This window comes from Bacillus sp. S2(2024), assembly GCF_050474045.1.
Taxonomy (GTDB): domain Bacteria; phylum Bacillota; class Bacilli; order Bacillales; family Bacillaceae_G; genus Bacillus_A; species Bacillus_A yunxiaonensis.
The window spans coordinates 4,378,872-4,436,542 of sequence record NZ_JBFLUS010000003.1 but is presented as its reverse complement, the minus strand read 5'-3'; the positions used below and the strand labels follow the sequence as shown (position 1 = coordinate 4,436,542).

At 34.5% G+C, this 57,671-nt stretch carries 48 protein-coding genes, 4 tRNA genes, 1 pseudogene and 1 riboswitch (1 of these 54 only partly in view); of the genes and pseudogenes, 32 read left to right on the top strand and 21 right to left on the bottom strand.

Annotated elements, in window-relative coordinates; all coding sequences use genetic code 11:
* The 16 genes from AB1284_RS22500 to rlmH form a co-directional block, all read left to right on the top strand.
* Positions 1–1,614 carry the 3' portion of a DHH family phosphoesterase gene (locus AB1284_RS22500; protein WP_429752910.1) on the top strand. It extends 360 nt beyond the left edge of the window, so only the last 1,614 of its 1,974 coding nucleotides appear in the window; its start codon lies off the left edge, out of view; its stop codon occupies positions 1,612–1,614.
* A complete protein-coding gene (gene rplI, locus AB1284_RS22495) occupies positions 1,611–2,057 on the top strand; it encodes a 50S ribosomal protein L9 (protein WP_098310138.1) in 447 nt (148 codons plus the stop codon). The genes AB1284_RS22500 and rplI overlap by 4 nt, the downstream gene beginning before the upstream one ends.
* Before the next feature lie 27 nt (positions 2,058–2,084).
* The gene (gene dnaB, locus AB1284_RS22490) at positions 2,085–3,446 is read left to right on the top strand and encodes a replicative DNA helicase (protein WP_429752911.1); all 1,362 of its coding nucleotides are present in this window, start codon (positions 2,085–2,087) and stop codon (positions 3,444–3,446) included.
* A 190-nt stretch (positions 3,447–3,636) separates the two neighbouring features.
* Positions 3,637–4,926 carry an adenylosuccinate synthase gene (locus AB1284_RS22485; RefSeq protein WP_336482050.1) on the top strand — a complete coding sequence of 430 codons (1,290 nt, stop codon included), beginning with the start codon at positions 3,637–3,639 and terminating at the stop codon, positions 4,924–4,926.
* 163 nt (positions 4,927–5,089) lie between these two features.
* Positions 5,090–5,165 (top strand) — tRNA-Lys (locus AB1284_RS22480).
* Between the two features lie 12 nt (positions 5,166–5,177).
* Positions 5,178–5,249, top strand: a tRNA-Glu gene (locus tag AB1284_RS22475).
* 19 nt (positions 5,250–5,268) lie between these two features.
* Positions 5,269–5,344, top strand: a tRNA-Asp gene (locus AB1284_RS22470).
* Positions 5,345–5,387: 43 nt separating this feature from the next.
* Positions 5,388–5,460 (top strand) — tRNA-Phe (locus tag AB1284_RS22465).
* Between the two features lie 158 nt (positions 5,461–5,618).
* Positions 5,619–6,326 carry a cell wall metabolism DNA-binding response regulator WalR gene (gene walR / locus AB1284_RS22460; protein ID WP_336482051.1) on the top strand — a complete coding sequence of 236 codons (708 nt, stop codon included), beginning with the start codon at positions 5,619–5,621 and terminating at the stop codon, positions 6,324–6,326.
* Between the two features lie 3 nt (positions 6,327–6,329).
* The gene (walK, locus tag AB1284_RS22455; RefSeq protein WP_429752912.1) at positions 6,330–8,165 is read left to right on the top strand and encodes a cell wall metabolism sensor histidine kinase WalK; all 1,836 of its coding nucleotides are present in this window, start codon (positions 6,330–6,332) and stop codon (positions 8,163–8,165) included.
* Entirely contained in the window at positions 8,162–9,508 is a 1,347-nt protein-coding gene (locus AB1284_RS22450) for a YycH family regulatory protein (RefSeq protein WP_429752913.1), read from the top strand. The genes walK and AB1284_RS22450 overlap by 4 nt, the downstream gene beginning before the upstream one ends.
* Positions 9,495–10,310, top strand: a complete 816-nt coding sequence (locus AB1284_RS22445) for a two-component system regulatory protein YycI (RefSeq protein WP_377880313.1) — start codon at positions 9,495–9,497, stop codon at positions 10,308–10,310. The genes AB1284_RS22450 and AB1284_RS22445 overlap by 14 nt, the downstream gene beginning before the upstream one ends.
* A complete protein-coding gene (locus AB1284_RS22440; protein ID WP_336482054.1) occupies positions 10,307–11,101 on the top strand; it encodes an MBL fold metallo-hydrolase in 795 nt (264 codons plus the stop codon). The genes AB1284_RS22445 and AB1284_RS22440 overlap by 4 nt, the downstream gene beginning before the upstream one ends.
* A gap of 63 nt (positions 11,102–11,164) precedes the next feature.
* On the top strand, positions 11,165–12,358 hold the full coding sequence (locus AB1284_RS22435) for a S1C family serine protease (protein ID WP_429752914.1): 1,194 nt from the start codon (positions 11,165–11,167) through the stop codon (positions 12,356–12,358).
* 51 nt (positions 12,359–12,409) lie between these two features.
* Positions 12,410–12,595 carry a CxxH/CxxC protein gene (locus tag AB1284_RS22430; RefSeq protein WP_098310129.1) on the top strand — a complete coding sequence of 62 codons (186 nt, stop codon included), beginning with the start codon at positions 12,410–12,412 and terminating at the stop codon, positions 12,593–12,595.
* A 59-nt stretch (positions 12,596–12,654) separates the two neighbouring features.
* Positions 12,655–13,134, top strand: coding sequence for a 23S rRNA (pseudouridine(1915)-N(3))-methyltransferase RlmH (rlmH, locus tag AB1284_RS22425; RefSeq protein WP_429752915.1), 480 nt, complete (start codon positions 12,655–12,657; stop codon positions 13,132–13,134).
* A 192-nt stretch (positions 13,135–13,326) separates the two neighbouring features.
* On the opposite strand, the gene AB1284_RS22420 is transcribed toward rlmH, so the two are convergent.
* Together AB1284_RS22420 and AB1284_RS22415 are read right to left on the bottom strand one after the other, a co-directional pair.
* Positions 13,327–14,982 (bottom strand): multicopper oxidase family protein, encoded by a 1,656-nt coding sequence (locus AB1284_RS22420; RefSeq protein WP_429752916.1) that lies wholly within the window; start codon positions 14,980–14,982, stop codon positions 13,327–13,329.
* A 333-nt stretch (positions 14,983–15,315) separates the two neighbouring features.
* Complete coding sequence (locus AB1284_RS22415; RefSeq protein WP_429752917.1) at positions 15,316–17,208, bottom strand: PhoX family protein; 1,893 nt, start codon at positions 17,206–17,208, stop codon at positions 15,316–15,318.
* 818 nt (positions 17,209–18,026) lie between these two features.
* Between AB1284_RS22415 and galE the strand changes: the two genes are divergently transcribed.
* Positions 18,027–19,031, top strand: a complete 1,005-nt coding sequence (galE, locus tag AB1284_RS22410) for a UDP-glucose 4-epimerase GalE (RefSeq protein WP_429752918.1) — start codon at positions 18,027–18,029, stop codon at positions 19,029–19,031.
* A gap of 74 nt (positions 19,032–19,105) precedes the next feature.
* On the opposite strand, the gene pelG is transcribed toward galE, so the two are convergent.
* Genes pelG through AB1284_RS22385 form a run of 5 tightly spaced genes read right to left on the bottom strand, consistent with a single transcriptional unit; the run spans position 19,106 to position 25,932 of the window.
* Complete coding sequence (gene pelG, locus AB1284_RS22405) at positions 19,106–20,563, bottom strand: exopolysaccharide Pel transporter PelG (protein WP_429752919.1); 1,458 nt, start codon at positions 20,561–20,563, stop codon at positions 19,106–19,108.
* Positions 20,551–21,972 carry a GT4 family glycosyltransferase PelF gene (pelF, locus tag AB1284_RS22400; RefSeq protein ID WP_429752920.1) on the bottom strand — a complete coding sequence of 474 codons (1,422 nt, stop codon included), beginning with the start codon at positions 21,970–21,972 and terminating at the stop codon, positions 20,551–20,553. Before pelF ends, pelG begins: the two co-directional genes overlap by 13 nt.
* A gap of 3 nt (positions 21,973–21,975) precedes the next feature.
* On the bottom strand, positions 21,976–23,805 hold the full coding sequence (locus AB1284_RS22395; protein WP_429752921.1) for a DUF2194 domain-containing protein: 1,830 nt from the start codon (positions 23,803–23,805) through the stop codon (positions 21,976–21,978).
* Entirely contained in the window at positions 23,789–24,709 is a 921-nt protein-coding gene (locus tag AB1284_RS22390) for a tetratricopeptide repeat protein (RefSeq protein WP_429752922.1), read from the bottom strand. Before AB1284_RS22390 ends, AB1284_RS22395 begins: the two co-directional genes overlap by 17 nt.
* The gene (locus AB1284_RS22385; RefSeq protein ID WP_429752923.1) at positions 24,709–25,932 is read right to left on the bottom strand and encodes a nucleoside-diphosphate sugar epimerase; all 1,224 of its coding nucleotides are present in this window, start codon (positions 25,930–25,932) and stop codon (positions 24,709–24,711) included. The genes AB1284_RS22390 and AB1284_RS22385 overlap by 1 nt, the downstream gene beginning before the upstream one ends.
* 198 nt (positions 25,933–26,130) lie before the next feature.
* Positions 26,131–26,216, top strand: a riboswitch (cyclic di-GMP riboswitch).
* 44 nt (positions 26,217–26,260) lie between these two features.
* On the opposite strand from AB1284_RS22385, the gene AB1284_RS22380 reads away from it, so the two are divergent.
* The gene (locus AB1284_RS22380; protein WP_429752924.1) at positions 26,261–27,082 is read left to right on the top strand and encodes an endo alpha-1,4 polygalactosaminidase; all 822 of its coding nucleotides are present in this window, start codon (positions 26,261–26,263) and stop codon (positions 27,080–27,082) included.
* Between the two features lie 317 nt (positions 27,083–27,399).
* Here AB1284_RS22380 and AB1284_RS22375 read toward each other — a convergent pair whose 3' ends face one another.
* Positions 27,400–27,963: a DUF1836 domain-containing protein gene (locus AB1284_RS22375; protein WP_429752925.1), complete on the bottom strand. Its 564-nt coding sequence runs from the start codon at positions 27,961–27,963 to the stop codon at positions 27,400–27,402.
* A gap of 304 nt (positions 27,964–28,267) precedes the next feature.
* On the opposite strand from AB1284_RS22375, the gene trhA reads away from it, so the two are divergent.
* From trhA to AB1284_RS22340, 7 genes are all read left to right on the top strand, one after another.
* Positions 28,268–28,915, top strand: coding sequence for a PAQR family membrane homeostasis protein TrhA (trhA, locus tag AB1284_RS22370; RefSeq protein ID WP_429752926.1), 648 nt, complete (start codon positions 28,268–28,270; stop codon positions 28,913–28,915).
* A 512-nt stretch (positions 28,916–29,427) separates the two neighbouring features.
* Entirely contained in the window at positions 29,428–30,060 is a 633-nt protein-coding gene (locus AB1284_RS22365; RefSeq protein WP_429752927.1) for an AmiS/UreI family transporter, read from the top strand.
* A 223-nt stretch (positions 30,061–30,283) separates the two neighbouring features.
* Positions 30,284–32,317 carry a fibronectin type III domain-containing protein gene (locus AB1284_RS22360; protein WP_429752928.1) on the top strand — a complete coding sequence of 678 codons (2,034 nt, stop codon included), beginning with the start codon at positions 30,284–30,286 and terminating at the stop codon, positions 32,315–32,317.
* A 240-nt stretch (positions 32,318–32,557) separates the two neighbouring features.
* Positions 32,558–32,707 carry a hypothetical protein gene (locus AB1284_RS22355; protein WP_429752929.1) on the top strand — a complete coding sequence of 50 codons (150 nt, stop codon included), beginning with the start codon at positions 32,558–32,560 and terminating at the stop codon, positions 32,705–32,707.
* Between the two features lie 354 nt (positions 32,708–33,061).
* Entirely contained in the window at positions 33,062–34,096 is a 1,035-nt protein-coding gene (locus AB1284_RS22350; protein WP_429752930.1) for an AI-2E family transporter, read from the top strand.
* Between the two features lie 246 nt (positions 34,097–34,342).
* Positions 34,343–35,308, top strand: a complete 966-nt coding sequence (gene msrB / locus AB1284_RS22345) for a peptide-methionine (R)-S-oxide reductase MsrB (RefSeq protein WP_429752931.1) — start codon at positions 34,343–34,345, stop codon at positions 35,306–35,308.
* Between the two features lie 53 nt (positions 35,309–35,361).
* Positions 35,362–35,526, top strand: coding sequence for a hypothetical protein (locus AB1284_RS22340; protein ID WP_429752932.1), 165 nt, complete (start codon positions 35,362–35,364; stop codon positions 35,524–35,526).
* A gap of 71 nt (positions 35,527–35,597) precedes the next feature.
* On the opposite strand, the gene AB1284_RS22335 is transcribed toward AB1284_RS22340, so the two are convergent.
* Positions 35,598–37,040 (bottom strand): glycosyltransferase family 39 protein, encoded by a 1,443-nt coding sequence (locus tag AB1284_RS22335; protein WP_429752933.1) that lies wholly within the window; start codon positions 37,038–37,040, stop codon positions 35,598–35,600.
* A gap of 293 nt (positions 37,041–37,333) precedes the next feature.
* A complete protein-coding gene (locus AB1284_RS22330; protein WP_429752934.1) occupies positions 37,334–38,371 on the bottom strand; it encodes an acyltransferase in 1,038 nt (345 codons plus the stop codon).
* Between the two features lie 159 nt (positions 38,372–38,530).
* On the opposite strand from AB1284_RS22330, the gene AB1284_RS22325 reads away from it, so the two are divergent.
* Positions 38,531–39,118, top strand: coding sequence for a hypothetical protein (locus AB1284_RS22325; RefSeq protein ID WP_429752935.1), 588 nt, complete (start codon positions 38,531–38,533; stop codon positions 39,116–39,118).
* 161 nt (positions 39,119–39,279) lie between these two features.
* Here AB1284_RS22325 and AB1284_RS22320 read toward each other — a convergent pair whose 3' ends face one another.
* The 8 genes from AB1284_RS22320 to AB1284_RS22285 form a co-directional block, all read right to left on the bottom strand.
* Positions 39,280–40,878 carry an ABC-F family ATP-binding cassette domain-containing protein gene (locus tag AB1284_RS22320; RefSeq protein WP_429752936.1) on the bottom strand — a complete coding sequence of 533 codons (1,599 nt, stop codon included), beginning with the start codon at positions 40,876–40,878 and terminating at the stop codon, positions 39,280–39,282.
* 546 nt (positions 40,879–41,424) lie between these two features.
* A complete protein-coding gene (locus tag AB1284_RS22315) occupies positions 41,425–42,246 on the bottom strand; it encodes a glycosyltransferase family 2 protein (RefSeq protein WP_429752937.1) in 822 nt (273 codons plus the stop codon).
* Positions 42,247–42,473: 227 nt separating this feature from the next.
* Positions 42,474–43,928, bottom strand: a complete 1,455-nt coding sequence (locus tag AB1284_RS22310; protein WP_429752938.1) for an oligosaccharide flippase family protein — start codon at positions 43,926–43,928, stop codon at positions 42,474–42,476.
* A gap of 252 nt (positions 43,929–44,180) precedes the next feature.
* Positions 44,181–45,464 carry an ArnT family glycosyltransferase gene (locus AB1284_RS22305; protein ID WP_429752939.1) on the bottom strand — a complete coding sequence of 428 codons (1,284 nt, stop codon included), beginning with the start codon at positions 45,462–45,464 and terminating at the stop codon, positions 44,181–44,183.
* A 34-nt stretch (positions 45,465–45,498) separates the two neighbouring features.
* Entirely contained in the window at positions 45,499–45,840 is a 342-nt protein-coding gene (locus tag AB1284_RS22300) for an EamA family transporter (protein ID WP_429752940.1), read from the bottom strand.
* A 1-nt stretch (position 45,841) separates the two neighbouring features.
* Positions 45,842–46,192, bottom strand: a complete 351-nt coding sequence (locus AB1284_RS22295; RefSeq protein ID WP_429752941.1) for a DUF2304 domain-containing protein — start codon at positions 46,190–46,192, stop codon at positions 45,842–45,844.
* Positions 46,193–46,196: 4 nt separating this feature from the next.
* Positions 46,197–46,925 carry a glycosyltransferase family 2 protein gene (locus AB1284_RS22290; protein ID WP_429752942.1) on the bottom strand — a complete coding sequence of 243 codons (729 nt, stop codon included), beginning with the start codon at positions 46,923–46,925 and terminating at the stop codon, positions 46,197–46,199.
* A gap of 218 nt (positions 46,926–47,143) precedes the next feature.
* Positions 47,144–47,656: an acyl-CoA thioesterase gene (locus AB1284_RS22285; RefSeq protein ID WP_429752943.1), complete on the bottom strand. Its 513-nt coding sequence runs from the start codon at positions 47,654–47,656 to the stop codon at positions 47,144–47,146.
* Positions 47,657–48,002: 346 nt separating this feature from the next.
* On the opposite strand from AB1284_RS22285, the gene AB1284_RS22280 reads away from it, so the two are divergent.
* Complete coding sequence (locus AB1284_RS22280) at positions 48,003–49,271, top strand: glycosyltransferase family 39 protein (RefSeq protein WP_429752944.1); 1,269 nt, start codon at positions 48,003–48,005, stop codon at positions 49,269–49,271.
* 64 nt (positions 49,272–49,335) lie between these two features.
* Here AB1284_RS22280 and AB1284_RS22275 read toward each other — a convergent pair whose 3' ends face one another.
* From AB1284_RS22275 to AB1284_RS22265, 3 genes and pseudogenes are all read right to left on the bottom strand, one after another.
* A complete protein-coding gene (locus tag AB1284_RS22275; protein WP_429754394.1) occupies positions 49,336–50,037 on the bottom strand; it encodes a methyl-accepting chemotaxis protein in 702 nt (233 codons plus the stop codon).
* A 54-nt stretch (positions 50,038–50,091) separates the two neighbouring features.
* Positions 50,092–50,640: pseudogene (locus AB1284_RS22270) on the bottom strand (protoglobin domain-containing protein); the annotation flags it as partial.
* A gap of 241 nt (positions 50,641–50,881) precedes the next feature.
* On the bottom strand, positions 50,882–51,514 hold the full coding sequence (locus AB1284_RS22265) for a trimeric intracellular cation channel family protein (protein WP_429752945.1): 633 nt from the start codon (positions 51,512–51,514) through the stop codon (positions 50,882–50,884).
* Between the two features lie 368 nt (positions 51,515–51,882).
* On the opposite strand from AB1284_RS22265, the gene AB1284_RS22260 reads away from it, so the two are divergent.
* The 5 genes from AB1284_RS22260 to AB1284_RS22240 all read left to right on the top strand — a co-directional run bounded on the left by AB1284_RS22260 (position 51,883) and on the right by AB1284_RS22240 (position 57,663).
* Positions 51,883–53,271: an O-antigen ligase family protein gene (locus AB1284_RS22260; RefSeq protein ID WP_429752946.1), complete on the top strand. Its 1,389-nt coding sequence runs from the start codon at positions 51,883–51,885 to the stop codon at positions 53,269–53,271.
* An 87-nt stretch (positions 53,272–53,358) separates the two neighbouring features.
* Complete coding sequence (locus AB1284_RS22255) at positions 53,359–54,474, top strand: glycosyltransferase family 4 protein (RefSeq protein ID WP_429752947.1); 1,116 nt, start codon at positions 53,359–53,361, stop codon at positions 54,472–54,474.
* Between the two features lie 163 nt (positions 54,475–54,637).
* Entirely contained in the window at positions 54,638–55,378 is a 741-nt protein-coding gene (locus tag AB1284_RS22250) for a WecB/TagA/CpsF family glycosyltransferase (RefSeq protein ID WP_429752948.1), read from the top strand.
* A 213-nt stretch (positions 55,379–55,591) separates the two neighbouring features.
* Complete coding sequence (locus AB1284_RS22245; RefSeq protein ID WP_429752949.1) at positions 55,592–56,791, top strand: MFS transporter; 1,200 nt, start codon at positions 55,592–55,594, stop codon at positions 56,789–56,791.
* Positions 56,792–56,946: 155 nt separating this feature from the next.
* Entirely contained in the window at positions 56,947–57,663 is a 717-nt protein-coding gene (locus tag AB1284_RS22240) for a LytR/AlgR family response regulator transcription factor (RefSeq protein WP_429752950.1), read from the top strand.
* The last annotated feature ends 8 nt before the right edge of the window (positions 57,664–57,671 follow it).

Sequence of the window (57,671 nt, the reverse complement as noted above, 5' to 3'; positions counted from 1 at the left end):
TCAGAGACCCTACTTCTATTTACAAAAGGTGAAACAGCTAATGATATTGTATCTTTGAACAATCGGAAATTTCGTGTGTTTGCCAGGAAAGAAGAAAAGTTAATTTATTTCTTTGATGTGACAGAGCAAACAGAGATTGAGAAAATGTATGAAGACCAAAGAACGGTACTCGCTGTCATCTATTTAGATAACTATGATGAAGTTACGCAAGGACTAGATGATCAATTGCGTACAAACATTACAAGCCATGTTACATCTTTGTTGAATGAATGGGCTGTGAAACATGGAGCTTATTTGAAACGTGCTTCATCTGAGCGTTTTTTCGTTGTGTTAAATGAAAGTATTTTAGCGCAAATGGAGAAAGGGAAATTTGATATTTTAGACCAAGTACGTGAAGAAACGTCTAAACGAAATATTCCTCTTACATTGAGTATTGGTGTTGGTTCTGGTGATTTATCGTTAGCAGAGCTTGGGGCTATGGCGCAATCAGGTCTTGATTTGGCACTTGGACGAGGTGGAGATCAAGTGACAATTAAACAAGCTACAGGGAAAGTAAAGTTTTATGGCGGGAAAACGAATCCGGTGGAAAAACGCACTCGTGTACGTGCACGCGTTATTTCGCATGCTCTAAAAGATCTTGTGTTAGAAAGCAGCAATATCATTATTATGGGGCACAGGGCACCGGATATGGATGCAATTGGAGCTGCAATTGGGATTTTAAAAGTAGCACAGCTGAATGAACGCCAAGGATATATCGTATTAGATGAAAATGATTCTGATAAAGGAATTAAGCGTTTAATGGACGAAGTTAAGCAGCACGAGGAATTATGGTCGCGCTTTATTACACCGCAGCAGGCGCTTGAATTTGCAAATGATGATTCGCTTCTTGTTGTAGTGGATACACATAAGCCGTCCATGGTCATGGAAAAAAGGTTGCTTGATAAGATTGAAAATGTAGTTGTAATTGACCATCATCGCCGCGGTGAGGACTTTATTGAGGACCCGTTGCTTGTTTATATGGAACCATATGCATCTTCTACGGCAGAACTTGTAACAGAGCTGTTGGAATATCAGCCTAAGCGCTTAAAAATGAATATGCTAGAGGCGACGGCTTTACTTGCGGGCATTATTGTGGATACCAAGAGTTTTACATTCCGCACTGGAGCACGCACATTTGATGCAGCCTCGTATCTTCGTTCACATGGTGCAGATACTGTATTGGTACAAAAGTTATTAAAAGAAGATATGGAGCATTATTTACAGATTGCAAAAACAATCCGAAATGCGTACATTTATAAAAATGGAATTGCGATTGCAAAGGTAGATGGCGATGGGTTTTATGATCAAGTCTTAATTGCACAATCAGCTGATACATTGCTGACAATGACGGGAATAGTCGCTTCTTTCGTAATTGCACAGCGTAGTGAAACTGTTATTGGTATTAGTGGACGTTCTTTAGGAGAGGTAAATGTACAGCTTATTATGGAGCATTTAGGTGGGGGCGGTCATTTAACAAACGCCGCAACGCAAATGCAAGACATATCGATTGATGAAGCAGAAGCAAAACTACAATCTGTTATAAATGAGTATTTAGAGGGAGGAACACAATCATGAAAGTAATTTTTCTAAAAGACGTAAAAGGTAAAGGTAAAAAAGGGGAAGTAAAAAACGTACCAGACGGTTATGCGAATAACTTTTTACTAAAACAAGGTCTTGCAGTTGAAGCAACAAACGCAAATGTGAAAACATTAGATGCGAAGAAACGCAAGGAAGAAAAAGATGCAGAATTAGAGCTTGAAAAATGCAAGGAATTAAAAGAAACTCTAGAAAAATTAACAGTAGAGTTAAAAGCGAAATCAGGTGAAGGTGGCCGTTTATTTGGTTCTATAACAAGTAAACAAATTGTAGATGGCTTACAAAAAGCTCATAACATTAAACTTGATAAACGCAAATTTGAGATGGATGACGCAATTCGTGCGTTAGGATATACGAATGTTACTGTGAAATTACACCCACAAGTGACGGCGACAGTAAAAGTACATGTTACTGAACAATAAACAAAAGATTAAAGAGGAGGTTTGCGTATGAGTGACGTATTTGCTGATCGTACCCCTCCGCATAATATTGAGGCTGAACAAGCCGTTTTAGGGGCTATTTTTCTTGATCAAGAAGCATTAACATCAGCTTCGGAAATGCTAATGCCAGAAGACTTCTATCGAACGGCACATCAAAAAATTTATCAAATGATGCTTGATCTTTCTGATAAAGGAGAGCCAATTGATTTAGTTACTGCAACAGCAGCTCTTGCTGATCAAAATTTGTTAGAAGAAATCGGCGGTGTTTCCTATTTAGCTGAACTAGCGGAAGCTGTGCCGACAGCTGCCAATGTTGGATATTATGCGCGCATTATCGCAGAAAAATCGATTTTGCGCCGGCTTATTCGAACAGCAACGCATATTGTGTCGGATGGTTATGAACGAGAAGATGATGTAGAGAGCCTGTTAAATGAAGCAGAGAAAAAAATATTAGAAGTATCTCAGCGTACGAACACAAAGGGATTTCAAAATATTAAAGATGTTCTTGTGGCAGCTTACGATAAAATTGAATTATTGCATAATCAAAAAGGTGAAATTACAGGAATTCCAACTGGTTTCACAGAGTTAGATCGTATGACAGCGGGTTTCCAGCGTAATGATTTAATTATTGTAGCAGCGCGTCCATCTGTAGGGAAAACAGCATTTTCTTTAAACATTGCTCAAAATGTTGCTACGAAAACGGATGAAAATGTTGCGATTTTTAGTTTGGAGATGGGAGCCGATCAGCTCGTTATGCGTATGCTTTGTGCAGAAGGAAATATTGATGCGCAGCGTCTTCGTACGGGATCTTTAACTTCAGATGACTGGGCGAAATTGACGATGGCGATGGGGAGTCTCTCAAATGCAGGTATTTTTATTGATGATACACCGGGGATTCGCGTTAGTGAAATTCGGGCAAAATGCCGACGCTTGAAACAAGAACACGGTCTCGGAATGATTTTAATCGATTATTTACAACTTATTCAGGGTAGTGGGAAATCGGGTGAAAACCGTCAGCAAGAAGTATCAGAAATTTCTCGTACACTAAAAGGGCTCGCTCGTGAACTAGAAGTTCCAGTGATTGCCTTATCTCAGCTCTCTCGTGGTGTTGAGTCTCGTCAAGATAAGCGTCCGATGATGTCTGATATTCGTGAATCAGGAAGTATTGAGCAGGATGCCGATATAGTAGCCTTTTTATATCGTGAAGACTACTATGACCGGGAAACAGAAAATAAAAATACAATTGAAATTATTATTGCTAAGCAGCGTAATGGTCCAGTAGGTTCGGTTGAACTGGCGTTTGTGAAGGAATTTAACAAATTCGTAAACTTAGAACGACGTTTTGATGAGGGTCATGCACCGCCAGCTTAGTGAAGGTATAAAAAAGAAGCACATTTCTTATAATAAAATGTGCTTCTTTTTTGTTTGTGAAAAATATTTCTTACGAACAAAAGGGATAAAAGTGAAAAAAATGTTCGTTTTTAAATTGACTTCTCTTTGCATTTTGGTACAATTATATTGTTTGAAAAGTTCGTTTGAAAATTGCGGAGGTGCTTGAATAATGTCTTCAGTAGTAGTTGTAGGAACACAATGGGGCGATGAAGGAAAAGGTAAAATTACTGATTTTCTTTCTGAACATGCGGAAGTAGTTGCAAGATATCAAGGTGGAAATAACGCAGGACATACAATCGTTTTCGGCGGTGTTAAGTATAAATTGCACTTAATTCCATCTGGTATTTTTTATAAAGAAAAAATTTGTGTTATCGGAAACGGTATGGTAGTAGATCCGAAAGCATTACTTGAGGAATTAAAATATTTACATGATCGTGGTGTAAGCACTGATAATTTACGTATCAGTAACCGTGCGCACGTTATTTTACCTTATCATTTAAAACAAGATGAGTTAGAAGAAGAGCGTAAAGGTGATAATAAAATTGGTACAACGAAAAAAGGTATCGGCCCTGCATACATGGATAAAGCAGCTCGTGTTGGTATTCGTATGGCAGACCTTTTAGATCGTGAAGCATTTAAAGAAAAGCTAGAGCGCAACCTTGCGGAAAAAAATCGTTTATTTGAAAAAATGTACGATGCAGAAGGCTTCAATGCTGACGAGATTTTTGAAGAATATTATGAGTATGGACAACGAATTGCACAATACGTATGTGATACATCTGTTGTTTTAAATGATGCATTAGATGAAGGCCGCCGCGTATTATTTGAAGGTGCACAAGGCGTTATGCTTGATATCGACCAAGGTACGTACCCATTCGTTACATCTTCTAACCCAGTGGCTGGTGGTGTAACAATTGGTTCTGGTGTTGGTCCTTCTAAAATTCACCGCGTTGTAGGTGTATGTAAAGCATATACAAGCCGTGTAGGGGATGGCCCATTCCCAACTGAGTTACATGATGAAATCGGCAATCAAATTCGTGAAGTTGGTCGTGAATATGGTACAACAACAGGTCGTCCACGCCGTGTTGGTTGGTTCGATAGCGTTGTTGTAAGACATGCTCGTCGCGTTAGTGGTCTTACAGACTTATCTTTAAACTCTATCGACGTATTAACAGGTATTCCAACTTTGAAAATCTGTATTGGATATAAATATAACGGAGAAATTCTTGATGAAGTTCCAGCAAACTTAAACATTTTAGCAAAATGCGAGCCAGTATATGAAGAGCTTCCAGGCTGGACAGAAGATATTACAGGTGTAAGAACATTAGCTGATCTTCCTGAAAATGCAAGACATTATGTAGAGCGTGTGTCTCAATTAACAGGTATCCCATTATCTATGTTCTCTGTTGGTCCAGACCGTAATCAAACAAACATTGTTCGTAACGTATACGGCCTATAATCTTGTTTTTTTCTTAAAAGTACGGTATATTGAAAAAAGAACTCATATTCAAATGAGTTCTTTTTTCATGTTTTTATAAAAAAATGAAAAAAAGTATTGCAAAAATAAAACACCTTATGATATTATAATTCTTGTCGTCACGAAACATGACATTGGTGAGTATGAGCCATTAGCTCAGTTGGTAGAGCATCTGACTTTTAATCAGAGGGTCGAAGGTTCGAGTCCTTCATGGCTCACCATTTTATTTTCGTGGCCCGTTGGTCAAGTGGTTAAGACACCGCCCTTTCACGGCGGTAACACGGGTTCGAATCCCGTACGGGTCACTTCTTTATATATTATTTTGGTCCCGTGGTGTAGTGGTTAACATGCCTGCCTGTCACGCAGGAGATCGCCGGTTCGACCCCGGTCGGGACCGCCACTTTTGTTTAATACCACAATTAGTGGTTTTATATATATGTTTTGGCTCGGTAGCTCAGTCGGTAGAGCAGAGGACTGAAAATCCTCGTGTCGGCGGTTCGATTCCGTCCCGAGCCACTCTCAGGATATTAGGTGGGCCCACTTAATATCCTTTTTATATTGTTGAATTTTACAAATGAGAGTAGTTCTTTTACAATAGAATGAGGAAGCCTCTAGCAGTTGAAGCTAGGGGCTTTTCTGTAAGGAAGGCATTAAATATGCAGGAGGAAACTAAAATGATGGGAAAGAAAATTTTAGTCGTTGATGATGAGAAGCCAATTGCAGATATTTTAAAGTTTAACTTGGAAAAAGAAGGTTTTGAAATTGTGATGGCACACGATGGCGATGAAGCAATTGAAAAAGCAAATGAAGAACAACCGGATATGGTTTTATTAGATATTATGTTACCGGGAAAAGATGGTTTAGAGGTTTGTCGAGAAATACGAAAAAACCATGAAATGCCGATTATTATGTTAACAGCAAAAGACTCTGAAATTGATAAGGTTCTTGGACTGGAACTGGGTGCAGATGACTATGTGACAAAACCATTTAGTACGCGTGAGCTATTAGCGCGCGTAAAGGCGAATTTACGTCGTCATCAACAAGGTGGAACAGCTGAAAAAGAAGAAAATACAGAGATGATTATTGGCCCAATTGTGATTAATCCAAACGCATATAGTGTAACAAAACGTGAGGAAAGCATTGAGCTAACACATCGTGAATTTGAATTACTTCATTACTTAGCGAAGCATTTAGGACAAGTTATGACACGTGAACATTTATTACAAACCGTTTGGGGTTATGATTATTTTGGTGATGTACGTACAGTAGATGTAACTGTTCGTCGCTTACGTGAGAAAATTGAGGATAATCCAAGTCATCCGACTTTAATTGTGACAAGACGCGGTGTTGGATATTACTTACGTGATCCAGAGCAGGAGTAATATATGAAGAAAGTTGGTTTTTTTCAGTCTATTCATTTAAAATTCGTATTAATTTACATGTTATTAATTTTAATGGCAATGCAAATTATTGGTGTCTATTTCGTTCGTGAGTTAGAAAAGAATCTTGTGAAGAGTTTTAAGGAATCATTAACACAACGAACGAACTTACTCGCTTACAATTTAAAGCAGGAATTTGCGAAAGAAAGAGATAAAACAAAAGATCCCACTCTTGAAGACGCGATTAAAACGAGTATAGAAGATTTTTCTTCTGATCGAAAAGCTGATATTCAAGAAGTTCGGGTAATTGATGAGAGTAGTCGTGTATTAGCGACATCACATCAATATAATCAAGGTATTGTGGGAAAAAAAACAACAGATTTATTGGTAAAGCGAGCCTTAGTGCAAAAAAAACCTGTTGAAAAAATGGAAATAGACCGCAGTACAGGGAATCGTGTGCAAGTTGTTGCTACTCCAGTTCAAGGAGATAATGAGAAACCTTTTGTAATTTATATCGTTGCTTCTATGGAAGATGTTTATAAACAAATGAAGCTTATTAATCAAATCTTTGCAACGGGAACGGTTATTGCATTGTTGGTAACGGCTGTGCTAGGTATCTTATTGGCACAAACCATTACAAGACCAATTTCAGATATGAGAAAACAAGCTATTGAAATGGCAAAGGGAAATTATTCTCGTAAAGTAAAAGTAAATGGCAATGATGAAATCGGTCAGTTAGCATTAGCGTTTAATAACTTATCTAAGAAATTGCAGCAAGCTCGTTCTTCTATGGAGAGTGAGAGAAGAAAACTTTCGTCTGTATTATCTCATATGACAGATGGGGTAATTGCAACAGATCGAAAAGGGGATATTATCTTATTAAACGATCCAGCAGAAAAAATGCTAAATGTTTCACGTGAAACAGCGTTAGATCAATCTATTTTAGAAATATTAGGCATTCAAGAAGAATACACATTAGATAATTTATATGAAGAACCAGATTCGGTTATTTTAGATTTTAGTACAAGAGATGAGCCGTATATTTTAAGAGCTAGCTTTTCTGTTATTCAAAAAGAGAATGGAAAAGTGAATGGTTTCATTGCAGTGTTATATGATGTGACGGAACAAGAGCGAATTGATGGAGAACGCCGTGAGTTTGTGGCAAACGTTTCGCATGAACTTCGTACACCATTAACAACGATGCGAAGCTATTTAGAGGCATTGGGTGAGGGGGCATGGCAAGATCCGAATATTGCACCGCAATTCTTACAGGTAACACAAGAAGAAACGGAGCGAATGATTCGACTGGTCAATGCATTATTACAGCTTTCAAAACTAGATAGTACAGAATATCGTTTAATGAAAGAATGGGTGGACTTTACACAATTCTTTAGTAATATCATTGACCGTTTTGAGATATCAAAAGAACAAAACGTATCTTTTAATCGTTCATTTTCTAAGAAATCACGTTTTATTGAAATTGATGAAGATAAAATTACACAAGTTCTTTATAATATCATTTCAAATGCATTAAAGTATTCTCCAGAAGGTGGAACAGTGACATATCGGTTACGAGAAAGAGAAGATATGTTAGAAGTAAGCATTAGCGACCAAGGGATGGGAATTCCAAAGGAGAATGTTGATAAGGTTTTTGAACGTTTCTATCGTGTTGATAAAGCTCGTTCACGTAAATTGGGTGGAACGGGATTAGGTCTAGCAATTGCCAAGGAAATGATTCAAGCCCACGGCGGATCAATTTGGGCGAAAAGTGAAGAAGGAAAAGGGACAACCATTTATTTCACGCTTCCAATGGAAAAGGAAGAAGAGGATGACTGGGGATGAATATTGAGAATTTAAAATCAGTCTTGCTAATTAATTTGGTTGTTATTAGTGTATTTCTTACTTTTAATTTATGGACCTATGTACCTGATTCTAGCAAGTTGCAAAATGCAAAATATTTACAAGATAATGCAGAGATGGAACAGAAGAGTCTTACGAATGTAATTTTTCCTTCCGTAGTTCTTTTTCATAAAGAGAATACGCATCTTGGAAGTGAGGATATAGACAGTATTAATCCATTGTATAAATTACTTGAGAGAGGAGAATTGTATGATTTTAGGGATATATCAAATGATATCCCAAAACATCAATTCCTCTCCTTTGTTCGTGGTAAAAATAAGATTGAAATGATTTTTCCTACCAATATACCTTTAGATTCTATGAAAGACGTTTTTACAATTAAAGAAAAGGTTTCAGAGTCATATAGCTTTGATCGTATACTGATTGATCTTCAAGGAAGTCGGGACGGTAATATTCCTGTATATTTCGTTTCGTATGAAAATCGCAAAGTATATCATATGGTATTAAAAGGAATTTCAGTTAAAGATCTTGACACAGCACGTGATCAATTTGCAGCTAAAGCAAGGGACTACTCTCAATATGAATTAAGTGATACGAGAGAGATATTTTTGCCAGATACGAAAACGGACAAGCAGAGTATCGTGTATTTAATAAGTAATATACCTGAAGATATATTTATAAATTCATTATTTACAGATCCTCGTTATGTAAAAAAAATGTCCGATGATCAAGAAGACACATATACAGATGGAATTCGTCTTATGCAAGTATTAAAGAAAAAGCAAATGTTGCAGTACACAAATTCAGCTATATCAGACCAATCACATATATATGGAAGTACTCTTGTTCAACGCAGCTTTGATTTTATTAATAGTCATGGTGGTTTAACAGGTGCTTATCGTTTTGATTATATGAATTCCAAAAAAGGACAAACAACGTATCGTTTATATGTTGATAGCTTACCTGTATTTAATGAAAGTGGTATGGCAACGTTGGAACAAGTGTGGGGTGTAGATGAATTAATTTCGTATAAGCGTCCATTGTTTAAGTTATCGGAAGTAAAGTATGGCGATGATCAAACAATTTCTCTTCCAGATGGTAAGACGGTGATACAATCTTTAGAGAAAAATAAAAAGGTGGATATGAAATTAATTCAAGATATTCGTTTAGGATATAAGCTTACACCAGAGCCAGGAGCAGGGCCGAACGGAAAAAACATTGCTGCAGTAAATTTAAAACCTATTTGGTATGTGGTATATGGTGAAGATGATAAAGTTTTAGAATGGAGCGTGGAGAAAGGGGGAGAGCTCATTGGATTGGAATAGGATTAAAACAATTTTTATTGTTACCTTTTTCATTTTAGATCTCTTCCTTGTTTTTCAGTTCGTTCAAAAACAAGATAGTGATCAACTTGATTATATGACGGAAACGAATATTGAAGAACAATTGAAAGCGGATAAAATTACATCTGAGGATTTGCCGAAAGAACCGACGAAAGATACGTATATTATGGCAAAAAATAAGAGTTTCTCTAATGAAGATATACATTCTTTAAAAAATCAAACGGTGTTTTTACAAGATTCTAATACCATTGTAAGTAAGCTTAAAGAGCCATTTTGGAATGCAAAAGCAACAACAAGTGATAATTATAGTGAATTTCTGCGTTCTTATGTAATTGATGGACAAAAATACAGTGCTGCAGGAAAAGCGGAAGGATCGAAAGTGTATTTTTTTCAAAAATATAAGGATAAGCCGCTATTTTATAATCAACATGGTATGATTGTTGCTGAACTAAATGAAAAGAAAGAAATTATATCGTATACGCAAACAATGCTATATGAATTTAAAGAGATGGGAGACCAAAATAAAGAGTTAGATATTATTTCTGCTCGAAATGCATTAGAAACGTTGTATACGAATACGAAAAATGAATTGAAGCAAGGGAGTCATATAAAAGGGGCAAAATTAGGATATGCAACGGTGGTAGCTCCTTCTTCCTCAAATATACAAGTTCTTGTTCCGACCTGGAATTTGTATACAGACAAAATGGATTACTTTGTAAATGCAATAGAAGGACAAATTATTAAATTAGGCAAGGACAATGAACAATGGAGTGAAGGTAAATGAGTTTGCATTTTAGTGTACTTGCAAGTGGCAGTACGGGAAATGCGCTGTATGTGGGGACAGAACGCCAAAAATTATTAGTAGATGCAGGGCTAAGCGGAAAAGCAACAGAGGCTTTGTTTCAACAAGCTGAAATAGATATAAATAACATATCTGGCATTCTTGTCACACACGAACATAGCGATCATATTAAAGGACTAGGTGTGCTAGCACGTAAGTATCATTTGCCTGTTTATGCAAATGAGAAAACATGGAACGCGATGGAACATTTAATCGGTAATATTCCAACGGAGCAAAAATTTATTTTCTCAATTGGAGAGATTAAAACATTTGGAGATATTGAAGTGGAATCATTTGGTGTTTCACATGACGCTGCTGAGCCAATGTTTTATGCGTTTCATCATAATGGAAGGAAGTTAGCGCTTATTACAGATACGGGATACGTTAGCGACCGAATGAAAGGAATTATTAAGGGAGCTAATGCTTTTGTGTTTGAAAGTAATCATGACGTTGAAATGCTACGAATGGGACGTTATCCATGGAGCATTAAACGAAGAATTTTGAGTGATGTAGGACATGTTTCTAATGAAGATGCAGCTCTTGCGATGACTGATGTGATTACGGATGAAACGAAGCATATTTATTTAGCTCATCTTAGTTTAGACAATAATATGAAAGAACTTGCTCGTATGTCTGTTGAGCAAGTTCTTGAAGAAAAAGGACTTGCTGTAGGAGAAGCATTTCAGCTGCACGATACAGATCCCAAAACACCAACTAAAATTCAATACGTATAATTCTTCATTTTGGTAAACAATAAAGGAGAATATAAATGCTTTCGGAAGGCTAGGTGAGCATAAATGTCCTTTATTGATGAAGAAGATGTTCAGATGAAACGAAAAAGAAAGCAAAAGCATAAACATATTTTTATTTCTGGTGTAGCGGGAACTATCATTGGTGCTACATTATTTGCTTTTGCTATTCCAACGTTTTCAAAACTAGGTTGGACTACAATAAGAGAAACTGAAGCAAGTGAAGAGAAACAGTATATAGCGCAGTCTGCTCCTCAAGTTGTGAATACAGGAGAGGGCTTTGTTAAGGCTGTTGACCGTGCTTCAGAAGCGGTTGTTGGTGTTATTAATATTCAGCGTGATAATTTTTCAGAAGCAGATTCCGAAGCAGGAACAGGATCTGGTGTAATTTATAAGAAGGAAAAAGGAAACGCATATATTGTAACGAACAATCATGTTGTAGCAGGAGCAAATCGCATTGAAGTAAGTTTGAGTGATGGAAAAAAAGTTCCTGGAAAGATTTTAGGAACTGATGTTGTAACAGATTTAGCTGTCTTGCAAATTGATGAAAAATATGCGAAAAAGGTCATTGACCTTGGTGATTCTACGAAAGTAAAACGTGGTGAAGCTGCGCTTGCAATCGGGAACCCTCTTGGTTTAGAATTTTCAGGTACTGTAACACAAGGGATCATTTCAGCAAATGAACGTATTGTTCCTGTTGATTTAAATCAAGATGGGCATTATGATTGGCAAGTAGAAGTACTGCAAACAGATGCGGCCATTAATCCAGGTAATAGTGGCGGGGCTCTTGTAAATGAAGCAGGGCAGCTTATTGGAATCAACTCCATGAAAATTGCTGCAAAAGAGGTAGAAGGAATTGGACTTGCAATTCCTATTTCACGAGCTGTACCAGTAATGAATGAGCTTGAAAAGTATGGAAAAGTAAGACGACCTTATGTTGGAGTTGAATTAAGATCTTTAAATGAAATTCCTACTTATTATTGGGATAAAACATTGCATCTTCCTTCTAATGTAACAGAAGGTGTATGCATTTTAGATGTGAAAAGCCCATCGCCTGGTGGAGATGCAGGTTTACACGAATATGACGTCATTGTAGCAGTGGATGGAAAAGCAGTTCAGGATATTATTGCATTCCGAAAAGTCCTATATAGTAAGAAAATTGGTGATAAAATGACGGTTACATTGTATCGTGGTGCAAAACGAGAAACAACAACTGTAAAATTAGGCAGTCAGCAGTATTAAAACAGGAGGCAGCCCCTCCTGTTTTCTGTTGTGGATAAGTGAGGTGAAATTATGAAATTACCTTGTTGTTTAGAACATGTGGAATTAGCGTTAGATATTATTGTGGATGAATGTGAAGTACCACCATTTATCCACACTGTGGATAATAAAGATAATGAGCAAAAAACGTGTGAATTTTGTCAAAATAAGGCGACATATGTTGTATCGAACACAGATTCCCACACAATATGTGGATGATAAATGTGGATATGTGGATAACTTCTGTGGATAATGTGTTTGTAAGGTGGGGAATATTTGTGAATATCTTAATTATCTCAATCGGAAAATTAAAAGAAAAATATTTAAAACAAGGCATTGAAGAGTATTTAAAACGATTATCGGCCTATGCAAAAGTGGAGATTGTTGAGTTACCAGATGAAAAAGCACCGGAGAATTTAAGTGAAGCAGAAATGCAAATGGTAAAAGAAAAAGAGGGAATTCGTATCTTAGATAGAATTTCTGATGATACGCATGTAATTGCATTAGCAATTGAGGGAAAGCAAAAATCATCAGAAGAGTTTGCTGCAAACTTAGATCGCCTTGCTACATATGGAAAGAGTAAAGTGACATTTGTTATTGGAGGATCGCTTGGGCTAAGCCAAGAAGTAATGAAGCGCTCTAATGAGTCATTGTCGTTTTCAAAAATGACGCTGCCTCATCAGTTGATGCGTTTGGTACTGGTAGAGCAGGTGTATAGAGCTTTTCGAATTAATCGTAATGAACCGTATCATAAGTAAATGAAATTCTTTATTCAAGGGTATCAACTGAATGAAAGGGGGAAGAGAAATCAAGGAATAATGATTTCTCTTCTTTTTTGTTTTAAGACTTAAAAAGAATAAAAAATTGAACCCTTTTAGGTCGTTTCTAAAAAATTTGTAACTAAATTTGAATATCGAATTCAATCATCATCGCATCGGTTTTGTTTACTGTCATTTGTTTTTACGGTGTTTATGACAGTCAAAACATTGAGAAAAGGAGTTATCACTGCATTGTTCTGAAATTCGTTCACATGGATTAAAGGTAGGATTAGTTAGAACTTCGTAGGGTCTCATCATGTCGTAATCTTCGTGTTCAAGAATGTGGCAGTGCCAAGGATAGGTTCCTGTAAATGGACCAAAACGTGCAATAATGCGGGTAACTTCGCCGGGATTGGCACGAACAGTATCTTTCCATCCTCTCTCATTTGGATCGGGTGGTATTGGCGGCCCTACTTTTAGGTTAGAACTATTTGGATCGCCAGTAAATACAGCGCGATTCAAAATTTGAAAATTGACGAGGTGCAAGTGAATCGGGTGAGTGTCTGGTGTCATATTGTACAGCTCCCAAATCTCTATCGTTCCATTATACGGGGTTTCTGTAATGGGCTGATCCCACTCCATGTTATTTAATAATGGCATAGGGCGTCCAAAATTATCAGTAGCTTCAAGTAAAGTGTTTTTTCGTATAATTACAGCATCCTGGGGATTTAGGTGCTCCAAGCAACTCAATTTTTGTGGAATTTTGCTTTTGTCAGGTCTGCAGCATGTTTGTTTGACGCGAAATTGCATAATCTGCCTTAGATCTTCAGAAGGACTTTCACCATCAGGGAATGGGGTTGGTGCGTCATTTGTTAAAATAATACTCTGACCGTTATGGTTTGAAAAATCTACAATGACATCGGCGCGTTCCGCAGGTGCAAGGATGATTTCGGACACTGGGACTGGTTTTTCCAAAAGTCCTCCATCCGTACCAATTTGGATAAAATTTTGTCCAGAGCTTAGCTGCATACGATAAAAACGAGAATTGGAGCCATTTAGAATGCGGAACCGGTATTTTCGTGGCTCAACTTCAAGATAAGGCCATACTTTTCCGTTGACTAAAATTGTGTTACCGAAAAATTCAGGGACGACTGATGGATTTGGTAATGTAGGATCGATTGGAGGCGGCGGCTGCGGGGCTGGGGGCGCCATATTTCCTGGTTGGGATGGATAGAATAGCTCACCATTGGCGTAGAACGAACGATCTTGGATGACTAGTGGAATTTCAAATTTTCCACTAGGAAGACACAATTTTTTCTCTTCTTCATCCCTGAGAAGATAGAAGCCCGCAAGGCCTGCATAAACGTTCAAACGAGTGATTCCAATGGCGTGATCATGATACCAAAGTGTTGTAGGACGTTGACAGTTTGGGTAGTAGTAGACTTTATTCACAAATGTCGGTCCAACGTTTTGAAAATCTCTTGTGAACCATGCCTCAGGATATCCATCACTTTCTGGACGAACCCGAGCTCCATGTAAATGGACAACCGTCCTAACAGGAGGTTTGTCTGGTTGCGCACCATGAACGGTTTGATCGACGGGCAGCAGGTGTTCAAAAGGTAATTTATTTTTCCATTTTACAAAAATAGGGTGATTTCTTTCTACTTCAAATGTTGGTCCAGGGTACATACCGTTGTAACCCCAGACGGTAGTCGGCGGCAAATCACGATGTAATTTTTGTTTGACTTGCTTCATCGCTACCTCATAGAATGGGATTCCATCATGGGTACCTTCTGGTTTTAAGACAGGAGGAATTGGTAATGCATCTACAAATTTTTTTAAAGACAATTAACTGCCTCCTTTTTAAAGAATCAAATATTGTTTGTTATATATAATATGAATTTAATTGAAGTGGGTATAGACGAATTTCTAATAGGAAATGAACGGAAAAGGATTGGGTTGTAAAAAGGTAATTCATCTAAGGAAAAAATCCTATTTAAATTAATCACAGTGAACTATACCATAAGTAAATAAGAATTTTACAAGTGCTTATATTAAGTACAGTGCGTTGTACTTTAAGTTCATCTTGCATTCTAACCTCAAAATTCAGAGGAAGTGAAGAAGATAGGTGAGAGATGAAGAAAAACTCCCACCGAGGGGAGTTTTTCTTCATCAAATTTATTATTTTATATTTCCAAAAGGTAGTCCAGATATGTAGCCAACTCCTCCGGTCTCCTGAATGCCTATGCCTTGTTTCATCGCTTCTTCTAATTTAGCTTTGTCGACGGCTGTAATTTGCTTGCCTTCCAGGTCTTCACCTGGATGCTGATAGTTACTTAAGACATAACGGAAGCCGTTAGCATCATCAACTGCTCTTAATCCTGTTGCTTCTGCACCAGCAGTAACTGAAAGGATTCTTGATAGTTGCTTAGTTTTAACGTTATAAGCCCATACAAAGTTATTTGTGTGCATCGAGCTGTCTTCTCCAATGAATAACGTGTTTAAATCATTTGAGAAGGTTAAGTTATCAGGATTTGCTATTTTGTCTGGTGCAGCTGTATTTCCGTAGGCATCCGGAGCTTTTAAATCTTCTCCAATAATAAGTCCTTTCATACTAGCGGGTACGAATTCGCTCTCGATGTGACGGCCGCTGTTATCTTTTTGCTCTTCGTTTAAGTCTATTTGCCAAGTTACGCCAGAATTAATAGCGGGTAGCTGAATATCGTCTTGAATGCTACCTTCTTGTTTTTGCATGCTGCTATTTTGATAGGACATAGCGATATACGCTTTTTTATCTTTCTCATTGACAGCGATTCCTTCCATTTTATTAAATTCAGATGTTGCACCTAATATAGCACCATATCTGCGAGATTCTAGGAATGCAGCTGCTTTTTCCATCCCAGGTTTTACTCTAAGGTACTCGACATTTTTATTTGCTGATGTTTTGATCACCGTATAGCCAGCAGTAGGTTGAGCCGCTGTATCAAAAATATCACTGAACTTAACGCCTTTATCAATAATAGCTTTTATTTCCTTATCAGTTGAATGCCCCAGCTTAATCCATTCTAAATTTCCTGCACCGCCATTTTCAGTACTTGTTTGTTTAAATTTAGCTGCGTATAACGTTCCTGCAGAGAAATCTTTCCTTTTATCTGCCACATACATAAACATCATTGTATTTCCGCCATCATCACCAAATATTGCTGTTTTATCATCGGGTAAAACTTGCATTAGTTCATGAGAAAATCTTCCTGTACTATAATGTTTGACAACGGAAGGTTCTCCTTGTGCATTGACGGAGATTTCAGGAATCCAGCCATAAAAATAAGGATTTGCTTTAGATTTATCACCAAAGTAGTAGTTAGCAAAGTTTGTAACAGCTTTATAAGAACTGGATGTAGGATCTTCAAATGAGCGTGCGTCAGGTTCATATTCTTCTGAGCCAAGATGAGTGTTCCAATCTGTTGTAGTCCCATTACATGGAGTCCAGAGACCATTTACGTTTGAAAAATCGATTTTTTTGGCGTTATTAACAGTTAGTTCGCCAGTTTTTTTATTTTGATCAACTTGTGTAAGAGTCATGGATGCCGGTAGGCCAGAAATTGAGTTTCCTGCATTATCTATTGAATCATATTCATAATGGGAGATAATGTAAGATTTTCCGTAAATCGTAATTAAACTATTGGAGTCAGGTGCATCAGAAATAAAATAAGAAGGTTTGTACGGAATACTTTTATCGACAATCGGATTCCCTTTTGCGTCAATAGGAGTGCCAGCAGGGATCATTTCGCCTTTATTTTTTACAATTTTATCTGTGGATAAAAAAAGAGATTTGTAATCAAGAGGAGTTTTTTTTACACTGCCGTCTTTATAGGTGACTTTCACCTTAGCTTCTGAATAAGTTTTGACCATGTTTTCAATAGTAGTTGGGGCTTTCATAGAAGTAAATTCTACGTGCTCTATTTGATTGTGTTTTTGAGACTTAGAATCATGATCAAAATCGGATGCGAAAGTCGGAACGGCAGCAGAAGCCATTATAGCCATAGAAAGACCAGCTGAAACTATTTTTTTCATAATAATTTGATTCCCCCTAAACTTTTGATAATTTTATTAAATCATTGAATTGTTAAGAGGGTATTAAGGAATATCTTTCAGTGTTGAGGATTTATTAAAATAATAATAAATGTATATAATAACTTATTCTAATAGATTAGTTATGGAGAACTGTATCATGATCGAAAAGCGGAAACTTGATGAATGGATAGGATGGGATTTATATTCTTAAGTGGACGTTATTGCACACCAATTATGAATTGTAACTTTAATGATTCTTAGAATTTGCTTTATGCGGTGTCTTGGGAAGTTGCTCGAAGAATAATAAATTGAAACTTCCATCAGTGGGGATTTTTCATCCTTCTACTGATGGTTAGTTGAACCAATCTGGACTCTACTGACAGTTATCCCCCACTTATCTTCTTCACTTTTCTCTGAACCTTGGGTTTGGAGTCTTACTTACTGTCCATTAATGTGAGATAAATTGTAGTAGGAATGTACATTTATATAATTGGACTTTACTAGGATTACCTAGAATAGGTGAATTTAATAAAGATTTTTATGTTTGTTTTATAAGGTAGTATGGGCACATTTTTATTTTATGTAACCTTGTTATGGACTTTATACATAGTAAGGTTACAAATTTATCATACGTGATATAATTATATATATAAATAAATTATTTAATTTAATTTGTTTATATGAAATAGTATGAGGATTAATTCCTTTATGTAATACGTTTGCTTAAAATACTTTTAACATGAACTCGTAAAAAGGAATGTGCTTATAACTCCATATTTTTAAATGGGGGATACAATTCATTGCTGGAGGTTGAAATTATGGTAGTACTTGTAACAGGTGGAGCGGGTTATATTGGTAGTCATACATGTGTAGAATTACTAAATCGTGGATATGATGTTGTGGTAGCTGATAATTTTTCAAATAGCCAAAGGGAATCGTTAAATTCGATTAAAGAAATAACCGGAAAGGGATTTAAATTTTATGAAATAGATCTCGTTAATCGTGAAGAAGTGGAGAGAATCTTTGCCGAAAATAAAATTGAAGCAGTTATTCATTTTGCTGGCTTGAAAGCTGTTGGAGAGTCTGTGGAGCTTCCCCTTAAGTATTATTATAATAATCTTACGAGTACATTTATTTTATGTGAGATGATGCAGAAGTATGGCGTAAAGAACATGATTTTTAGTTCATCCGCAACTGTCTATGGAGTTCCAGAGACATCACCAATCACAGAAGAGTTTCCATTAAGTGCTACTAATCCTTATGGACAAACAAAGCTGATGCTAGAGCAGTTTTTAAAAGATTTATATATATCTGATTCTGAATGGAGCATAGCTTTACTGCGTTATTTCAACCCGTTTGGAGCTCATTCTAGCGGTTTAATTGGAGAAGAACCAAATGGGATTCCAAATAATCTTATGCCATACGTAATAAAAGTAGCTACTGGGGAGTTAGAAGAATTGAGAATATTTGGTGACGATTATCCAACAAAAGATGGAACTGGTATTCGTGATTATGTTCATGTTGTAGACCTTGCTGAAGGGCATGTGAAGGCCCTAGAAAAAGTAATGTATACAACGGGAGTAGAGGCATATAACCTTGGAACTGGTGTTGGTTATTCTGTGTTAGAAATGGTACAAACATTTGAGAAGGTTTCAGGCAAAAGAGTTCCGTTTATATTTACAAAACGTCGTTCTGGAGATGTTGCCATATGTTTTGCAGATTCATCTAAAGCAAAAAAAGAGCTAGGTTGGAAGGCAAAGAGAAGTTTGGAGGACATGTGCGCGGATTCATGGAAATGGCAGTGTAGGTATGTAAATGTTTAATTAGAAAACGCAATTATAAATATTTTATGTTCAGTATAAAATATCCCCTACAATGTTTTGTAGAGGATATTTTTTTATGCATATTTATTTAGTTTATTTGCTAACTTTGTAAAGAAATTCCGCTTCGTATATAGAGCAGTTGGGGTACAAAATGTATAGTAGTCAATCTGTTGTACATAATTAAAAATCCTAGAAATAGAATATAAAAAAGCGATGCTAGAACCAATTGCAAAGCTAAGTCCATAGCCATTGTAGCCTAAAGGTAATAGAATAGCTGTTAATGTCAAATTTGCAAAAAAGAATAGAGCGGCTGTTCGGAAAGCTCCTTTTCGATCGTCAAAGTATAAAAGGAGTAGTGTCATTACAAGTACCATGCTGTTTGAATATGCCCCAATTGCTGTTAGCTGAAAGATTGAGTATTGAAGTGAACGTAAGCCAGATTGTGACATATAAATCCATATACCAAAAATGATAAGGAATGTGAAGATTCCTTGAGTGCGAAGAAGACGCTCAACTTCTTGGCGTAATACAACTTTCATTGAATCTTTTTGATGTAGAATCTGATTTAATGTTCCGCCGCTATTGACGGTACCAAAAAAATTTTTATATCGTTTGTAAAACCTTGTTTCAATGGAAACGACAAAGAAAATATAGGTAGGGATAATTGTTAAATACGCCCAAAAAACAGAAGTATCATAGAGCGGATGATATAAGAAGCTGCCCGCAATTAATTCATTTCCCTCTCCAAACCAAATAATAAAATTACATACCCAAATCCCAATGTTATATAATAATCCAGCCCAAAATAATTCTGGATACTTATCTAAGTAAGTTAAGAAAATAAATTGGTCTTTTGTTTCATTTTTCGGAAACATTTTTACCATTACAACACTTAGCCAGCCTAAAGTAATGAATGTTCCTACTGTAAAACAAGTAAGAAGTAAAAAGGCCGAACCATGTTCTAAATGGAGTGTAGGATGTGTATAGGAAACAATTATGATTCCAGTTATAGAAATGACGGCACCGACTAAAAATGCTAATGCTATAGACTGATAGTCTTTCGCAGCTGTTAAATAAATAGATTGTATCCAAATAATATTCAATGCTAAGAATAAGAAAAGTAACATAATTTTGTAATATAAAGGAAGCGGTGTAAGAATAGAAAAAATTCCCCATAGTACAATAGCAAAGAACAGTATGATTTTTGTCATTCCTAAAAATGAAGCAAATAGTTTATCCGTTTTTTGTTCGTACAAGAGATCAGCTACGTATCTTGTTACAATTAATTGTAGTGAACCATAGATGATTTGTGAAAAAATAAAGCAGTAAGAAATCGAGATTGTAAACAGGCGTTGTTCCTCAATCGATAAGAAATGAAAAAAACTTAGAACATAATGAATGGCAGTGACACCTAAAATAACCATGAGCCATGGTCCAGCTGTAACAAATAATGAAAATCCGTATGCTTTTATTCTTGAAGAATAATAATCTTCTTGAAATAGTTTTTGTAAGCGAAAACCTATTCCTGCCATTTTGTTTGCTCCCCTTCTACATAAAGTTTACGATAACTTTCTATCACGTCGGTTAATTGATAATATTCTTGAATTCTTTTTTGTCCAATATCTCCAAACTGTTGGATTTTGTCTGGATGATGGTAGTACCATTGTAAATAAGAAGCTACTTGTTCAGGTGATACTGGTGGTACCACAAATCCACATTGCCCTAAATCATCTCCGCTTTGGCCAAAAATTAGTTCCTTACAAGAGCCAACGTCTGTAACAACCCATGGAATTCCTGCTGCCATTCCTTCAAGCATTGCTAGTGGTTGTCCTTCAGATATGCTTGTTAATACAAGTATGTCTGTCTTTTTTAAATAGTCTTTGATGTTTACTTTTCCTGTTAATTTAACGTGGTTCTCTAGTTTGAGTTGGGTAATTAAATCTTTACATTCTTGTGCGTATTCAGGTTCTTCCGAGTCAGGTCCAAGTAAATAAAAGATGAAAGGAATATTTTGATCAGCCAAAATTTTTGCTGCATAGATCATTGTTTTTATATCCTTGATTGGTACTACTCGAATAATTGCAGTAATGATAAGTTTGTTTAATGATACTTCCTTTTTTCGGATATTAGCATAATCTAATGTATTTACACCGTTTGGAATAATTTTTAGTTTATTTACCGGTGCACCTAATTCTCTTTGATATGAACTGTTCCGTTCAAAAAGTGTCACTATATGATTTGCTTGCGTATATGCTTGCCTTGATAAATGGTGAAAAAAAGAGATCCAGCGTTCTTTATATTCGATTGGTATCCAACTGGCTTGTAATATTTCTTCTTCTCGTTCTCGTGAGTATATGCCATGCTCTGTTAAAAGAAAGGGGATATTAGAATTCGCACTGATGGCAGCCCCTAATAATCCGCCATAACCTGTTGATACAGAGTGAATGAGATCAAGATCTGGGAATTCAGTTTGTAAAATTTGAATAATAGGCGTAAACATCGCACGCCACATCCAAAAGTAATTTAGAAAAGAGCCGCTGCTTTCTTCATAAATATAGCTTTCCTTTACAATATGATAAAACTCAGGGCTTTTAAAAAAAGATTCAAGAGATCCCAATTTAAGGGGATCTCCTAATATCTTTAATGCACTTGTGTCAGTCGATTGAAAGGTAAACCATTTTTGTAATGTGTATATTTCTTGTTCTGTTAAAGTAGTTTTTATGTGTTTCATGCTCTCCTTAGTTTGCAAGGGAATTACAATAATATTTTTTACATTTCCGGGAATTTCATATTGATAATCTTTCTCTGTTTTATTGCTAGGGACAATCGCAAAAATTGTGAATTCATGCTCTTGAAATTGCTGAATAATCATTTGAACCCAACTTGCTACGCCGCCACTAACAAAGGGATAGCTCCCTTCTACAACCATTCCTATTCTCATATTTTAAGCTCCTTTAATTGGAATTGTGGCCGATGCCTTTGTTAACTTTACATTGTAAAGTTGTTCATCTAATTTTGTGACAGTACCATAAGGGAATGTACCTGTTTTTAATTTCTTCCCTTCTTCAACGCGGACAACAACGGAAGATTGAATTGGTAATCCTTTATATGAAATATGAATGAAGTTATCTTCATAAGATACGGAAAGATCCCCTTTTTGAAAAATCTTTATTAGCTCGGTTGCTTCGCTTTGTGTCATGCTTTGCATTTGAGGGTACCATTTATGAATATCTTCTATCATAGAGCGATAAGAGTGAAATAATTCATCCCACGTTTTGTTTTCTGAACGTTTCTCATCAAGGACATCGTCTGGATGAACAAAATGAGAGACAACTCCAAAATTAGCAGCAACATCTGCTAATGTAAATTGATCTTCTACTGATAATAAGTAACCACTTGTTATACGTGGGAAATGATAAAGCTTCGGATTGTTTGCATCTTTTTCAAATTCTTGAATAAAACTACCACCTGTTTTACCTCCGGCATATAAGGAAGCGATGGTTTGTAAATCAGGAACGGCTTTTATCAGAGCTTGTATTCCTGTTGAATTAATGATATTAGAAGGTGGCACATAAGTTTTTAATTTTTCATTTGGAAAAAAATTATGAACGAGTTGTTGCACTTCTATCAAAGACTTTTCCATGTCGCTTTGGGTTTCCCATGGTACATATTTAAGAGACTTATCAACAGGATCTGAAGATAATAGTAACGGTTGATGGTTATAACCATGTATCCCAATTTCTCCACCGTTTTCTAATAGTGGTCTACCAAAAATTAAATAAGTATTTCGATCTTCCATAGCGAAATCTTCAAAAGGCGGTTGCACTTTATTTTCATAGGTTCCGATTGCAACACTAGTATATTTAATACCAAGTTGCTCAGAGAGGCTATTCATATCTTTCCACCAATAGTTTTTGTAAAATTCGTCAGTTGTTATAGGTTCTTTCGTTATATGTTGTAAGTTTCCGCTTGGTATAGGTGATGGGAAATCGTCAATATACATAATTTCTGCACCTAATTGTGCAGTTGTAAAAGCAGGGAAAATAGAACCTAAAGATTGGACAAAGAGACCTCTTCCTAATTTACCGTCTAGAGCTGTTGTATTCCAATAAAGTACTTCTCCATCTTCATAAGTATTAGTCCACATAATGGGTATATTTTCTGCTGTAATCCAAGTTGTTGTTGTCGGGCTGAGTGATACATTCAGGGAATTGTGTGTGAATAGATTAGAGTCTTTTGGAACTTCTGGATACCCAGGAAATAATGGTTTATCAAAAGTAAGTCCTTCTACATTTTGAAAATTTCCATTTGTTTCGATGCCAAATAGAGCGTTCCAAGAAGAATCCGAAGCCATTCGATTTGTAACGATAAGTCTTCCACCTTCTTTAACGAATGTTTGCAAAGACTTCTTAGGGAATTTCCCTATATCTTCTCCGCTTAGTATTATTCCCGTATACGGAGATGGTTTGATGTTTTCAATATCATTTATGTTTACATCTGTATAGTGAACATGTGCATAATTCATTGCCTGTTTTAGATTAGATTCAATCTGCTTTCCTAGTTTATCGTCTGGCTTGGTATAATATAAATGAATTTCTTGCCCCTTTTGTAAAGGTTTTTTTTCATTTAATATTTCAATTTTTTCTTTTTGCTGTGATGCTTGAACCGGGAAGATTTTATAAAAACTGTTAGAGCGATATAAAACAACTAATAGAATGGCAGTACATAGTACTAAGAAAATAATTGCTATATTTATATTAAGCTTCCTTTTCAACCTGTATCCCTCCAAATTGATAAGCAAAGAGCTGATATTTACGTGGCAGTTGATCCAATTGATTTTTATAAATTAATGTATCTAGCAAATCATATAGCTTTGACCAATATCGTTGTGAATAGTATAGCTCAAGTAAACCAGCATACCCGTAAAATGATTCAGGATATTCTTGTACGAGAGTTGTAAAAGACTCTTCTGCTTTCTGATACTCTTTTTTATACATGAAAAGTGTTCCTAGGTGAAATTGGTAAATAGGCTCGTGAGGGAAGTGTTTTCTTCCTTGTAGAGCCATCACTATGAATTCATCAATCAATTCTTCTTTTTGTTGAGAAGAGAGAAGCCCACTTTCTATGTAGCGTACATAATGTGACATTAATTCATTTGCACTTTCATGTTGATAATTTTGACTAAATTCTTGTTTTAAATAGTGAATGTCTTTCCTGTAACGTTCATTTAGTGCATGGATGGTAGTTGCCGCATAATGGACTGTTTCTGGATCTTTATGACGAACAGCTTCTTTTAGCAATTTGCCCTCATGTAGTACAGGAGATAAACTTAGCTGTACAATAAGTTGCTTTTGAAGATCTGGTTGGTCTAATTCAAGTCCAGACGTAAATGAAATGATTTCCATATCCTGTTTAGCAGACTTTACAATCTCTTCATAGTTACGTATTTTAAAAGTTACATAATTGGAGTATTCGTCTATCCAAGTAAGATTTTCATATTTAGAGATGATTGAAAATTGTACGATGGATAGAATTAGACCCACAACAGGAAATATGATAGAAAGAATTAAGCCAAATAGAAGCATCCCTCTTTTTTCTACATGTACTTTTTTTTTCAAAATGTAATATGCAAGCAAAATAAGAACAGCATATATAAGATAAAGGAAAAGAAAGATCATTACATCACCACCAATTCTACTTTAAGTGCTTTCATAATACGATCTTTCACTATGGATAGAAACTGCCCTTCTGTCCCTGGTAACAGAACCATAACCTTCTGTTCCTCAACTTTATATCCGAAGATGTCTATATCTCTAAGATGTTCCTTTAATACACGATTTATGATTTGTAAGGAAGGTTGATCTGCAGAGAATTCAAAATAGGAATAAGGATAATCTAAAATTTTGTAGCGCTCTTTTTCAATTTTAAGCAAGTGTTCAAATTCCGTTTCATAATAAATATCAGTTTCAGGGAAGGTTCGACTTGCTTTATCAGCTAGCCAAATATCAGAAGCGTTTTCAAGTCGATTACTCATCCATCGTAAATACCAAACAAATAATTCAAACTGTTGAGATGTTACTTTTGTAAAATCAATGTCATCTAGAATAATTAAATATTGTATTTTTTCTTGAATGCTGACAGGACCAACAAGAAGAGGAGCATCCTCAGTATCAGTACGTGTTCGGAAAAAAGGTTTGTTATATTCTAAGGCTTGCTTAATGACCGATGAAGCTTCTTTTACAAATATAGATTGTGGTAATTTTTTAGGATGAATTTCTGAGCGGAGTTTAATACGTAGCGAATGTTTATTGTCATCAACGTAGTAAATTCCGATTCTTTGGGCACCAAAATATTGTTTGAGTACATTCATTCCCTCATCCAACACGATTTCAGGATGGGCATGATTAAGGGCTTTAAAGATGTGAAACATTGTAGATAAATGATTATCTGATTCAAGAATACGTGACTTTAAAGTTAATTTTGTTTCATGTAGCTGTTCCACAGTTCGTTTTAATTCTTCATTTTCTTTTTGTAATTCGATATTTGTAATATGAATATCTTGATAGCGTTCCTTTTGAGAGGTGCTATTTAGTCCACAAGATACACTTGCAATAAGTAAAACACACCAGTTCATCCAGTGGTTAAGAGATAGAAAATAAAGAAAAACATCTTCTCCTCTATATATACCTATCAAAATGCTATATAAAAAAGATTCTAAAAATACAAATAAAGCAATATTCATGCCATATCGATTAGAAAATAATATTACAACTAACATGGTTACTAAATATTCGTAAGAAGCCCAAGGGGTATGCAGATGTGAAAAAATAATTGCCATTATAATAAAGGTAATAGTCGGTTCGATAATTTTTCGAATGACATTTGATTGTTGATAATACATGAGTAATCCCTTCTTTCAGTAAGAGAATTTTAATTCGAAAAAGAATAAGCTAAAAGATATGAAACAAGCTCCTCATAATTATAAACAGGAATACACTTTTTGGAAATAATATATATATTTACAGAAAATTCGAAATTAATTAAAAGGAAAGTAGTTGAAAAAAAAATAGATGCTAGTTATAATTTTCTTGAAAATAAAATCTCTTAAGGGCAAATCTATTGAAAGATAGAGACGCAAAGTCACAGATCTAAGGCGAAGAGTGCTATGGTGGCTGGACTGCCGTAATTTTACAACTTTAGGGGGAAAACGTAGAGGGGGAAGTTTCGCAATGCTTTTTAATCGTTTTGTATCTATACTTGTAGTATTTTCACTTGTTATTACATTTTCTACCACATCTGTAAAAGCTGCCACAGTAAATCATAAATTGAGCAATGTGAAGAATTTTAAAATTTATTACGGAGAAGCTAATGAACAAGTAATTAAAGAGTTATCTAAATATGATTTAGTTATTATTGAACCATATGCATTTACACAACAACAAATTGCAGAATTAAAAGCATCGGGAACGAAGGTTCTTGGCTATGTTAGTGTTATGGAACTGGAAGCTTGGCATAAATCGAAAGTGACAGAAGCCGATTATTATTATTGTAATAATAAAAGAATGAAAATCAAACAATGGGATACATATGTAATGAATATTTCTAGTTCTCATTATAAGGATGTTGTAATGGATAAAGTGGAACAACAAATTGTAAAAAAAGGTATGGATGGTGTGTTTCTAGATACAGTTGGCGATATTGATGACTATTTTTATAATAAACCAGCTGAACAGAAGAAGTTTAGAAATACGTATGATACACTTTTAAAGCAAATAAAAAATATAGATTCAAACTTAATTCTAATGCAAAATTGGGGATTTGATACAATTAAAAATACATCATTGTATGCAATAGATGCTGTATTGTGGGAAGATTTTAATCGTAAAGTTGTTGCTAAAGATAAATGGAGCCAAAATTGGATTAGTTACTTTAAAGCACAAAAAGATCAAGTAAAAACATTCACTGTGGCGCCTAACGTTGCATCTCAACAGTATAGTTTGGCACAGGGGTTTGTTTCTACAGTAAATGTAAATGATATTTATAATAATTAAGTAAACGTCTTTTAACATTAAAGAGATATTCTTTAGCTTATTTTATATAAGTAATTTAGAAGTTGTGGATACCTAGAGGTTAGTTTATTATATGAAATGATTGAGAGAATGAGTAAACACATGATGAAATGTGTATTTGCTCGTTCTTTTTTTATGGTAGAATTTTATCCCGCATTAACGGACAGTAAGGCTCGCACCTCAGGATTCAGAGAGATAGGTGGGGGATGAAAAAAACACTAATGGAAGATTCACTTTATTAAAGCCACCTAGAAATAGGCGGCTTTTTTTGGTAGTTCATGAATTGGAAATAAAGAGAATTAGGAGTTCTTCATTTCATCCACTATTTTTTCTGCTAAACGTCGATACATATTACTCATGGTTACGAAAGATGTAAGCAATAAAAACTTCTCAAAATTTTCATTTTCGAAGATAGCAGTTTCTGCTTTCACTTCATCTACTCGATTGTTTACATCATTTTTAAAGTTTTTGATATTTGTTTCTGTTAGATGGAGGTAACCTTTATACAGAGCATCTAGTTCAAAATCGTCCTCGTGTACTAATTTTTCATTAATTTCAACTATTGAACTTTTTATGTCGTTAATAGAAAGTGCCCCTTTTAACTGATAAATTAAACTAATTAAGATTATATGCTCTTTAGAGTATTTTTTATTTTTAATAGGAAAAAACAGTTTTCCTTTTGCATAGTTGTTAATCATGGTTTTCGTTAGTACTTTTTCATCTTCATTTCTAGTTGTCATGTTGTAGCTATTTTCAAATAGCTGAACGACTTGATCTACATATAAATCTACATTAGGGATATCTTCAAGTGTAATTTTTTTTTCTAAATGTAATGTTTCTAGTAAATCTTTTATATTTTCCATATGAAACCCTCACTTTTATAGGAATGATGTAAATTTTTATGCTGCTGTGCCCACCTCAATGTTATGGGAAACAAGGTGAGGGCAGATGCTCGGTTAGTTTAACTAATTATCAGTGGGTGATAAAAAATGCTCACTGATGGAAGCTTCACTTTATTAGTGATTATAACTTTCTGTGGTTATTCCTGTATATTTAATTATAGTATTATGAAACATATTACTTGTAAATGTTGACCTTCAGAAATGATAGTTATATAATTACATGTAGTTATTAAAACTATGTGTGATTATATAGGGGGTTGTTAATGTGGATTCTTATGTGAGAGAACCGGTTAATGCATTTACGCATTTTGGAGGTGCAATTTTATCATTCGTCGCACTTCTTGCCATGTTAGTCAAAGTTTCTATAGAAATGCCGTCTGTCACTACAATTTCAGCAGTCATTTTGTTTGGGTTGGGGATGATGATTCTCTACGCTGCATCCACTGTATACCACATGGTTGTTGCAAGCGATCGTGTCATTTACTTTTTTAGAAAACTAGATCATTCCATGATTTTTGTTTTAATTGCAGGTACATATGCACCTTTTTGTTTAATTACGTTACAAGCCGAAAAAGGTTTGCTATTGTTCATATTGGTGTATGCAACCGCTGTGTGCGGAATTATTTTTAAAATGTTTTGGTTTAGTTGTCCTAGGTGGTTATCGACATCTATTTATCTTTTAATGGGATGGCTAATTATATTCTTTTTTGCTCCATTATCAGAAAATCTCAGTACAAATGGTCTCGTGCTATTGATACTAGGGGGGGTATTTTATACGATTGGCGGATTTATTTACGGTGCAAAACCGAAATGGTTGGAATTTAAATATATGGGTCATCATGAAATTTTTCATATTTTTGTGTTACTAGGTAGCCTTGCTCACTTTTTATGTGTTTACTTCTACGTAATTTAGTATTTGAATATAAATAAAAATTAATGTTCGATAAGAAACTTTACAGCTTAATGAATTTTTGTATATATGAGGAACATTTCAAATTACACATAAAAAACTCCTAATCTAAGGAAAAAAGATAGGAGTTTTTTCGTTAAAAAGAGCCGTATTTTTATCCCGCTATTTGTGGAGGATTACTCCCTTCACTGATAGAAATGCCCTCTGATTGTAATGATTTTATAAATAAAGGTATTTTGTGGGTTATATACTATTTTTTTTAGCATTTATTTTTATAACAAATGCTGTTATTATATTGATATCGTTTTCATAAATTAATGCATACTTTTCATTTTGGAAGCGCTTAAGTGAAAATGTATTATCCGTTGTAAAATTTTAAAAATACAAGCAGTTCCTCTGCTATATGTTGTTGGAGAAGAGGAACTGCTTTTTATTGTTAAAACTATCAAAAAACGAATGTATAATGTAAGGAGGTATCGTTGTGAAAAACTGCTTTGTTTTTCACAAGAATATATATGGGTAATGTTGGATTATTGCTTTCCGGTGCAACGCTCTTTTTAAATAGCCTTGTAATGCTAGGAAAAGCGGAAGAAAAGAGTATTGGTGTTTTTAATTTATTTGTAGGTATACTGCAAATTATTATTCCTTTTTATTTAATTGTAGTATCCGATCAAAGTAATTGGACAGTGTATTTATATGCGGCTACTTTTTTATTTGGTTTAACTTATTTATATGTAGGAGTTACTTTCATTGTAGGGTTAAAAGGTGATGGATTAGGCTGGTTTTCTCTTTGGGTAGCGATTATTGCATTATTTTACATGATTGTGGCTATTATACATTTTCATGATATCGTTAATGCGCTAACTTGGCTGATGTGGGCGTTTCTATGGTTCTTATTTTTTATCTCTAATGTACAGAAAAAGAATATCAATCATTATATTGGAAAAATAGCTTTTGTACAGTCATGGGTTACATTAACTTGTCCTGCTCTTCTTTCCTTGGTAGGTGTATGGGGAAATTCTTATGTATATAACTTATGGATATGTATATCGATTCTTTCGATTATATATTTCTGTGTTTGTACGTTTAAGGTGAAGGGAAATGTAAATGCTGTTTATAAAAATATAGATACGCACACGGGCTATTAATCAATAACTTTAAGTGGGCGCCTTATAACCTTCTTATGAATTAATGAGTATGAAATGAAAAGTTAATTCATGAGAGGGATTTTTTTGTCCTCTTTTTAACCTTGTTACAATTCAGAAAAATTTAATTATTACATATTATCTTTACTATATAAAAAGAAAAGATTTACAATAAGGGAGGTTATATTTACCAATATTTAAAATTATGGGACGAGGGATGGATAGAATGAAAAAGATAATTTCTCGCTGTTTAGTAACTGCAGCGTGTGTAATTGGGTTTTCACAAACCCCTGCTTTTGCAGCGGAAAAAAATGAAGTTCCTAAATTACAAATACCAGTAATGAGTGACACACATATTTCTGGTGCAAATCAAGCTGATAATTTTGCTAAGGCATTACAGGAGTATAAGGAATTAGCTCCTAACTATAAAGCTTTGGCTGTTGTTGGTGATCTAACAGATCAGGGACTTGATTCGCAGTATGATGAATTTAATAGAATTTTAAATACGAATATGAACCCAAATGCGGAAAAAGTGCTTTCAATTGGGAATCATGAATTGTTTGAAATGAGATTTTGGCCTAAGCCTTGGATTACGAATAAAACGTTAACAGATCGATTTATTAATAAAACAGGCATGCCAGGTGTTTATTATGATAAATGGGTAGAAGGGTATCATTTTATTTCACTTGGCGGAGAGGAAATGAGCGAGAAAGACTATGCGATCATTTCTGACGCGCAGTATAGATGGTTAGAAAAAACATTGGCAGTCCAAGCTAATCCAAAAAAGCCAATATTTGTTTTTCTACATCAACCCATTGATGATACAGTGTATGGCAGTGATGAGTGGGGCGGTGGTCTAAGAGACGGTAGATTAGCTAATTTATTAAAAAAATACCCGCAAGTAATTTTATTCTCTGGTCATTTACATTATATGGCTGATCATGCAAAAACGGCATATCAAGATGGATTCACGATGGTGAATACAAGTTCAATTGCCAATACTTTGTATGAAGGTGGGTATGGTCCAGATAAATCTTCACAGGGACTACTTGTTAATGTTTATGATGATAAAGTAGAAATAAAAGCAAGAGAGTTTAGTAATCATACATGGGTTAATTCATATACAATAAAAGTACCTTACGAGAAGACCATTGATGATACAGAAAAACCTGTCTTTCAGGATCATGCGAATATAAAAGTTGAAAATATAGTCGGAGATGAAATGACGATTTCGTGGGATCCTGCAATTGATAATACGCAAATTGATAAATACTACATTAAACAAGACGGTAAAAAGATACAAACTACATATGTGAAGTTTTGGGATAAAAACGCAAAAAATAACAGGGTTTCGGCAACCATTCCAAATATAAAGCCTAATACGAATTATCAATTTGAAATTGTAGCAGTAGATGCATGGGGCAATGAATCTAGTAATTCTTTAACTATTCAAGGTACGGCAACAAAACAAGCAGGCTGGATCCAAAGGGATGGAAAATGGTATTACTTAGATGAAGCCACTGGTGAAAAGAAAACAGGTTGGGTTCAATCTGATGGAAAATGGTACTACTTAGATAAAGATGGAGTTATGCAAACAGGCTGGGTTGAGCAAACTTGGAAGTGGTATTATTTAGGACAAGATGGAGCGATGAAAACAGGTTGGATTCAATCTGATGGGAAATGGTATTATGCTACGGATACAGGTATGATGCAAACAGGTTGGCTTAACTTGAATGGAAAATGGTACTATTTTGCAGGGAACGGAGCTATGCAAACGGGTGTACTTTCATATGGAAGTTCTAAGTATTATTTAGACAAAAATGGGGTTATGCAAACAGGCTGGGTAAAAGAAGGGAACATGAGATACTACCTAGACAGTAATGGAATGATGCAAACGGGTTGGATCGAAGATGGTAATACGAAATATTACTTAGATAGCAGCGGATTAGTGAAAGCAGGTTGGTTACGGATTGAAGGTACATGGTATTACTTAGACAGTAATGGAGCAGTAAAAACTGGCTGGTTACAAAGTGGGAGTACGTGGTACTACTTAGATAAAGACGGAGCGATGAGAACAGATTGGCTACAAAGCGGAAATACGTGGTACTACTTAGATAAAGATGGGGCGATGAAAACAGGCTGGCTGCAAAGCGGAAACAGTTGGTACTATTTAGCTGGTAGTGGCGCAATGCAAACAGGTTGGCTAGAAATAAACGGAAAATACTATTACTTTGATTATACGGGTGTATGGCGTCCATAAAAAGTATCTTAATAGTTTAGAATATATTATGTAAGGGAGAAAAGAATGAATAACATTCTTTTCTTTTTTTATTTCAAATTAAATATGGTAAGATTCCTAGCTCATAAAGGACATATAGGATTAAGCATGGCTTGCATAAGGAAATAAAAAGCATTTCATTTCTTTATGTAATAATATGGTAAAATAGAAACGATAGGTTGAATTACAAATTGATTTTGAGAAAAGAGAGGTTGAGTATATTTGAAGAAGTATATTCTCAATTTATTTTTCGCATGTATTGTAATACTATTTCCATTACATACATTAGCAGATACAATGGGGGGACAATCTGCTAAAACAATCAGTCCTAATAATGGAATGGCACAAAAACAAGGATGGATTGAAGAGTAAAGTAAAAGGCACTATTACGAAAATAATGTACTTGTAAAAGGATGGCTTGATTTGAATGGAAGTAAGTTTTATTTACACCCTGAAACAGGTGTAATGCAAACGGGGTGGATAAAAGATGAGAGTTTCACCTTATATGAATGAGCTTTTTATAAAGATAGCAAACTATTAATAGAAACAGATTTTTATTAATAGTTTGCTTTTTTATGTTACATTGATTTAGATAACATATTTTTAATTGAAATTTACCAGTAAAACTTTTTGTTCAGTTTACAAGAATTCGTTCTGAAAGTACCTTTTATATTGTAAAATGAAATTAGTATGAATTATAAGGACAGGAGAGATTAAGCTTCGATTATGCAAATGAAAAACCTGTTTCAAAGTAAAGGGTTTCAGAGGTTAGTTATATTAGGGTTACTTGTGCTTGTGTTATATGGGTTGAAAAGTATGTTTAATTTAATCTTAATTACATTTATTTTTACGTATTTAATGGACCGGTTTCAAAAATTTATCTCTCGCAAGCTGGAACATTTTTTACCGATTAATAGAAAAATAATTATTGCATTTCTGTACATAACATTAGTTAGTGGGATTGTTATCACATTATACAAATATGTACCAGTTCTAATGATACAAATTACACAGCTCGTGTATCAGTTTAATGTATTTGTACGAAATCCACCTGATAATGAAATAATTAGATATTTAGTTTCTGCAATTGATCATATAGAATTATCAAAGTATGTGAATCAAGGCGTGAACATCATTTATAGTTCGTTAGCAAACATTGGGAAAGTAAGCTTGCAAGTTTTACTTTCACTCATTTTAAGCTTATTTTTCTTGCTAGAAAAATCAAGAATTGTTGCGTTTACATCAAAGTTTAAAGGCAGTAAGGTAGCTGTTTTTTATAATGAAATTGAGTATTTTGGAAGAAAATTTGCTCGCTCATTTGGAAAAGTGATTGAAGCACAATTCCTCATTGCTATTGTAAATTGTGTGTTGTCTGTTATCGCGCTTTGGATTTTAGGTTTTCCGCAGTTGCTCGGATTAGCTTTAATGATTTTCTTATTGGGTTTAATTCCTGTTGCGGGTGTAATTATTTCACTATTCCCTCTTTGTATAATTGCTTACAATATCGGTGGCATGGTATATGTCTTATACATTTTAATTATGGTGGCAGTCATTCATGCAATTGAAAGTTATTTCTTAAATCCAAAGTTTATGTCAGAGAAAACAAATTTACCTATTTTTTATACATTCATGATTTTAATTTTCTCTGAACATTTCTTAGGGGTTTGGGGATTAATTATAGGGATTCCAATCTTTATGTTTTTACTAGATGTGCTAGAAGTAACGAGTGATGAGAAAGCAGAGCCTGTAAATGGGAAATAAATAACTGATAAACAAAAGGCATCCGTTTCCGATGCCTTTTTGTTTATCCCGCTATTCGTCGGGCTACCTCAAGGCCTCGAGAAAATAAGGAAGATAGGTGTGGGATAACTGCTGGCATACGCTCGCTCGGTTAGCGAGGGCTTTCCATCAGCAGGGGAGGAAAAAAGCTCTCATTGATGGAAGTTTCACTTTATAATTTATACTTTGATATGCCATACTGTAAGAAAAAGATAGAGGGGTGAAGAAATGGCTGTAAACGAGAAATATGAACTTGCAACATTTGCTGGAGGATGTTTTTGGTGTATGGTATCGCCATTTGAAGAGATGGATGGCATTATAGAGGTTGTGTCTGGGTATACAGGTGGTCATAAGGAAAATCCAACGTATAAAGAAGTTTGTTCAGAGACAACGGGACATTATGAAGCCGTACAAATTACTTTTGATCCGAATCGTATGCCATATAAACAATTACTGCACTTATATTGGCAACAAATTGATCCAACCGATGCTGGGGGCCAATTTCATGATCGCGGACAATCATATGAAACAGTCATTTTTTATCATAGTGAAGAACAGCGTGAAAAGGCCGAAGCATCTAAACTTGATTTAGAACAAAGTGGGCGATTTTCAAAGCCAATTGTCACGAAAATTTTACCGGCTACAACATTCTATCTTGCTGAAGAATATCATCAAGGTTATCATAAAAAAAATTCGTTTCGATATGCATTATATCTTCAAGGATCTGGGCGTGATGCATTTATAAAACAACATTGGCCCAAGGATAATTCTCATTTAAAAGAAAACTTAACAGAGATGCAATTTTATGTTACGCAAGAAAATGGTACAGAACCGCCTTTTCAAAATGAATATTGGAACCATAAAGAAGAAGGCATTTACGTTGATATTGTTTCAGGAGAACCTTTATTTAGTTCATTAGATAAATTTGATAGCGGTTGTGGATGGCCCAGTTTTACAAAACCGATGTTATCAGCAAGTATAAAAGAGAAAATGGATGTAAGCCATAATATGACGAGAACGGAAGTGCGCAGCAAAGATGCGGATTCTCATTTAGGACATGTATTCCCGGATGGCCCAGGACCAAATGGTTTACGCTATTGTATTAACTCTGCTGCACTGCGCTTTATTCCTAAAGAGGATTTACAAAAAGAAGGATACGGGGATTTTCTAATTTTATTTGGAAATAAAAAGTAACCTCATTTTGAGGTTATTTTTTTTGTTTAATTTCTGTATAAAACCCATAATTAATGGAAAAAGGTAAAGTTAACATTGGTAACTATAATTATTATTTTAGTAGTAACGACGCAATGCAAACGGATTGGTTTTTAATAGGTAAATATTGGAATTATGTACTTCCAAATGGTGTATTAAAGACAGGTTGGTTAAATGATGGATGGGAGGTACTAATTTAACGGGAAATGAAAACACCCGCTTTCTTAATATTAGTAAGAAAATGGGTGTTTCGTATTGTTTTAGAGTCATATTATTTTTTTGATATGAACATCTTTTGTATTAATTGATGAGTAACGTATATACCATAGCTTTGAATAATGAAAAAGCTAGGGATGATGAAATAACGGTATCTTGTTTGTACTTCAATTAGGAAATGAACGCATACATACCCAATAATAAGAAGTAAGAATAAGGTATATTGAAGATTTTTTTCTTTTTGTACAAGCAAAGATAGTAATCCGATAACACCAAATAGCATGGTGGCAATGTATATGTATTTTTCGTATTCCATAGATTTATCTTTTAAATTCTCTTTATTTAGCTGACCCAGGCTCCAGTAACCAGAAGCATCAATATCTCCCCACATATAGGCGAATTTATCTCCAAAGAGCTCTAACACTTTTTCCTTATCTGCAAGTCGTTCTTTAATGATCTTCTTTTCTTCTACTGTCCGTTCTTCACCTATCTCTAGGCTCATAACACGATTTGCATCTTCAGTTGAGTATGTTCCTTTTGTTTCGTAATTAAAGCCCAATACAAACTTCCAAAGAGGATCACGATTTGATAAAGGATACTTTGTAATTCCTGCTGCCATAAAAGATGCACTTATAAGATAATGAACAGTATAGAAGACAATGATGATACCAACAAATTTCTTTGTTGTGTTGAATATTGTTTGTTTATCTTTTCCAAGAAAGCCATCAAGGAAGAGGTAAATTGTTACTGCTAATAAAATGAGCATACCTAGAGGACGCATTACATCGCCCAGTGATAGAATAGCTCCTATGAAAATCCACATATACTTACTACTTAATCCTTTTGTTACTAATAAGTAGAAGCCTAAATAAAATAGAAATGTGGCAAGATGTTGATTGGTTAATATAGAACTCATGACAATGCTCGGAATATAGAAGGCATATAAGATCCCAGCAATACGCCCAGACCACTCATTAAAAACTTTTGATGTAATGCCGTATACAAATAGTGTAGTTCCTGTGCAATACAAGATATTTAAAAGCTTTAAGATGAACGTACTGTCACCAAATAATTTTACAACAAAAGCTTCATACATTGTAAATCCTAGTTGATACACCCATGTGGTGTAGTAGGAGGAAGTTGTAAAACTAAAATCGCCTTTAGCAGCTTGTACAGCACTCTCATACATGACTGCAAAGTCAGATTCAAGAGGTGTAGGGATTTTAATAATCCAAATAAATCGAATCGTAAAAGCGCAAACTATTAATAAAGGAATAAAAGTAACCCGAGAGAGAAATTTATTAGCGAGGTAACTTAGTAAGATGAGTAGAGCCATAATGGATATAATAATGGGTCCACTTATAAGGGTTCTAACTTGTAAAACCTCTTTTATAGCCCAATAAGAGTTCCATATAGCAAAGGCAAAAATGATAAGACACAATACAATTAAGAATTTTCCTAACAAATGGCTTAATCGGCTCCATCGTATATTTAACATAGATTTTTTGACACTCCTTATCACCGTGAGTTTCTAAGGTAAATCAATTACTTACATTCTTAGCGGTATGTGTAAAAAAGTATACATATATAAGGATACTGTTTTTTTATAGTCAGGAAAAATGTTTTTCAAAAAAGGGCTTGAAGTCACATAGTCTTTTACTTACAGTTCTGTTTTATATAACGTCTATCGTTGAGAGGGTATTAGCGGTACAAATGTGAAAATAGGCTGTTAAGAAAAAACTCCCAACAGCCTACGCATATAGTAAATTTCATTTACGATTATTTGTGTACTTATGGAACAAGTTTGTTTAGAACTGGGGTCTTTTTCAAAACCCATGCAATCATGGTACTTATGACTAATGTAATGATCACCTTACAAGGGATAGAGAAGATTGGGTGCATTGTATTTCCAATAGTTTGGAACAGATTATGTTCAAAAACAACAAGTATAAGCATGTGAACAAGATAAATACCAAAGCTTGTTTCATTGATGATATTTCCGATAGGAGATAGACGCTCTTTTCTGCGTGATATGTTGTATTTTCCAAAGATAAACAGTCCTATTGACACGAGTAATACGTTAGGTGAGAAATATTCATACCAGTATTCATCCAGTTGCCCACCGGCTTTTCTTGTATAGTAATACGTTAATGCAAATGTAGCAAATATCCCTAGTAGCCCCCCTATATAAGCTAATTTTCTCCATCTTGGTGTGATTTCGTAATTTGCTAAATAGTATCCTAGGATAAAATAACCTACATAATTTGATACATAATATAATTCAACGTTAAAGCTATAACCAAAGGAATGATTCATCCATTTTACAATAATAGATGCATAGAGCCAAAGAAGTAGAAAATATTGAATATCTTTTCGAGAAGCATGCTTCACAAAAATTTTCACTAATGGTGTAATCAAATATAAACCTATTATCATATAAAGGAACCATAGATGGTAGCTAATACCATTCTTTAGGAATGCTTTTATGAAAGTTTTAATAGAAAAATCAAAAGCACCGCGGAAATACCACCAGTATATGAAGTAAATAATACTCCATCCAATTAAAGGAATAAATACTTTATTTACACGTTTCCAAAGAAATTGCTTGTATTCAATGTCCTTCGAACCGCTTAATAATAATGCACCGCTAATCATAACAAACATAGGAACAGTGAAGCGCGAGAGGCTTTCAAATAGATTTCCTACTAGCCAGAATGACTGGTCATGATCATATAAATTCATTGTTACAACTGAGGCAGAAACATGGATTGTGATAACAGCGATTGTGGCAATAATGCGTAACCAATCCAGATATACAACTCGTTTCATAACTTTACTCCTCCAAATAAATTTTATCTTTAAAATAGCGATTATTCATTAAGTATAAATGTAGCATAAAATAGTCTAATTTCGTGAAAAAGATAGAATTGCCAAGTGAATATTGACAAAATAAGAAGAAATAATAATTATTTTGTTAGGGATTGTCAGATGAAGAAAAAAATATTTTCAATCTATTTATTTGCTAGTCTATTCATGCTGACTGCTTTATATGGAGAAAATGTACAAGCTGAAGGCATAAGTAAAGCAGGAACAGTGCAACAAGTTGCGCAAAATCAAAGCGGCTGGGTAAAAGATTATGGATTGTGGTTTTATTATGAAAATGGTATGAAAAAAACTGGTTGGCTTGAAGATGGTTACAATACATATTATTTAGATGGAACAAGCGGGGCAATGAAAACAGGCTGGTTCTTTGATGGATATTCATGGTATTATTTTGAACCAAGTGGAGTACTAAAAACGGGCTGGCTCTTTAATGGCGGAAGTTGGTACTATTTAGATCAAGAACTAGGTTTTATGCACACAGGTGAAGTGCATGATGGATATAATTTATATTATTTAGATATGAAAAGCGGAGCAATGAAAACAGGCTGGGTACATGACGGAGCTGGCTGGATGTATTTCAATGCAAATGGAACAGGACATACTGGCTGGTTAAAAGATGGTGGGGTATGGTATTACTTACACCCAGACTACTATTACATGGTAACAAGTTGGTGGCCTATTGATGGTAAATGAAATTATTTCAATAATAAAGGAGTTTGGCAGTATTCTGAATAAGCCTCATCTTAATTGAATATAAAAAATGCCTCTTGTATAGGATAATTTTCCTAATACAAGAGGCATTTTTTTATCCCGCATTAACGGGCAGTAATACTCCCACTGATGGAAGTTTCACTTTATTTTTGTGCAGCTTTTTCTGCCCATTCTTCTACGTTCCAAACCTTTGTAATCCAACCTTCATAAAAGTCTGGTTCGTGGCAAACAAGAACGATTGTGCCTTTATATGCCTTCATAGCACGTTGTAATTCTTCTTTTGCTGTTACGTCAAGATGATTTGTTGGCTCATCAAATAATAGCCAGTTACTTTCTGTTGCCATTAATTTGCATAAACGAACTTTTGCTTGCTCACCACCACTTAGTTGGCTCAATGGACGAGAAATATGCTCATTTTTTAAACCGCATTTCGCAAGCATTGCACGTACTTGATGTTGGTCTAAGTGTGGGAACGCATTCCATACATCATCAATTGGTGTAATATTTTCTGCTTTTACTTCTTGTTCAAAATAAGCCGGCTCTAAGAAATCACCAAGACTTGTTTTTCCGTTTAGCGGTTTAATTTTTCCAAGAATCGTTTTGAGTAATGTTGATTTTCCGACCCCATTACATCCGACAATTGCAATTTTCTCACCACGTTCAATTGTCATTGTTAATTTCGGTAATAGAGGATGTGTGTAGCCAATTTCTACATCTTCTCCTTCGAAGACAAAGCGGCTGCTTGCACGGCACTCTTTAAAAGAAAACTCAGGTTTCATAGCAGTTTCTGGACGATCAATACGCTCCATACGCTCCAACTGCTTTTGACGGCTTTTTGCACGTCCTGTCGTTGAGTAACGCGCTTTATTTCGTGCGATAAAATCTTCTTGCTGTTTAATGAATTCTTGTTGTTTTTGATATGCTTGTAAATGTTGATTTTTGTTGCTTTCTGCTAGTTCTAAGAACTTTTCATATGTTGCTGTATAGCGTGTCATTTTTGAGAATTCCAGATGGAAAATAACATTGACACATTTGTTCATAAATTCTGTATCATGGGAAATTAAAAGGAACGCATGTGGATATTCCTTTAAATAGTTTGTTAACCATTGAATGTGTTCAACGTCTAAATAGTTGGTCGGCTCATCGAGTAATAGTACTTCTGGCTGCTCAAGTAATAGTTTAGCAAGTAATACTTTTGTGCGTTGTCCACCACTTAATGCCGAAACATCACGATCTAAACCAATTGCATCAATTCCAAGACCGCGTGCTGCTTCTTCAATTTTAATATCTAATAAATAGAAACCGCCTGCTTCAAGTGCATCTTGCGCTTCTGCCATCTGTTCAAGTAGTACTTCTAATTCTTCTGGTGATGCTGTTGCCATTTTTTCAGTAATTGTATTTAACTCTTTTTCTTTCTCAAATAACGGTAAGAACGCATCTGTTAATACGTCACGAATAGTTCTTCCAGGCGTTAAAATTGTGTGCTGATCTAAATATCCGTAATGCGTACCTGGTGTCCATTCTACACGTCCTTGATCATGAATAAGTTGCCCTGTAATAATATTCATAAATGTTGATTTACCAACGCCGTTTGCGCCGACTAAACCAACATGCTCTCCTGCTAATAAACGCATTGATACATCTTTAAATAATGTACGATCGCCAAAGGTATGACCTAGGCTTTCAACTGTTAATAAGCTCATAGTGTCCTCCGCCCTGTTTGAAATAGTATCTTGAATCATGATACTAAATTCTTAAATATAAAGCTATCTTTTAACTTTAAATTATCACGTATTCCGTATGAATGGGAGATGTAACTTTATGGGAAAAATTATTTCGCTACTCGTGGGCAGTAAGACCCCGATTGGTGAGAGTTTTCCATCAGTGGGGGATGAAGAAACCCCCTACTGATGGAAGTTTCACTTTATGTTGTACTAAGGAAAAATATGAATTGTTGTAACTATCGATGTACCTTACAATAATGTAATTTTATTGTAAGATAAATCGATAGTTGATCCCTTTTATATATTATACACTTTTGTTAACAAGGTCATATAAACAGTGTATAGATGGATAAATATAATGATAAATACGATAATACGTGCTTTATACCAAGATGATAATCATTATGTTATTCATCAATTGTTTGGAGATTATAAAAAATCCCCTTGTTTTTTGTAAGTTGAAACCCTATAAAGAAAAAGCAACTGTCCAACGCAGGACCAGTTGCTTTTTCTTTTATCCCGCTATTCGCGGGTAGTAAGCCCCCAAACGATGGAAGTTTCACTTTATTTAAAGTACCCTCTCATAATTCCTTTTAAGCGATTTGCATGGAATTTTCGTTTATCGTTAGAGATGTTTTGTACTGTACGGAATGTAGCAGCAGCAATGGCACGTAAAAAATAAGGGAATCCATAATGCAAGCGGATGACTCTGCCGAAACCTCCAGCATAGGAAATTGCTCTTTTTAATGATTGCTCATTAATGACTTCTTCTTTTACTGGGTGATATACGAAAAGGTCTTTCTTAAATACACCTGTATATCCACTCTTCATACCACGAAGTACAAAGTCCGTTTCTTCACCAGCTCCATAAATCGTTCCTGATCCAACTCCTAAGTCTTCATCAAATGTGCCTACATCTTGTGTAAATTGTTTCGTGAAGAATAATGTAAAGGAAGGTCCTATGAAGCCATATTTGTTATTTAAAATGATATCTGTTTCTGGTGCGTGTATTAAAGAGCCTGTCCCTTCTACATTTGTTGTATTAGTAGAGATAAAGTGAATGTCTTTGTTTTTTTCAAACGCTTCTTGGATGCTTTCTAATACATTTATTTCGTAAATACAATCATCGTCTGGAAAAGCAATAATATCGCCATCAGCTACTTTTAATCCTGTGTTACGTGCACGAGATAGTCCTTTGATCGGTGTGTATATATAGTTGATTGGAAATTTTTCTTTATAGTCCTCAAATAAATCAGAGATTGGTGTATCATTTTGATCGACTACAATGAGTTCAAAGTTTTTGTAAGTTTGCTTTTCTAACGATTTTAGTAAATCTATAATATCATCACGTCTGCCGCAAGTGGCCATGATTAAAGAGAATTTCAATCGTAACAGCTCCTTTAAGAAGTTTCGTTTGCATGAGAATTGAGGAAAAGATACAGTATCCTTTCCTCATAATTTATCCCGCATTAACGGGCAGTAAGCCCTCCACCTCAAGGTTGAGAGAATCGAAGAAGATAGGTGGGTGATATAACTGCCCGTAACAGCTCGATTGGTTCAACTAACCATCAGTGGGGGATGAAGAACCCCCCACTAATGGAAGTTTCACTTTATTACGCTTTTTTAAATTTTAATTTTATTTTATTTAAAAACATAAAGAGAATTTCATCTTTTGTTATCAATAGGATAAGGGCATAAGCAAATATATTTATCGCAATTGTGATAACAGCAAATGATAGTGTATTTTTGAAATACATCTTTACAAGAAATGTTAACGGAATAAATGTTAGTGAGTAGAATAAATATTTTAATTTACCCATATCAAACAATGTGTAATTTACTTTTAATTTCTTCTTCACATATATATATTCTAAAACAATTAATAAGCAGTTTGCCATCGTTGTTGTGAAAATAGCAGTTGCTGGTGTGAAGACATGAAAGATAATTAATGAGATATCTAATACAAGGTTTGTGAAACCGCATATGAATAAAAAGCGAACTAAAATATGTTCTTTCTTTTTCACATAAATAATTTGGTTCGATAGAATCGACTCGATGCCTAAGGAAACCATATATAGAGCGAAAATAGATAATGTATTCCCAGCAGATGCAAATTCCGCTCCACCGTAAATAACGACAGCTGCATGGGCAATTAGAAAAAGACCAATTGCAGATGGGAAGAGTGTAATAAAATATACTTTTGAAATTTTATTTAATAATGTTTCATACTCTTTTTCATCGGCATTTCCAGATAAATAAGATAATCTAGGGATCGTAACTTGAATAACACTAACCATGAGCGTATTAATAATCGTCATCATTTGAAAAGCCATTACGTAATAAGCGACATATTTTGCGCCCAAATGTTGGAAAAGTAAAAAGCGATCTAATTGTGTATACAAGATATTTGCGTTTGAAAAAATAACAACTAATAGTAATGGTTTTAAGTGCGGAACGATTCTAATATTAGAGAAATCAAATTTTATTCTCCGCTTAATGTATACAAAGCTGGAAAAATGATTTAAAAATGTTGAAAGAGCTAATAATGCTGCAAATTGTTTATAGTCATTCGCATTATGAACGATTATAAATAATAGCACAACGTAAGTTAATCTGACACAGATCGTTTTTATTGCAATAAAATCATAATTTTCATGAGCCTCATTTACCCATTCTACATAGAACATATTTGCAATGAAGTTAAATCCGAAAATAACTAAAACAGGGAATATTTTCTCATTTCCATAACCGATGTAACTAAATAATAAGAAGGCTGCTAGAGCAAGCAAGCTTGTTGTTAAGTTAATAAGGTAAAGGTTTGTAAAAAGCTGACTTACTTTCTTTTTATCATTTTTTATTAAGCTAATTTCTCTTAATCCATATTGATAAATACCAAATACGGCAAAAATAAAAAAGTAATTGAAAATTGTATCAGCCGAGTTTACAGTCCCCATTGAATCGGCTCCAAGTGCCCGATAAGCGTATGGTCCAACGAGTAGGGGGAGAATAACGTTAAAGACATTCAGTGTAATCTTATACAAAATGTTTTTAAATAGTGATTTTTGCATAACTAGACCCTTCTATACATAATTTTATTGAGTATATGATTTGTGTTTTATCCATTACACATTTTGTAATTATACGATTTATTTCATGTTATGAGCAAATTTTTTATGAAAATATGTAGAAGATTAACATGTATGTGTCTCTTATGTAAGATAATTAGGGGGAGGGGCACAAATATAAGTGTAATGCATGTGGATTTTTAAAATCAATTATCCCCCCTTCTTAGCATATGTTCGTAAGAAGAGGGGGGAATGTTAAGCTTTTTTTAGCGTAGTTAATTTTCTATAGATTGTACTAAAAGAGTAAACTAGAAAACATCCGCTTATTATACATATACATGGAATGATAAAGAAACCGTATCTAAGTATAACTAAAAAGATATTTGAGAGCGCAATATATCCCCATATTATACTTGAGAAAAGAAGGACCTTCTTGTTTTTTCTTAATGTGATTGAACCTAATAAGCCAGTTAGAACAACAAATAAATGTTGATTTTTAAAAGCGTCTATCACCCAGGGCTTGAAATAACTCCAATATAGATAAGTTCCATCGGGATTGTTAAATAAAGTAATTGTCTTCCCGACAGTAAACCATGAGAACCACAGAGCAAAATCATTATTAAATCCTTCTTTAATTAAGTGTTTTGCATAAGCTGCTTTATCTTCCGATGATAAGGAGTAGCCTGCGTTTAACATATCTTGTATCATATTGTCCTCATTATAAAAATTAAACGGATTTGCCCCAGATAGTAAGGGATCTCCTGCATGAGATGAAAAGAGATAGGCATGTCCAAATACAATAAAGTTACGAATAATCCAAGGACCCATAATTAATAGTGGGCCGATGCACCAAATGAACCCGATTTTAATAGCTTTCTTTAATCCATGATTGTATATAACAATGCCCCATGCAATAAGGAGTAATGGAGCTGGCGTTGGGCGAAACATTAGTGTAATAGCAGCAACGATTCCAAATATGATATGTAATCGAAATGAATCTTTTTGTAATACTAATAGGAATATCAGTATAGAGAGCATAAAGAAAAACATAGATGGTATTTCAGTTAACGTTGTTCTGAAAAAGTGATACGATGAAAAATAAGTTGTATATAAAAGGCTAGAAATAATCGCTATATATGTATTTTTAAATAACACTTTAGAAATCGCGTAAAGAATTGCTATTATTCCTAAATTAAGAAACATGTTCGTCAATTTTGCAAGTAATAAGTGATCGACATGTATCCACTCAGAAATTTGAAATATAGCAGCTAAATAAAATGGTTGTCCTGGTGTAACAAAAGCATTTGGTTTTGTTTCTGCATAACCATATATGCCATCATGTAGCAATTGCCAAGCCATTTTTGCATATTTAGACGCATCAAGAGAGCCATAAGTAGCGACTTCTTTTCCATAAATTTCAGGTTCATGGAATACTGATCCAGGATTCTTTATTAAAAAATACATATGGATCGCTAAGGCGAAAATTAAAATGTATAATAAGGGACTTTTATATATTTTATGTAAATTATTTATTTTCATTATTATGATGTTCCTTTCTTAAAAATCTTGTGTCTTATTTTGCGATAAAATAAGCCCCTAAAATAATAAGGCCAACTCCGAACCATTGATTAAATTCGATTTGCTCTTTAAATACAAAGTATGCAGCTAACATTCCTACAATATAACTCATACTTTGTAGAGGATAAGCAATACTAAAAGGAATTTTTGAAAGAATAAAAATCCAAACAGCGGTTGCTAATACATAAAGAATTCCTCCTCCTATAAAATAAGGGGAGAAGACTACTTTGAAAACAGTATTCAAGTTCCACTCTGTAACACCTTGAAGAGATAGTTTCCATAAAATTTGGCCGCTAACTAGTAAACATACATTTAAAAGTAAAATGAGATAGTACATTCTATTTTGATTGCTCCTTCTCTTTTTCCAGTTTTTGTTTTAATAATGCATAATCTTGTGTCAACGTCACAAGTTGATGATGTTGTTTAGATAACTTGCGAGTTAAATCGAAGATTAAAATAAAGCAAAATAGCAGTCCAAATAAGAATAAAATAGACGGTGGATATTCTACTTTAAGTATTTTACCAAACCAGTTTATAATTTTATCGGTAGAACTTAAAATGGCCATTGATATACAAACAAAAATCCATAAAATAGAATATTTTGTTTCTAACACTCCTCGACGAATGGAGTTAATAATAAGAAAAAATAATAAAATAATAAAGACGAATGAAAAGGTAATTATCGGCATGTGATCAGCCCTTTACGATTTTTTGCATGAGTATAGCTAAACTTACTTTAAACATGTAATATATAGATTTCAAAGGTGTAATGGAAGATTGCCCGCCTTGTCTTTCTTGCATATTTACAGAGATTTCTTTAATACGTAAGCCTTTTTTCTTTAGATGAATTAAAACTTCTGGCTCGGGATAGTCTTTTGGATAATTATAAGAAAAAATTTCAATTACTTTCCGGTTTATAGCGCGATAACCAGATGTTGGGTCCATAAAAGTTTGTTTTGTTAACAATTTTAATAATGCCGTGAAGTAAAAAATCCCAATTCTACGAGAGATACTGCCCTTATAAGCTGTTTTCTCGGTAAATCGAGAACCCAGTACCATGTCGCATTTATTTTCGGCAATAGGTTGAATAATTTTATATAAGTCCTCAGGGTTATGTTGGCCATCAGCATCAAATTGAATTGCAATGTCATAACCATGTGTATTGGCATATTTATATCCAGTTTGTACTGCGGAGCCAATACCTAAATTATAGGGTAGGTTTACAATATTAACGGGAAAATTTTTTACAATTTTCGATGTTTGGTCACGTGAGCCATCATTAATAACACAAACATCTAGTTGGGTGAAATGCTTTTTTAACTCCAATAGCCGCTGTAATGTGTCCCCAATGGCTTCTTCTTCGTTATAGGCAGGAATAATAATTAACGTTTTGGGTATAGAAATTGGTACCTCAATAGACATTATTGCACCATCCTTTATATAAAATGATTCTAGTAATAAATAGCTTGATTTAAACACACTTCATTTAATATATCATTAAAAGTATAGCAAAATAAAGAACAAGCTATGTAACTTTTTAAAGAACGAAAAGTGAACTTCTACTATTTGGAGCAAAAAAATGGTGAATATGATTAGGACATATTCACCAAAAGAGGTATATTTTATTGAAAAAATTAACCTTATACATTCCACGGTTTTTGAATTGTTAGTACTTCTGCCATTTCTTTACTTTTTGATCGGTTCATTTTTCGTTTTTCGGCACGTTCGGCACCTGTATTATATAGCCAGTGCTCTTCTTCTGTTTCAGCAATTACACCTGGTACAGAGGATGGTTTTCCGTCTTGTAATGCTACGAAAGTAATGAAGCAAGTGGCAGCAATGCGACGGTCCCCGGCTAATAAATCCTCTGCTACGACTTTTACGAATACTTCCATAGAAGATCTTCCTGCATAACAAACGAATGCTTCATAGCAAACAGAATCAGTTTGATGAATTGGTGTTAAGAAGTCAACAGAATCGATAGAAGCTGTCACACAGTGCTTACGGCTATGACGTGCAGCTGCGATAGAAGCAATACTATCAATTTCTGCTAATAATTTTCCGCCAAATAATGTTTGATGGTTGTTTAAGTCATTTGGAAAAACACGTGTTGTTTTTATCGCCCTGGATTCTCTCATAAATTTCTTTTCCATATTATCTACTCCTGTTTGTTTTGTTCTAATGATATCCATAAGAACTCGATTTGTTCTGTTCATTATTTATAATAATTAGTGAACAGAAGTTTCACTCTATATAGATTGTAGTGTAAAAGAGATTTCGCTTACATTGCAAGGGGGAATATGTGATGTTACTAGCTTTGTCATAGAAATAGGCTACCAGCACGCCTTTTATTCGTGATAAAATCGTCTTGTTAAAAATATAAAGTTAAAGGGAATATATACCCTTTAACAAAGGGAAAAAGAGGTGCTATACAATAGGATTATGAGTAACGTACAGATAGGCTTTCATTCTTTTTTTAACAAGATAGTAGTTGGACTCATGTTCCTCTTTTTTTTATATTCATTTTGGTATTCTTTTGAAGAGGTAGGCAATATTTTTGATATAAACTCTTCCAGTTTAGTAATTGTATTAGGTGTTTGTATCATTTTAATTTTGCTGGCTACATCTATTTTACAATATCGATTTACAAGTAAACAATTTATTCTTTTTCTTATTTCCTGTACTGTGGTACTTCGCTTTCTAGCAATTGTGTCGATGGGAGCCCCGCCTGAAGGTGACGCGAAGGTGATGTATGAGGCTGCTAAGCAAATTGGGCAAGGAAATACTAGCCTTAGTAGACTAGAAGCTTTTGTACAATCACCATTTATTATGTACGAATCCCTTTTTATTCGTCTTTTTGGAGATGCAATGTTTGTATTAAAGATATGTAATATCTTATATTGCGGGGCTACAGCTTTTTTTATTTACAAGCTTGCTTCTACGCTATTTCATGAAGAATGCGGCCGAATTGCAGCTATGTTGTATGCTGTGTATATTCCTAATATTGTACTTTGTTCCGTGTTAACAAATGAATATTTAGCAACATGTTTATTTTATTTTGCATGTTACTTACTTATACATAAAGGTTTAAGTCACTCGTATATGTGGGGAGTGGCCGCTTCTTTATTTGCTTTTAGTAATATGATTCGTCCGTTAGGTTTATTTTTGATTATAGCCCTTGTTATGTACCTTGTAGTGGTGGAAGTTTTACAAAGTGCAGAAAGAAAAAAAATGCTTCTTAAAATAGTAGGCGTATGCGTTATATTTTATGGTGTCCAGTACGGAGTAAGTTACGCGTTGGCAAAGTCAAGTAGTTTACAATATACATTTACAAATGACTGGTATGTTCAATCTGTATTAGTAGGAGGAAATGAAAAAACAACAGAACGGGAGAAAAAAGAGCATACGGTGGATCTTATAAATAAAAAGTTGAAAGAAATAGAGATGGATCGGTTTGCCTCTATTCAAAAGAGTTTAGGGAAATTACAGAAACAAGAAATAAAAAGCACTCTTATAAAGGGTGGATACCTTATACATATAATGATTACAATATTTGTAGCAATTGCTATGTTACATCTTCTATTTCAAAAATCGGGAAATGGAAGCTATATGTTGTTTCTGTTCATTATAGTAGGTTATTTATTTGCAAGATTTATGAATACGCGTATTGTATATGATAGCATACTAGTCCCTAGTTTATTGATATTGCAAAGCTATGGAGTATATATAGTATATCAATATTGTCAAAAGCTGTTTTTTAAAAAATAAAAGAATCCTCTAAGTAGGATTCTTTTTTTATTATTGTATATTGTAAATCTTTTGGGAGTTGCACTTATCGGTTTAATTCGGACATTAGATTGTCAGCTGTTAAGGCCATTTTTGCAGATGCATCTTCAATTGTCTTTATCACATATGTAATTAATTCAAGTTCACTTTCAATTTTTTGATTTTGTTCTTTTGAGTTAAACATATCGTTTACAATTTCTTCAAAATAATTATCCGTTTCATTCATACTATTTGTTCCCTCAGAGACAAGGTTATTAATTTGTTCAACAGAAGATGAAACGTGTGTAATTTGTTCATTTGTTTTTTCAACAAGCTTCGTTACATTTGAAATGGATTCTTTTGTTTGCTCAGATAACTTGCGGATTTCTCCTGCTACAACGGCAAATCCTTTTCCAAATTCACCTGCACGTGCAGATTCAATCGCTGCATTTAAAGCAAGTAAATTTGTCTGATCCGCAATCGATTTTACAATATCAATAATTTCGTTAATCTTTTTCGAAATAACTAGTAGTTCTTGTGTATCTTGAATAATTGTTTGCATATTGCCTTGCATGCTTTCCATTCGTTGATTTTGAATATGAAGCTGTTGTTTTCCTTGAGTTGCTTTTTGTTCTGATTGTATTGCTAATGATGTACCTGTTTTTGCAATATCAATAATGTTTTCTGATTGTGTTGTTAATTGCTGAATAGAAGCGCCTGTTTCTTCTGATACAGCAGCAAGTTCTTGAGCAATATGACTAATTGTCATTTGGGCAACTTCTTTTTCTTGTTCATGTTTTTTTCGAATTGCTTCATATTCTTGTTCGTATGCTGTTAAAACAATCTCTTGTTCGAGTGTAAAGAGTTTGTTTAGTACGTGAACAGCACAGCTGAAATCTTCAATTTTTATGAATTTTTCTTCTAGAATTTTAATAATGGAACGGAATAATTCTTGATATGCAGATGTATACCACTTTCTATGTAAACCAATTTTTACATGTTTCCGCGCGATTTGAACCCGACGTTGAATAAATTCTTCGTCAATATTGCCGCTAAATAATTGTTCAATATGTTTTTTTAATGTTGCTTGTAATTTTTGAACGGAACTATATTTTTCAATAATATGTATGAGGTGTGGTTGTTTTGTAATATTCTCATAGAATTTCTTTGTAATCCAATCAAGTTGTTCATAAATAAAAGGTTGTAGTACTTTTATAATCTGTAAATCCTCTTTTGCTACATGCAGCATTTCCATCTGTGTTGCTAAATCAGAATCTGTGGGTACAAGAAATGTTACTGTTTGACCTTTACTTTTCTCTTTTATACTCTTTTCTTTTGTTTGACTACTTTCCTTTTTAAAAAGACTTAGCATAATTGTTCCCCCTGTATATATTTATCCTATTATCCCAGAGCAGTAAGATTCCATCTCAAAATTTAAATATGGAAGCCCTTGCTGATAGAAGTTTCCCCTATAAAGCGCTTGCAATGCTGGTATTTCATTTATTATAGCTATTTTTTTTATTTTTCTCTATATTGTTATATAAAATTTAAGGGATGTTAATGACATAAAAAAAGAGAACTCTACCATGAATTCTCTTTTCTATGAAAATATATCAATTCCCTTTATGAATTTTTGCATGTGTCTTAAAAAAGACTGGAAAATGTACATTATAGATAAAAGTTACAACACGTATAGTAAATGTTACAAATAGACAAACATAGAAAGCTAATACGTGTGATCCCATTTCATACGTAATAAGAAAGCTAATTGCACCTAGAATGGAGGCAATTGCATAAATTTCCTTACGAAAGACATATGGGATATCCTGAGCGCAAATATCGCGCAAAATGCCACCGCCAATGCCTGTAATGACTCCCATAGAAACAACTAAGAAAGAAGCATTCATATGATGGGTAATGGCTGCATTTGCCCCGATTGCAGTAAATACGCCTAAACCAACAGCGTCTGAGAGCATAATAACAACTTGTAATTTATGAATCCGTTCAAAAAACATACAAGTAAATAATGCTGCTAAGATACTAATGAAAAAGTAAATGGGTTGAACAAATGCAACTGGAGGTAAGTTTCCAATCATAACATCGCGAATTATCCCGCCGCCAAGTGCAGTTGCTACAGATAAACAAAGGACACCAAATAAATCAAGTTCTTTTTTTAAACCTACTAATGTACCAGAAATGGCAGCTGCGATAATGCCGAGAAATGTAAATACGTCAATTAAAAACATCGCTCCGATCCCTTCTTTCTAATGATGTTCCAAGCAAAGAATATACACTAAAGTTATGAAAATAACAATTCCTGTTTCGCTACATGTAAAAAAAGTGAAGAAATACGGAAAGAAAGCGTTTGAAAATGTCATTTAACAATAAGGGAGGGGCATAAAGTGAAACTTCTATAAGCGGTGGTCTTACCGCCCGTGAATAGCAGGATAAATAAAACTAGTATTATAGAATATTTCGTCATTTGACTAAAATGATAAGAAAATACTACTTAGTCCATTGATAAATTATGCTATAATAAATATTTGGGACGAGTTAGAATATTTACAAATACTTATTATTTAGATTACAGTAACAATATTTATGGGGGTTAAAGATGTTAAATAACAATAGTTTAAGCTATAAATTTGAGCACTTTCTATTGATTTTTATTATATTGCAGCCAATTATAGACTTGCTGACATCACTTTGCATTTTAGTGCTCAAAATTGATGCGACGATTGGAATTATATCGCGCTTATTCGTTATGGCTCTTGGCGGTATTTATCTTCTCATGCAAGCGCGTGTTAGGGAAAATAGAAAATATGTTATATATTTACTCGGATTAGGAATTGTTCTTGGATTAGGCTTTATAAATAATAAAATGGTCAAACATCCGATGTTACAAATGGAGGATATTAAATTTATTGCAAAGGCGCTATACCCATTTGTTATGATAAGCTGTTATATTCTTGTATTTAAGTCATTAAAGATGAAAGAAACGATTCATACAAAGATGAGAAATTATATTGCATATGCAGCTTTAATTATGAATGTGATTATGGTCGTGTCTATCGCAAGCGGAACGGATTACAATAGTTATGAATTTGTAAAAGAAGGCTCCCGTGGTTGGTTTTATGCAGGGAATGAACTTGGATCTATTTTAGCAATCATCTGCCCGATAGTAATTTTATACTCTATCGAAAAAACAACGAGTCTAGCAAAGAGTTATTTTTGGATTCCGTCTCTTTTAATGATATTTTCACTATTTGCGGTCGGTACAAAAGTGGGACTTGGATCTATTTTAGGTACATTTGCTATCGCTATCTTTATGTGCTTTGTGCAAGCATTTTTACAACGTAAAGATCGTAAGAAAAAGCCATATTTGTTAAATGGTTTTATTGCAACAGTTGTATTTGCGGGGGTTTTAGGTTATATGCCATTCTCCCCAATATATAAAAATATGGGACTTCACGTTCAAATTTTTGAACAAAAGCAAGCAGCTCAAAAAGAACAAGAACAAGTGAAAGAACATAAAAAAGGGCATGTGACAAAAGAAGAGATTAAAAAAGAAAAAGAAGAAGAGAAGAAAGCTGAAACACAAGCTCTTATTTTTAGCGGACGTGAACTATTTGCACAGATGTATGTAGATTTTTATAAACAAGCACCTATGTCTCAAAAGTTACTCGGTATGGGATATGGCGGAAACTTTAAAGAATATCCAAAATTAATTGAAATGGACTTCCATGATTGGTTTTATGCATTTGGAATCATTGGTTTCATTTTTCTTATGATTCCGTTTGTATACTATGGTTTGAGAATAGTAATGGTGTTAATAACTAGATTTCGTGACGTGTTTACGGTCAAGTATGCATTGTTAGCTGCTGGTCTTGCGTTAGCGTTAGGAATCGCTTTTACAGCAGGCCATGTGTTAACAGCACCAGGAGTAAGTATTTATTTTGCTGTATTATTAGCATATTTAATCGTTGATTTAGAAATAGAATGATGGAAAAATAAAAGCTAGCATTATGTTAGCTTTTATTTTTTGTTATAGTAAAACAAGGAGAAAATATATTGATGGAGGAAGAAAAAGATGAAAGTGTTACATATGAATGCTGGAGCAGAAACAGGCGGCGGAAAAACGCATATTATTTCACTTTTGTCGCAATTTCCGAAAGATGAAGTAGAATTAGCAGTATTTGAAGAAGGGGCAATTGCAAACGAAGCGAGAGCGTTAGGGATAAAAGTACACGTTTTTTTACAATCATCTCGTTATGATATATCTATTCTTTCAAAAATACGTTCTTTTATTAATGAAGGACGTTTTGATATCGTCCATACACACGGAGCAAGAGCAAATTTTTATCTTTCCCTATTAAGAAGAAAGATCAATGCCAAGTGGGTTACAACAGTTCACAGCGATCCAACGCTGGATTTTATGCAACGTGGTTTAAAAGGCTGGGTTTTTACAAAGTTAAATTTACGTTCGTTTAAGAAGATTGATTTGTTTTTTGCAATTACAGAACGTTTTAAGAGAAATACGGTAACACTAGGTGTACCAGAGGAGAAAATTTGTACAATCTATAATGGAATTGAGTATGATCCTACACCAGCAAATCCTTATAATTTAGAGGAACAATTCGGTATACAAGCAGACGTATTTACAGCAATTCAAGTTGCGCGCCTTCATCCAGTTAAAGGACATGAAATATTATTTGAGGCATTGCAAAACATAACGATTCCAAATATAAAAGTATTGTTACTTGGTGATGGACCGATTGAGAATGAATTAAAAGAAATGGTGAAACAAAAAGGAATAGAAGATAAAGTACTATTTTTAGGACATCGTCAAGATGTGAAAGAATTATATGCATCGGCACATATTAATTTACTCACATCTCATAGTGAAAGTTTCTCGCTCGTTTTATTAGAAGCTGCAAACCAACGTTTAACCTCTATTGCTACAGATGTTGGTGATATGTCACAGCTCATTGTTGATGAGACATATGGCTGGATCATTCCAACTGGCGATGCTTCAGCTCTTGCTCATGCGTTAGAGGAAGCGTATGAAAAATGGAAGAATGGTGAATTGGCGGAGATGGGTGAGCGTTTGTATATGCATGCGTCTTCTCATTTTTCTTTACGAAAGGTGTATGAAGATACACATAAAGCGTATGAAAGGCTTCTAAATGATCATGTGAAATTCTAGGGATTAGCAGGGCTAATCATTAGTGAAAATGTTCACTGATGGAAGTTTCACTTTACCCCGCTCAAACAGGCAGTAACATATTTAGCTAAATCAGAGAAGCTGAATTGCTTGTTTGAACCTTATAGAAATAGAAAAGATATTTGAAATAGAAAGGATTTTAAGTATGGCAGTGCAAACAATTGATATTTTAGGCGTGCCCTTCTCAAAGATGACCATGGAAGAAACAATTCGATATATGATGCAGCAACTAGAAAAGGAACACGAGAATACATTTCAAGTTGTAACGGCAAACCCTGAAATTGTGATGTGTGCAAAAAAAGATGCTAAATTCCATGAAACGCTTCTTCAGGCAGATATTATTACACCAGATGGCATTGGCGTTGTAAAAGCAAGCGGCATGCTAGGTACACCGTTAAAAGAGCGTGTAGCAGGTTTTGATTTGATGAGTGATTTATTTAAAACATTATCACAAGAGAAGAAATCGATATCTGTCTTTTTACTTGGAGCAAAGCCGCACGTTGTAGAAAAAGCCGCTCAAACTTTAACAGAAAGATATACAGCAGTATCTATTGTCGGTACACAAAATGGATATTTTAAACAAGAGCAAGAAGAAGAAATTATTGCGCGTATTCAAGAAGCAAAACCAGATATTTTGCTTGTTGCACTTGGATTCCCAAGACAAGAAAATTTTATTCAGCATAATAAACATTGTTTAAATACAAAAGTAGCTGTTGGTGTTGGGGGAAGTTTTGATGTTTGGGCAGGAGAAGTAAAGCGTGCCCCGAAATGGATTCAAGCTATTCATTTAGAATGGTTTTATCGTTTATGCAGCAATCCAACACGCTGGCGTCGTCAGCTTGTATTAGTTGAATTTTTAAAAGAAGTGGTTCGTTCGAAAAGGTAGCGATATTTTGCTGCCTTTTTTCTATGCAAGTCTGTATGCGTGATGCATCTTTCCCATGAAAAAACGCCTATGTATGAAGTGTTTTTTCATGGGAAAGATAAGGTTTATGTAGGTAGTTTGTCTTCTTTAGTATGTAATGAAAAAAATATTTTACTTATGTAATATACATATGTAAAATGATGTGTAAAGACAGCTTTGTAAGGAGGACCTCTAGTGGGGAAAGTTACAGAAATCTCGAATCGAAAGCTTCTCGGAATTGCTGGGCTTGGTTGGCTATTTGATGCAATGGATGTTGGGATTCTTTCGTTTATTATTGCTGCTTTACAAAAAGAATGGCAGCTTAGTGCACAGCAAATGGGATGGATAGGGAGTATTAACTCCATTGGAATGGCAGTTGGAGCACTTATATTTGGAATATTAGCAGATAAAATTGGTCGTAAATCTGTTTTTATTATTACATTATTATTATTTTCTGTTGGTAGTGGTTTAACGGCTTTATCAACAACATTAACTGTATTTCTTGTATTTCGTTTTCTCATTGGAATGGGACTCGGAGGAGAGTTACCTGTTGCATCAACACTTGTATCTGAAAGTGTTGCAGCGCATGAACGTGGTAAAATTGTTGTTTTATTAGAAAGCTTTTGGGCTGGTGGATGGTTAATTGCTGCGCTTATTTCATATTTTGTTATTCCGACATACGGTTGGCGAATAGCGATGGTTTTAAGTGCAATTCCAGCTTTTTATGCATTATATTTACGCTGGGGTTTGCCAGATTCACCACAATTTCAAAAAGTACAACAAAAACAATCTGTATTTGCAAACATAAAGGCTGTTTGGTCTCAGGAGCACAGAAGAGCGACTGCTATGCTCTGGATTTTATGGTTTTGTGTTGTGTTTTCTTATTATGGAATGTTTCTTTGGCTTCCAAGTGTACTAGTATTAAAAGGATTTAGCTTGATTAAAAGCTTTGAATACGTATTAATTATGACACTTGCACAGCTTCCGGGCTATTTTACAGCTGCTTGGTTTATTGAACGTTTTGGCCGAAAGTTTGTGTTAATCACATACTTACTTGGAACAGCGTGCAGCGCATATTTCTTCGGGGCAGCAGACTCACTTCTCACATTAATGATTACAGGTATGTTGCTATCTTTCTTTAATTTAGGAGCTTGGGGAGCATTATATGCGTATACACCAGAGCAGTATCCGACAGTTATTCGTGGTACAGGAGCTGGTATGGCAGCGGCATTTGGCCGCATCGGTGGTATTTTAGGGCCACTATTAGTTGGTTATCTCGTAGCCATGCATGCTTCTCTTTCTTTTGTCTTTACGATCTTTTGTGCAGCTATTGTAATTGGTGCTCTTGCTGTGCTTGTGCTTGGAAAGGAAACAAAACAACAAGAATTAATATAATGAAAAGGAAGCTGTGTAAAGCTTCCTTTTCGTTGTTTTCTGACAAAAACATGCTATATTTGATAGAAAAATGGTTTATAAAAAGGGATTATTTCGAAAAAAGCGAATGTATACAACAAGGCGTATGGACAAAAGGATTAGGTGGTTGGGCAGACATGAAAATTTTAATCGTAAATGAACAAGAAGAAAACAGAGGACAATTAATACATTTTTTCAAAGAACATGTAAACAATTTGGAATGCTTTGAAGCGAAAACAGGAATGGAATCACTACAGATAGCGAAAAAGTATACGCCAGATTTTATTTTTTTAGATACACAATTACCAGATGCAACTGGTTTTGAAGTCGCAGGATTGCTGCGTCAATTAACATTACATACAAAATTTATATTTACAGGAAAGGATATGAAAGATGCAATTAAATCATTTCGTTTTCACGCTTTTTACTACTTATTGCAACCATTTGAGCAGGAGGACTTGCAGTTTTTATTGCATAGTATTGAACAAGAAAAAGTAACACGAGAGAAGAATCGATTGCAAAAGCTTCCGATTGAATGTCATGAAGGAATTACATATATTCTTCCAGACGATATTGTATACATAAGTAAGAATAAAGAAAATAAAACAGTTTCAATTTACACAACTGATAATCAATATATCTCAACGTATACATTACAAGAATTAGAAGGCAAGTTAGCGGTATACGATTTTTTACGTGTCCATAAAAGTTATCTCATTAACGTTATATATGTGCGTGAATTGAAGCCTTATTATAACGGAACGTATAACTTATATTTGGAAAGGTATGATAACCAGCCGATACCTGTTAGTCGAAATTATGTAAAACGACTTCGAAATAAAATTGAGTTGTAACAGTTCAT

Coding starts and splice junctions, on each gene's coding strand:
- rplI (WP_098310138.1), top strand. CDS start 1,611: ATGAAAGTAATTTTTCTAAAAGACGTAAAAGGTAAAGGTAAAAAAGGG.
- dnaB (WP_429752911.1), top strand. CDS start 2,085: ATGAGTGACGTATTTGCTGATCGTACCCCTCCGCATAATATTGAGGCT.
- AB1284_RS22485 (WP_336482050.1), top strand. CDS start 3,637: ATGTCTTCAGTAGTAGTTGTAGGAACACAATGGGGCGATGAAGGAAAA.
- walR (WP_336482051.1), top strand. CDS start 5,619: ATGATGGGAAAGAAAATTTTAGTCGTTGATGATGAGAAGCCAATTGCA.
- walK (WP_429752912.1), top strand. CDS start 6,330: ATGAAGAAAGTTGGTTTTTTTCAGTCTATTCATTTAAAATTCGTATTA.
- AB1284_RS22450 (WP_429752913.1), top strand. CDS start 8,162: ATGAATATTGAGAATTTAAAATCAGTCTTGCTAATTAATTTGGTTGTT.
- AB1284_RS22440 (WP_336482054.1), top strand. CDS start 10,307: ATGAGTTTGCATTTTAGTGTACTTGCAAGTGGCAGTACGGGAAATGCG.
- AB1284_RS22435 (WP_429752914.1), top strand. CDS start 11,165: ATGTCCTTTATTGATGAAGAAGATGTTCAGATGAAACGAAAAAGAAAG.
- AB1284_RS22430 (WP_098310129.1), top strand. CDS start 12,410: ATGAAATTACCTTGTTGTTTAGAACATGTGGAATTAGCGTTAGATATT.
- AB1284_RS22415 (WP_429752917.1), bottom strand. CDS start 17,208: ATGAAAAAAATAGTTTCAGCTGGTCTTTCTATGGCTATAATGGCTTCT.
- galE (WP_429752918.1), top strand. CDS start 18,027: ATGGTAGTACTTGTAACAGGTGGAGCGGGTTATATTGGTAGTCATACA.
- pelG (WP_429752919.1), bottom strand. CDS start 20,563: ATGGCAGGAATAGGTTTTCGCTTACAAAAACTATTTCAAGAAGATTAT.
- pelF (WP_429752920.1), bottom strand. CDS start 21,972: ATGAGAATAGGAATGGTTGTAGAAGGGAGCTATCCCTTTGTTAGTGGC.
- AB1284_RS22390 (WP_429752922.1), bottom strand. CDS start 24,709: ATGATCTTTCTTTTCCTTTATCTTATATATGCTGTTCTTATTTTGCTT.
- AB1284_RS22385 (WP_429752923.1), bottom strand. CDS start 25,932: ATGTATTATCAACAATCAAATGTCATTCGAAAAATTATCGAACCGACT.
- AB1284_RS22380 (WP_429752924.1), top strand. CDS start 26,261: ATGCTTTTTAATCGTTTTGTATCTATACTTGTAGTATTTTCACTTGTT.
- AB1284_RS22375 (WP_429752925.1), bottom strand. CDS start 27,963: ATGGAAAATATAAAAGATTTACTAGAAACATTACATTTAGAAAAAAAA.
- AB1284_RS22365 (WP_429752927.1), top strand. CDS start 29,428: ATGGGTAATGTTGGATTATTGCTTTCCGGTGCAACGCTCTTTTTAAAT.
- AB1284_RS22360 (WP_429752928.1), top strand. CDS start 30,284: ATGAAAAAGATAATTTCTCGCTGTTTAGTAACTGCAGCGTGTGTAATT.
- AB1284_RS22350 (WP_429752930.1), top strand. CDS start 33,062: ATGCAAATGAAAAACCTGTTTCAAAGTAAAGGGTTTCAGAGGTTAGTT.
- msrB (WP_429752931.1), top strand. CDS start 34,343: ATGGCTGTAAACGAGAAATATGAACTTGCAACATTTGCTGGAGGATGT.
- AB1284_RS22340 (WP_429752932.1), top strand. CDS start 35,362: ATGGAAAAAGGTAAAGTTAACATTGGTAACTATAATTATTATTTTAGT.
- AB1284_RS22335 (WP_429752933.1), bottom strand. CDS start 37,040: ATGTTAAATATACGATGGAGCCGATTAAGCCATTTGTTAGGAAAATTC.
- AB1284_RS22330 (WP_429752934.1), bottom strand. CDS start 38,371: ATGAAACGAGTTGTATATCTGGATTGGTTACGCATTATTGCCACAATC.
- AB1284_RS22325 (WP_429752935.1), top strand. CDS start 38,531: ATGAAGAAAAAAATATTTTCAATCTATTTATTTGCTAGTCTATTCATG.
- AB1284_RS22320 (WP_429752936.1), bottom strand. CDS start 40,878: ATGATTCAAGATACTATTTCAAACAGGGCGGAGGACACTATGAGCTTA.
- AB1284_RS22310 (WP_429752938.1), bottom strand. CDS start 43,928: ATGCAAAAATCACTATTTAAAAACATTTTGTATAAGATTACACTGAAT.
- AB1284_RS22305 (WP_429752939.1), bottom strand. CDS start 45,464: ATGAAAATAAATAATTTACATAAAATATATAAAAGTCCCTTATTATAC.
- AB1284_RS22300 (WP_429752940.1), bottom strand. CDS start 45,840: ATGTACTATCTCATTTTACTTTTAAATGTATGTTTACTAGTTAGCGGC.
- AB1284_RS22295 (WP_429752941.1), bottom strand. CDS start 46,192: ATGCCGATAATTACCTTTTCATTCGTCTTTATTATTTTATTATTTTTT.
- AB1284_RS22290 (WP_429752942.1), bottom strand. CDS start 46,925: ATGTCTATTGAGGTACCAATTTCTATACCCAAAACGTTAATTATTATT.
- AB1284_RS22285 (WP_429752943.1), bottom strand. CDS start 47,656: ATGGAAAAGAAATTTATGAGAGAATCCAGGGCGATAAAAACAACACGT.
- AB1284_RS22280 (WP_429752944.1), top strand. CDS start 48,003: ATGTTCCTCTTTTTTTTATATTCATTTTGGTATTCTTTTGAAGAGGTA.
- AB1284_RS22275 (WP_429754394.1), bottom strand. CDS start 50,037: ATGACAATTAGTCATATTGCTCAAGAACTTGCTGCTGTATCAGAAGAA.
- AB1284_RS22265 (WP_429752945.1), bottom strand. CDS start 51,514: ATGTTTTTAATTGACGTATTTACATTTCTCGGCATTATCGCAGCTGCC.
- AB1284_RS22260 (WP_429752946.1), top strand. CDS start 51,883: ATGTTAAATAACAATAGTTTAAGCTATAAATTTGAGCACTTTCTATTG.
- AB1284_RS22255 (WP_429752947.1), top strand. CDS start 53,359: ATGAAAGTGTTACATATGAATGCTGGAGCAGAAACAGGCGGCGGAAAA.
- AB1284_RS22250 (WP_429752948.1), top strand. CDS start 54,638: ATGGCAGTGCAAACAATTGATATTTTAGGCGTGCCCTTCTCAAAGATG.
- AB1284_RS22240 (WP_429752950.1), top strand. CDS start 56,947: ATGAAAATTTTAATCGTAAATGAACAAGAAGAAAACAGAGGACAATTA.